Origin of the sequence: Fructobacillus papyriferae, from assembly GCF_018437225.1 — a bacterium.
Classification (GTDB): domain Bacteria; phylum Bacillota; class Bacilli; order Lactobacillales; family Lactobacillaceae; genus Fructobacillus; species Fructobacillus papyriferae.
In genome coordinates this window covers 169,259-226,006 of record NZ_JAAMFI010000002.1, presented here as the reverse complement: position 1 = coordinate 226,006, position 56,748 = coordinate 169,259, and the positions used below count along the sequence as shown (strand labels likewise).

Annotated in this window: 58 protein-coding genes and 5 tRNA genes (2 of these 63 only partly in view); 21 read left to right on the top strand and 42 right to left on the bottom strand. The window is 46.6% G+C overall.

Features of this window, described 5'->3' with window-relative positions; genetic code table 11:
* The 5 genes from G6R27_RS04840 to G6R27_RS04820 form a co-directional block, all read left to right on the top strand.
* Positions 1-1,148, top strand: partial view of a M20/M25/M40 family metallo-hydrolase gene (locus G6R27_RS04840; RefSeq protein ID WP_213819938.1) — the 3' portion only. It extends 184 nt beyond the left edge of the window; 1,148 of the gene's 1,332 nt are visible here — the last part of the coding sequence; its start codon lies beyond the left edge, outside the window; it ends in the stop codon at positions 1,146-1,148.
* 21 nt (positions 1,149-1,169) lie between these two features.
* On the top strand, positions 1,170-2,009 hold the full coding sequence (locus tag G6R27_RS04835) for a MetQ/NlpA family ABC transporter substrate-binding protein (RefSeq protein WP_213819937.1): 840 nt from the start codon (positions 1,170-1,172) through the stop codon (positions 2,007-2,009).
* 23 nt (positions 2,010-2,032) lie between these two features.
* The gene (locus G6R27_RS04830) at positions 2,033-3,112 is read left to right on the top strand and encodes a methionine ABC transporter ATP-binding protein (protein WP_213819936.1); all 1,080 of its coding nucleotides are present in this window, start codon (positions 2,033-2,035) and stop codon (positions 3,110-3,112) included.
* Positions 3,109-3,804: a methionine ABC transporter permease gene (locus G6R27_RS04825; protein ID WP_213819935.1), complete on the top strand. Its 696-nt coding sequence runs from the start codon at positions 3,109-3,111 to the stop codon at positions 3,802-3,804. The genes G6R27_RS04830 and G6R27_RS04825 overlap by 4 nt, the downstream gene beginning before the upstream one ends.
* A gap of 146 nt (positions 3,805-3,950) precedes the next feature.
* A complete protein-coding gene (locus tag G6R27_RS04820; protein ID WP_213819934.1) occupies positions 3,951-4,616 on the top strand; it encodes a YoaK family protein in 666 nt (221 codons plus the stop codon).
* A gap of 119 nt (positions 4,617-4,735) precedes the next feature.
* Here G6R27_RS04820 and G6R27_RS04815 read toward each other — a convergent pair whose 3' ends face one another.
* On the bottom strand, positions 4,736-5,932 hold the full coding sequence (locus tag G6R27_RS04815; RefSeq protein WP_213819933.1) for an ATP-binding protein: 1,197 nt from the start codon (positions 5,930-5,932) through the stop codon (positions 4,736-4,738).
* 38 nt (positions 5,933-5,970) lie between these two features.
* Complete coding sequence (locus G6R27_RS04810; RefSeq protein WP_213819932.1) at positions 5,971-6,669, bottom strand: GntR family transcriptional regulator; 699 nt, start codon at positions 6,667-6,669, stop codon at positions 5,971-5,973.
* 232 nt (positions 6,670-6,901) lie between these two features.
* On the opposite strand from G6R27_RS04810, the gene G6R27_RS04805 reads away from it, so the two are divergent.
* The 6 genes from G6R27_RS04805 (at position 6,902) to G6R27_RS04780 (ending at position 10,466) form a co-directional block, all read left to right on the top strand.
* A tRNA-Gln gene (locus tag G6R27_RS04805) sits at positions 6,902-6,973 on the top strand.
* A gap of 94 nt (positions 6,974-7,067) precedes the next feature.
* The gene (locus G6R27_RS04800; protein WP_213819931.1) at positions 7,068-7,601 is read left to right on the top strand and encodes a GNAT family N-acetyltransferase; all 534 of its coding nucleotides are present in this window, start codon (positions 7,068-7,070) and stop codon (positions 7,599-7,601) included.
* A 54-nt stretch (positions 7,602-7,655) separates the two neighbouring features.
* The gene (locus G6R27_RS04795) at positions 7,656-8,243 is read left to right on the top strand and encodes a TetR/AcrR family transcriptional regulator (RefSeq protein ID WP_213819930.1); all 588 of its coding nucleotides are present in this window, start codon (positions 7,656-7,658) and stop codon (positions 8,241-8,243) included.
* A 138-nt stretch (positions 8,244-8,381) separates the two neighbouring features.
* Positions 8,382-9,440: an ABC transporter permease gene (locus tag G6R27_RS04790; protein ID WP_230791171.1), complete on the top strand. Its 1,059-nt coding sequence runs from the start codon at positions 8,382-8,384 to the stop codon at positions 9,438-9,440.
* 171 nt (positions 9,441-9,611) lie between these two features.
* Positions 9,612-9,878: an NINE protein gene (locus tag G6R27_RS04785; RefSeq protein ID WP_213819929.1), complete on the top strand. Its 267-nt coding sequence runs from the start codon at positions 9,612-9,614 to the stop codon at positions 9,876-9,878.
* A 285-nt stretch (positions 9,879-10,163) separates the two neighbouring features.
* On the top strand, positions 10,164-10,466 hold the full coding sequence (locus G6R27_RS04780) for a TM2 domain-containing protein (protein WP_230791174.1): 303 nt from the start codon (positions 10,164-10,166) through the stop codon (positions 10,464-10,466).
* A gap of 55 nt (positions 10,467-10,521) precedes the next feature.
* Here G6R27_RS04780 and G6R27_RS04775 read toward each other — a convergent pair whose 3' ends face one another.
* Complete coding sequence (locus G6R27_RS04775; RefSeq protein WP_213819928.1) at positions 10,522-10,998, bottom strand: pyrimidine dimer DNA glycosylase/endonuclease V; 477 nt, start codon at positions 10,996-10,998, stop codon at positions 10,522-10,524.
* A gap of 118 nt (positions 10,999-11,116) precedes the next feature.
* Positions 11,117-11,824, bottom strand: a complete 708-nt coding sequence (locus G6R27_RS04770; RefSeq protein ID WP_213819927.1) for a hypothetical protein — start codon at positions 11,822-11,824, stop codon at positions 11,117-11,119.
* 415 nt (positions 11,825-12,239) lie between these two features.
* Here G6R27_RS04770 and G6R27_RS04765 point away from each other — a divergent pair, with 415 nt between their 5' ends.
* On the top strand, positions 12,240-13,193 hold the full coding sequence (locus tag G6R27_RS04765) for an Abi family protein (protein ID WP_213819926.1): 954 nt from the start codon (positions 12,240-12,242) through the stop codon (positions 13,191-13,193).
* 267 nt (positions 13,194-13,460) lie between these two features.
* Here the strand turns inward: G6R27_RS04765 and G6R27_RS04760 are convergent.
* The 4 genes from G6R27_RS04760 to mutY all read right to left on the bottom strand — a co-directional run bounded on the left by G6R27_RS04760 (position 13,461) and on the right by mutY (position 15,978).
* Positions 13,461-13,533 (bottom strand) — tRNA-Thr (locus G6R27_RS04760).
* Positions 13,534-13,604: 71 nt separating this feature from the next.
* Positions 13,605-13,686: transfer RNA gene (locus G6R27_RS04755), tRNA-Leu, on the bottom strand.
* A 112-nt stretch (positions 13,687-13,798) separates the two neighbouring features.
* On the bottom strand, positions 13,799-14,950 hold the full coding sequence (locus tag G6R27_RS04750) for an AI-2E family transporter (RefSeq protein ID WP_213819925.1): 1,152 nt from the start codon (positions 14,948-14,950) through the stop codon (positions 13,799-13,801).
* On the bottom strand, positions 14,950-15,978 hold the full coding sequence (gene mutY, locus G6R27_RS04745; RefSeq protein ID WP_213819924.1) for an A/G-specific adenine glycosylase: 1,029 nt from the start codon (positions 15,976-15,978) through the stop codon (positions 14,950-14,952). The genes G6R27_RS04750 and mutY overlap by 1 nt, the downstream gene beginning before the upstream one ends.
* A 95-nt stretch (positions 15,979-16,073) precedes the next feature.
* Here mutY and G6R27_RS04740 point away from each other — a divergent pair, with 95 nt between their 5' ends.
* Entirely contained in the window at positions 16,074-16,217 is a 144-nt protein-coding gene (locus tag G6R27_RS04740; protein ID WP_213819923.1) for a hypothetical protein, read from the top strand.
* A 128-nt stretch (positions 16,218-16,345) separates the two neighbouring features.
* Positions 16,346-17,014 (top strand): phosphatase PAP2 family protein, encoded by a 669-nt coding sequence (locus G6R27_RS04735; protein WP_213819922.1) that lies wholly within the window; start codon positions 16,346-16,348, stop codon positions 17,012-17,014.
* Between the two features lie 70 nt (positions 17,015-17,084).
* Here G6R27_RS04735 and nrdF read toward each other — a convergent pair whose 3' ends face one another.
* The 4 genes from nrdF to nrdH all read right to left on the bottom strand — a co-directional run bounded on the left by nrdF (position 17,085) and on the right by nrdH (position 21,162).
* Positions 17,085-18,053, bottom strand: coding sequence for a class 1b ribonucleoside-diphosphate reductase subunit beta (nrdF, locus tag G6R27_RS04730; RefSeq protein WP_213819921.1), 969 nt, complete (start codon positions 18,051-18,053; stop codon positions 17,085-17,087).
* 1 nt (position 18,054) lies between these two features.
* Entirely contained in the window at positions 18,055-18,495 is a 441-nt protein-coding gene (locus tag G6R27_RS04725; RefSeq protein WP_213819920.1) for a class Ib ribonucleoside-diphosphate reductase assembly flavoprotein NrdI, read from the bottom strand.
* 170 nt (positions 18,496-18,665) lie between these two features.
* Positions 18,666-20,837 carry a class 1b ribonucleoside-diphosphate reductase subunit alpha gene (nrdE, locus tag G6R27_RS04720; protein WP_213819919.1) on the bottom strand — a complete coding sequence of 724 codons (2,172 nt, stop codon included), beginning with the start codon at positions 20,835-20,837 and terminating at the stop codon, positions 18,666-18,668.
* 94 nt (positions 20,838-20,931) lie between these two features.
* Positions 20,932-21,162, bottom strand: coding sequence for a glutaredoxin-like protein NrdH (gene nrdH / locus G6R27_RS04715; protein WP_213819918.1), 231 nt, complete (start codon positions 21,160-21,162; stop codon positions 20,932-20,934).
* A gap of 412 nt (positions 21,163-21,574) precedes the next feature.
* Here nrdH and G6R27_RS04710 point away from each other — a divergent pair, with 412 nt between their 5' ends.
* A complete protein-coding gene (locus G6R27_RS04710) occupies positions 21,575-22,993 on the top strand; it encodes a hemolysin family protein (protein WP_213819917.1) in 1,419 nt (472 codons plus the stop codon).
* 39 nt (positions 22,994-23,032) lie between these two features.
* On the opposite strand, the gene G6R27_RS04705 is transcribed toward G6R27_RS04710, so the two are convergent.
* Positions 23,033-25,558, bottom strand: coding sequence for an ATP-binding cassette domain-containing protein (locus G6R27_RS04705; RefSeq protein WP_213819916.1), 2,526 nt, complete (start codon positions 25,556-25,558; stop codon positions 23,033-23,035).
* A 126-nt stretch (positions 25,559-25,684) separates the two neighbouring features.
* Here G6R27_RS04705 and G6R27_RS04700 point away from each other — a divergent pair, with 126 nt between their 5' ends.
* Positions 25,685-26,350, top strand: coding sequence for a histidine phosphatase family protein (locus G6R27_RS04700; protein ID WP_213819915.1), 666 nt, complete (start codon positions 25,685-25,687; stop codon positions 26,348-26,350).
* Between the two features lie 60 nt (positions 26,351-26,410).
* Positions 26,411-27,709: a GTPase HflX gene (gene hflX, locus G6R27_RS04695; protein ID WP_213819914.1), complete on the top strand. Its 1,299-nt coding sequence runs from the start codon at positions 26,411-26,413 to the stop codon at positions 27,707-27,709.
* Positions 27,710-27,806: 97 nt separating this feature from the next.
* On the opposite strand, the gene G6R27_RS04690 is transcribed toward hflX, so the two are convergent.
* From G6R27_RS04690 to G6R27_RS04680, 3 genes are all read right to left on the bottom strand, one after another.
* Positions 27,807-27,878, bottom strand: a tRNA-Gln gene (locus G6R27_RS04690).
* Positions 27,879-27,909: 31 nt separating this feature from the next.
* Positions 27,910-27,992, bottom strand: a tRNA-Tyr gene (locus G6R27_RS04685).
* A gap of 135 nt (positions 27,993-28,127) precedes the next feature.
* Positions 28,128-30,398, bottom strand: a complete 2,271-nt coding sequence (locus tag G6R27_RS04680) for an MMPL family transporter (protein ID WP_213819913.1) — start codon at positions 30,396-30,398, stop codon at positions 28,128-28,130.
* 123 nt (positions 30,399-30,521) lie between these two features.
* Here G6R27_RS04680 and G6R27_RS04675 point away from each other — a divergent pair, with 123 nt between their 5' ends.
* On the top strand, positions 30,522-31,028 hold the full coding sequence (locus G6R27_RS04675) for a TetR/AcrR family transcriptional regulator (protein ID WP_230791177.1): 507 nt from the start codon (positions 30,522-30,524) through the stop codon (positions 31,026-31,028).
* 42 nt (positions 31,029-31,070) lie between these two features.
* Here the strand turns inward: G6R27_RS04675 and G6R27_RS04670 are convergent, their stop codons facing one another.
* The 14 genes from G6R27_RS04670 to G6R27_RS04605 all read right to left on the bottom strand — a co-directional run bounded on the left by G6R27_RS04670 (position 31,071) and on the right by G6R27_RS04605 (position 42,117).
* The gene (locus G6R27_RS04670) at positions 31,071-31,865 is read right to left on the bottom strand and encodes a CPBP family intramembrane glutamic endopeptidase (protein WP_213819912.1); all 795 of its coding nucleotides are present in this window, start codon (positions 31,863-31,865) and stop codon (positions 31,071-31,073) included.
* An 84-nt stretch (positions 31,866-31,949) separates the two neighbouring features.
* Positions 31,950-32,417, bottom strand: a complete 468-nt coding sequence (locus G6R27_RS04665; RefSeq protein WP_213819911.1) for a DUF805 domain-containing protein — start codon at positions 32,415-32,417, stop codon at positions 31,950-31,952.
* A gap of 114 nt (positions 32,418-32,531) precedes the next feature.
* Entirely contained in the window at positions 32,532-33,365 is an 834-nt protein-coding gene (locus tag G6R27_RS04660) for an HAD-IIB family hydrolase (RefSeq protein WP_213819910.1), read from the bottom strand.
* 42 nt (positions 33,366-33,407) lie between these two features.
* Complete coding sequence (locus G6R27_RS04655) at positions 33,408-34,454, bottom strand: lipid II:glycine glycyltransferase FemX (protein ID WP_213819909.1); 1,047 nt, start codon at positions 34,452-34,454, stop codon at positions 33,408-33,410.
* Positions 34,455-34,459: 5 nt separating this feature from the next.
* Positions 34,460-35,107, bottom strand: coding sequence for a redox-sensing transcriptional repressor Rex (locus G6R27_RS04650; RefSeq protein WP_213819908.1), 648 nt, complete (start codon positions 35,105-35,107; stop codon positions 34,460-34,462).
* Between the two features lie 184 nt (positions 35,108-35,291).
* Positions 35,292-36,314: a tRNA (adenosine(37)-N6)-threonylcarbamoyltransferase complex transferase subunit TsaD gene (gene tsaD, locus G6R27_RS04645; protein ID WP_213819907.1), complete on the bottom strand. Its 1,023-nt coding sequence runs from the start codon at positions 36,312-36,314 to the stop codon at positions 35,292-35,294.
* Complete coding sequence (rimI, locus tag G6R27_RS04640) at positions 36,311-36,709, bottom strand: ribosomal protein S18-alanine N-acetyltransferase (RefSeq protein WP_213819906.1); 399 nt, start codon at positions 36,707-36,709, stop codon at positions 36,311-36,313. Before rimI (G6R27_RS04640) ends, tsaD begins: the two co-directional genes overlap by 4 nt.
* A gap of 10 nt (positions 36,710-36,719) precedes the next feature.
* Positions 36,720-37,271, bottom strand: a complete 552-nt coding sequence (rimI, locus tag G6R27_RS04635; RefSeq protein WP_213819905.1) for a ribosomal protein S18-alanine N-acetyltransferase — start codon at positions 37,269-37,271, stop codon at positions 36,720-36,722.
* Positions 37,255-37,980, bottom strand: coding sequence for a tRNA (adenosine(37)-N6)-threonylcarbamoyltransferase complex dimerization subunit type 1 TsaB (gene tsaB, locus G6R27_RS04630; protein ID WP_213819904.1), 726 nt, complete (start codon positions 37,978-37,980; stop codon positions 37,255-37,257). The genes rimI (G6R27_RS04635) and tsaB overlap by 17 nt, the downstream gene beginning before the upstream one ends.
* A 116-nt stretch (positions 37,981-38,096) precedes the next feature.
* Positions 38,097-38,366 (bottom strand): phosphocarrier protein HPr, encoded by a 270-nt coding sequence (locus tag G6R27_RS04625; RefSeq protein WP_213819903.1) that lies wholly within the window; start codon positions 38,364-38,366, stop codon positions 38,097-38,099.
* A gap of 70 nt (positions 38,367-38,436) precedes the next feature.
* Entirely contained in the window at positions 38,437-39,462 is a 1,026-nt protein-coding gene (locus G6R27_RS04620; protein WP_213819902.1) for an L-threonylcarbamoyladenylate synthase, read from the bottom strand.
* Positions 39,462-40,436: a peptide chain release factor N(5)-glutamine methyltransferase gene (prmC, locus tag G6R27_RS04615; RefSeq protein WP_213819901.1), complete on the bottom strand. Its 975-nt coding sequence runs from the start codon at positions 40,434-40,436 to the stop codon at positions 39,462-39,464. The genes G6R27_RS04620 and prmC overlap by 1 nt, the downstream gene beginning before the upstream one ends.
* A 2-nt stretch (positions 40,437-40,438) precedes the next feature.
* The gene (gene prfA / locus G6R27_RS04610; RefSeq protein ID WP_213819900.1) at positions 40,439-41,515 is read right to left on the bottom strand and encodes a peptide chain release factor 1; all 1,077 of its coding nucleotides are present in this window, start codon (positions 41,513-41,515) and stop codon (positions 40,439-40,441) included.
* Entirely contained in the window at positions 41,515-42,117 is a 603-nt protein-coding gene (locus tag G6R27_RS04605) for a thymidine kinase (protein ID WP_213819899.1), read from the bottom strand. Before G6R27_RS04605 ends, prfA begins: the two co-directional genes overlap by 1 nt.
* Before the next feature lie 134 nt (positions 42,118-42,251).
* On the opposite strand from G6R27_RS04605, the gene G6R27_RS04600 reads away from it, so the two are divergent.
* Complete coding sequence (locus tag G6R27_RS04600) at positions 42,252-43,610, top strand: Mur ligase family protein (RefSeq protein ID WP_213819898.1); 1,359 nt, start codon at positions 42,252-42,254, stop codon at positions 43,608-43,610.
* Positions 43,610-44,341, top strand: coding sequence for a type 1 glutamine amidotransferase (locus tag G6R27_RS04595; protein ID WP_213819897.1), 732 nt, complete (start codon positions 43,610-43,612; stop codon positions 44,339-44,341). Before G6R27_RS04600 ends, G6R27_RS04595 begins: the two co-directional genes overlap by 1 nt.
* A gap of 48 nt (positions 44,342-44,389) precedes the next feature.
* Here G6R27_RS04595 and G6R27_RS04590 read toward each other — a convergent pair whose 3' ends face one another.
* Both G6R27_RS04590 and G6R27_RS04585 read right to left on the bottom strand, forming a co-directional pair.
* Entirely contained in the window at positions 44,390-46,240 is a 1,851-nt protein-coding gene (locus G6R27_RS04590) for an APC family permease (protein WP_213819896.1), read from the bottom strand.
* A 136-nt stretch (positions 46,241-46,376) separates the two neighbouring features.
* Entirely contained in the window at positions 46,377-47,198 is an 822-nt protein-coding gene (locus tag G6R27_RS04585) for a methylenetetrahydrofolate reductase (RefSeq protein WP_213819895.1), read from the bottom strand.
* Positions 47,199-47,279: 81 nt separating this feature from the next.
* On the opposite strand from G6R27_RS04585, the gene G6R27_RS04580 reads away from it, so the two are divergent.
* On the top strand, positions 47,280-47,609 hold the full coding sequence (locus G6R27_RS04580) for a thioredoxin family protein (RefSeq protein WP_213819894.1): 330 nt from the start codon (positions 47,280-47,282) through the stop codon (positions 47,607-47,609).
* 81 nt (positions 47,610-47,690) lie between these two features.
* Here the strand turns inward: G6R27_RS04580 and G6R27_RS04575 are convergent, their stop codons facing one another.
* From G6R27_RS04575 to dltA, 10 genes are all read right to left on the bottom strand, one after another.
* A complete protein-coding gene (locus G6R27_RS04575) occupies positions 47,691-48,563 on the bottom strand; it encodes a S1C family serine protease (RefSeq protein WP_213819893.1) in 873 nt (290 codons plus the stop codon).
* A gap of 30 nt (positions 48,564-48,593) precedes the next feature.
* The gene (locus tag G6R27_RS04570) at positions 48,594-49,910 is read right to left on the bottom strand and encodes a sensor histidine kinase (RefSeq protein ID WP_213819892.1); all 1,317 of its coding nucleotides are present in this window, start codon (positions 49,908-49,910) and stop codon (positions 48,594-48,596) included.
* Positions 49,894-50,592: a response regulator transcription factor gene (locus G6R27_RS04565; RefSeq protein WP_213819891.1), complete on the bottom strand. Its 699-nt coding sequence runs from the start codon at positions 50,590-50,592 to the stop codon at positions 49,894-49,896. The genes G6R27_RS04570 and G6R27_RS04565 overlap by 17 nt, the downstream gene beginning before the upstream one ends.
* A 101-nt stretch (positions 50,593-50,693) precedes the next feature.
* Complete coding sequence (locus G6R27_RS04560; RefSeq protein WP_213819890.1) at positions 50,694-51,062, bottom strand: type II toxin-antitoxin system PemK/MazF family toxin; 369 nt, start codon at positions 51,060-51,062, stop codon at positions 50,694-50,696.
* 43 nt (positions 51,063-51,105) lie between these two features.
* Positions 51,106-52,245: an alanine racemase gene (gene alr, locus G6R27_RS04555; protein ID WP_213819889.1), complete on the bottom strand. Its 1,140-nt coding sequence runs from the start codon at positions 52,243-52,245 to the stop codon at positions 51,106-51,108.
* Positions 52,245-52,646 carry a holo-ACP synthase gene (gene acpS / locus G6R27_RS04550; RefSeq protein WP_213819888.1) on the bottom strand — a complete coding sequence of 134 codons (402 nt, stop codon included), beginning with the start codon at positions 52,644-52,646 and terminating at the stop codon, positions 52,245-52,247. The genes alr and acpS overlap by 1 nt, the downstream gene beginning before the upstream one ends.
* Positions 52,647-52,711: 65 nt before the next feature.
* Entirely contained in the window at positions 52,712-54,004 is a 1,293-nt protein-coding gene (gene dltD, locus G6R27_RS04545) for a D-alanyl-lipoteichoic acid biosynthesis protein DltD (RefSeq protein ID WP_213819887.1), read from the bottom strand.
* A 6-nt stretch (positions 54,005-54,010) separates the two neighbouring features.
* Positions 54,011-54,247: a D-alanine--poly(phosphoribitol) ligase subunit DltC gene (gene dltC, locus G6R27_RS04540; RefSeq protein WP_213819886.1), complete on the bottom strand. Its 237-nt coding sequence runs from the start codon at positions 54,245-54,247 to the stop codon at positions 54,011-54,013.
* A gap of 41 nt (positions 54,248-54,288) precedes the next feature.
* Positions 54,289-55,506 carry a D-alanyl-lipoteichoic acid biosynthesis protein DltB gene (gene dltB, locus G6R27_RS04535; protein WP_213819885.1) on the bottom strand — a complete coding sequence of 406 codons (1,218 nt, stop codon included), beginning with the start codon at positions 55,504-55,506 and terminating at the stop codon, positions 54,289-54,291.
* On the bottom strand, positions 55,499-56,748 hold the 3' portion of the coding sequence (gene dltA / locus G6R27_RS04530) for a D-alanine--poly(phosphoribitol) ligase subunit DltA (protein ID WP_213819884.1). The gene runs 280 nt beyond the window's last position; only the last 1,250 of its 1,530 coding nucleotides appear in the window; its start codon lies off the right edge, out of view; its stop codon occupies positions 55,499-55,501. Before dltA ends, dltB begins: the two co-directional genes overlap by 8 nt.

Here is a 56,748-nt window from a genome sequence, read left to right as displayed (position 1 = left end):
AGAGTCAAAAGCCAGACGCCAAGACCTTAATCATCTACAATCACTACGACGTGCAACCAGCCGAACCCTTCGACCACTGGGATTCCGACCCCTGGACTTTGACCGAAAAAGACGGGCACTTATACGGCCGTGGTGTAGATGACGATAAGGGAAACCTGACGGCCCGCTTGACGGCCCTTGCCGAATACTTGGACGAACACGACCAGCAATTGCCAGTCAACATCATCTTCGTTGTTGAAGGCTCGGAAGAAACCGCTTCTCAGCACTTAGACGATTACTTCAAAAAACATCCGGAAATCAAGGGTGACCTGATTATTTGGGAGTCTGGTTCAAAGGACGGTGCTGGCCGGCCAATCATCGGCGGTGGAAACAAGGGAATCGTGACCTTTAACTTGAAGGCCAAGACCGGTGGCATCGATCTCCACTCTTCCTTGGCCGCTGTCGTCAATTCAGCCGCCTGGCGCCTTAGCCAAGCACTAGCCACCTTCTTTGACCAAGACGGCCGCATCCTAGTGCCCCACTTCTACGATCAGGTTAAAAAGCCCAACCAACGGGAAAAGGACTTGATTGAAGCACTTCCTGATACCAAAGAAGACTTCATCCAAAAAAACCAAATTGAAGCGCCACTCTTAACGGACAAGCGCGGTGATGACTGGAAGCAGGCCCTTTACTTCGAGCCAACGCTGAACATCGAAGGGATCACTTCCGGTTACCAGGGTGCCGGTGTCAAAACCGTCTTGCCCGCTGAAGCGACTGCCAAAGTCGAGGCCCGCCTCGTCCCTGGCATGGATCCAGACGACACCTTGAAGGCCATCAAAAAGCACCTGATTGCCCAGGGATTTGACGACATCGAAGTCGAAAAGACCCTTGGACAGGGTGGCTACCGTTCCGACATGACCAATCCGGAAATCGAACGGGTGATTCGCTTGAGCAAGGAAGCCTATGGCAAAGAACCAGTGGTCATTCCGACCTCTGCTGGAACGGGCCCAATGAACTACGCCTACGAGGCCACCAAGACACCGATCGTCGGCTTTGGAATTGGCTATCCCGGCACTTTGGACCACGCACCTAATGAAAATATTCGATTAAAAGACTATGATGAGAACGTGGCCTTTGTCAAAGCCATTCTCGAAAGTTATCAAAAATAAGGAAATAATAGCGAAAGTACCATGTCCAACAAAAGCAAACTCATTAACAGCATCCTCTTAGTCATCATCCTCATCCTCGGTTACTTCTCCTTTGTAAAACCAAATCAACAATCACAAAAAACCGTCACGATCGGGATCATGGCGGCTAATAAACAAGATGACGCCGTCTGGAATCAAGTGTCAAAGACAGCTAAAACGAAGTACGGCATTACGCTGAAATTCAAGCGCTTCACCGATTACTCCCAGCCCAACAAAGCTTTGGATAACGGCGATGTCGACTTGAACGCCTTTCAACACTACGCCTTCTTGGATGCATATAATAGTAAGAACAAGACGAATTTGACCGCCATTGGCCAGACCTTTATCGCCCCTATCCATCTCTATTCGCAATCTTACAAGAGTATCTCGGATTTCCAAGATGGCGATACCATCGTGGTGCCAAACGATGCCTCCAACGAAAGTCGCGCCCTCTACGTGTTGAAAAACGCCGGATTGATTGAACTCTCTTCTGGATCCAACCTCAAAACAACCAAGGACATTACGAAGAATCCAAAGAACCTGAAGATTAAGGAAATCTCGGCCGACCAAACGGCCCGGACCTTAGGCGATGCCAAGGGTGTTGTTGTCAACGGCAACTACGCCACGGCCGCCGGTCTTTCGCTAAAGGACAGCATCTTTACTGAACCACTGAACAAGGATGCCAAGCTCTGGATCAACGTGATTGCTGCCCGTTCTTCAGATAAGCAAAACAAGCTTTACAAAGAAGTGGTCAAGTCCTTCCAAACAAAGGAAGTCAAGCAGGTCATTCAAAAACAGTACGGCGATGCCGAACAACCCGCCTGGGACAAGAACTTCAACTAAACAGAAACGAAAGGAAGGCCTCTATGACAGCCCCCATTATTTCACTACAAAACATCGATGTGACCTTTACTCCAAAGGGTAAGACCATCCATGCCGTAAAAGACGTGTCCATTGACGTCCAAAAGGGCGACATCTACGGAATCGTCGGCTACTCCGGTGCCGGTAAGTCCACTTTGGTCCGTACGGTCAACCTCTTACAGGAACCAACAAAAGGTTCGGTCATCATCAACGGCGAGACCTTCTTCTCAAAGGTCGATGGTCAAGCAAAAACCCAGATTAAGGGAAACGAATTAAAGGAAAAGCGCCGCAAGATCGGCATGATTTTCCAGCACTTCAACCTGCTAAACGAACGAACGGTTGAAGAAAACGTGCTCTTTGCCCTTGAAAACAGCAAGGATAAGGAAGCAGACAAGAAGAAAAAAGTCGAAGGCCTCTTGGACCTGGTCGACCTCTCCGACCGTGCCAAGCAGTACCCCTCTCAGCTTTCCGGTGGTCAAAAGCAGCGTGTGGCCATTGCCCGTGCCCTTGCAAACGATCCCGAAATCCTGATTTCAGATGAAGCAACATCGGCCCTTGATCCAAAGACGACCCGTCAAATCTTGGCCCTGCTCAAGAAGCTGAACCAGGAATACAACCTGACGGTTTTGTTAATCACCCACGAAATGGAAGCGGTCAAGTCGATTGCCAACAAAGTCGCTGTGATGCAAAACGGCCGCGTCTTGGAAAAAGGGTCAACTTTGGATATCTTTACCAAGCCACAGGCTGAACTGACCAAGGAATTCATTGCCACGGCCACTAACCAGGACCAGGCAATCGAAGCCATCAGTCAAAGCGAAGCGGTTGAAGACCTGACCGACGGCCAGATTTTTGCCCAACTGACTTATTCTGGTAACGCAACAAACGAACCACTAATTACCAGTCTTTACCAAAACTTTGGCATCGTTGCCAATATTCTCTACGGAAACGTCGAAGTCCTCCAGGACACCGAAGTCGGCTCCCTCCTTGTTATCTTGTCTGGTGACACGACCAACATGGACGCGGCCCTCGACTTCTTAGCTGCCCAATCCGTTTCCGTTAACATCTTGAAGGGAGAACAAGCATGAGTACATGGTTTTCACAAACATTTCCAAACGTCGTCTACCAAGGCTGGGGCGGTGACACTGGCTGGGGAACGGCCATCTTCCAAACGCTCTTCATGACGTTTTGGGCCGCCGTCTTTGGTGGTCTGCTCGGCTTGATTTTCGGAATTGGCTTGGTCGTGACTGGTCCACGCGGGATCACGCCAAACAAGACCATCTTCTGGATCTTGGATAAGATTGTTTCCATCTTCCGTGCCGTGCCATTCATCATTTTGCTGGCCTTCATCGCCCCCTTCACCAAGGCCCTGGTCGGAACCCAAATTGGTATCAACGCCGCTTTGGTTCCCTTGTCCCTCGGTGTCTTCCCCTTCTATGCCCGCCAGATTCAAGTGGCGCTTTCAGAAGTCGATGGTGGGATTGTTGAAGCTGCACAGGCCGTTGGTGCTTCCTTTAGCCAAATCGTCTTTGGCGTTTATATCAAGGAAGGCCGCTCGGAAATCATCCGCGTGTCAACGGTGACCTTGATTTCCTTGATTGGTTTGACTGCCGTGGCCGGTGCCATCGGTGCCGGCGGCCTTGGTAACATGGCCGTTGCCTACGGATACAACCGTTTTGCTAATGACACGACTTTGGTCGCAACCGTCTTGGTTTTGATCATGGTCTTGATTGTGCAAGTGACTGGCGATTGGTTGGCCAAAAGGTATAACCATAAATAAGAAATTCAAACAAAAAGTTCTGCATGACAATCATGCAGAACTTTTTTCTCATTTTTACTTTCAAAAGTCGGTCACGCCAATCATTTTTCTTAGACATTAGCAGCTTTTTTGTTGTAAAATATTTCTTTGTCGGAGGTCCAAGAAAAGTGACAAAAAAAGAATTTCCATCCCATGAACGCGTGCTCTTCGCCAGCCTGTTAACCATGACAGCCGGATCGATTGACGCCTACTCTTACCATATGCACGGCCAAGTTTTTGCTGGTCTACAGACGGGAAACATTGTCTTGCTCGGTATCCATGTCAGTCTATTTGACTGGGGCCATGCCGGCCAATACGCCTTTTCCATTTTAGCTTTTGTCTTAGGCACCCTCGTCGTTAAAATCATGCAGCACTTTCGCACGATCAAAAACATGCCACACGATCGAGAACGGCAATACATTTTGTTGTATATGACGATGCTTTTGACCCTTTCGGCTTTTATCGGAAAATCCGTTCCCAATGTTTTCGGTACCGCCATCCTGTCAATTGCTGCTGCCGCGGCCTTACAAGAATTCCGTGTCTTGAAAGGAAATGCTTTCATGCCCCTTTTGATGACAGGTAACTTACGAACCCTTTGCCAGGCGAGTTATGAAGCCCTTATCATGAAAGATAAGGAAATGGCCGAACGGGCCTTAGACTTGCTGACGGTGATCTTTTCCTTCTTTTTAGGCGCCCTCATCATTTCCCTACTCATTCCGTCGATGGCCAACTTCGCCATCCTTTTCCCTGCAATTCTTACAATGGCGATGAGCCGTTTAGTGACATACGAATAAACTTCTAAAAAAGGCTGCTGAATGGGCTGCCTTTTTTATTTTTTAAATGACTTAACAAAACTCACTAAAGGCACTCGAAAAAGGACCTGTTGAATCAACAGGTCCTTTTCTGTCAGTTTTTATTTTGTAACCAAAAAGGCCGTCTGCCTCGTTGGCGTCAACAACAGTACCTGCCCAACAGCAAAATTAGGCAACCGCCGCTGCCACTTCTTCTTCAAAGAAAGAGCTGTAAAGACCGAACCTTCTTGATTGCGATGAAGCAACACGGATCCGAATTGTCCCTGCATCCCCAATGGCAGATCGGCAAGTGCCTGGGTGGTCATGAGTAACCGTAACTGACTCTTTCGCCCTTCCCGAAGCACATGAAAAAGACCGTTATCAGACAAACGCTCATTATCCGGCAAATAGCGGTGCGCTTCGTCTAAACAAAGTGTCACTGGCCGTTTTTGGTCAGTTGCTAATTGGATCTTCAAAGCCGTATCAAACAAAGCAGACAACACCCGCCTTTGAATCACTGGATACGCCTGCAAAAGAGATAAGTCCAATACAAGCGACCGATGCTCGTTTGGCGAGCGCATAAACGTCTTCATCACAAAACCCAGCTCGTATTGCGTCACTGAGTCTGCATTCCGCGCTTGTAGCTGAAACACTCGGTTAAGGCTGTCATCTTCTAACTTGGCTCGTAAAGCCAAGATTGATGGCCAGTAATGACGGAGGGCCTCATGGTCTGGCTCTTGTCCTAAAAGCAAGTAGTCGCTTCGCTCATCTTTATAGGGCAGCACAAACTCTAAGACCAACTGATCGGCTAGTTGATCAATTGGATAGGCAATTGGTCTTTTGGGTAGTGCTTCTTCGGCCGCTCGTTGCTCTTGAACAGTCCTGTTAACTTTGTGCAATAACTGGCCACGAGTCCATGGTTTTTGACTCTGAATTTTTAGCGACTGAATCGCTGCACCAAGCTTGTCCTTCAAGAGCTCATCCCAGTCCAAGTCAAGTAAGACGAGCAGTTCTTCAGCAGACAGACTCGTCACATCCAAAAAGGCGTTTTTTCCGACTGTATACCGGATACCGTTGGGTAAATCACTTTGATATTCACCGGTCGGATCAAAGACAATGTTCGTCTGGTTTTGTTTTTGCAAGGCAGTCAAAATCTTCTTGCTCGTCGTTGATTTACCAGCCCCAGTCTGTCCAATAATCAAAAGGTGCTTGCCCAATAATTCTTGATCGGAAACGATCATTGCCCGTCCCATTGATCGCTTACCTAGATTCAGTTGTCTGCTTTTTTCACGCATATCATCTTCTTTTTCTCTTGTCAAAAAGTCCTCCGCACAAGCGAAGGACTTTCAACTACCATTTATCGAGTTAATTTAAATTCGAAACGATCCCCCACGTAATAGGAACGTACGTATTCAAATGGGTGGTCTTCTTGATCATAAGAGACCTGCCGGACAGACAAAATAGGATCCCCTCGCTTGATTTCAAGCAAAGCGGCCTGTCGTTCGGTAGCCAGTGAGGCTGTGATGGTTTGATTAGCCCGTCCCGGCTGAATACCCGCATCAATCAACGTTTTGTAAAGCGATTCCGTCAGTTCTGAACGGGTAAAGTTGTTGACAAGGCTGACCGGCAAAGTCGTCTGCTCGAGCAAAATTGGTTCGGCATCCCCTAAACGCAAACGCTCCATCACAAGCACCTCATCTTCAGCCTTTAAATGCAAATGATCCATTTCAGAAACCGACGGGGTCGTGACTTTGTAAGAGACCGTAACGGACTGGGCTTGCCGGCCTGATTTTTTCATTAGTTCCGTAAAGGACGTGACACCTAAAGCACGTTCGGACACCTTCTTTTCAGCCACAAAAGTGCCAGACCCCACTCGTCGTTCCAAAATTCCTTCATCAACAAGTGTCTGGATCGCCTGCCGCAACGTCATCCGTGACACATTGAAAGAAGCTGCCAGCTCACGTTCCGCTGGCAGTCGTTTGTTCGTTTTCCATTCGCCCGCTGCAATGCGTTGACGAATTTCGTTATGAATTTCGATATACCGTGGTATAGCCATGGTAAAAACCTCCTCTATCGGATAAGTTCGGTTTTTGTTGGGAGTTATCCCCAGCTAATTTCTTTATTTATTATAATTGGTCTAGTCTAAGATTTCAAATTTCTTTTTGCTAAAAAAACGCCCTTTTCAACCGGCGGGCAAAACCATAGACACAATTTGAAAAGTCAGACGACTTTTTTCCGGTAAAGGCCTTGCATTTTCTCCAAAAATTAGCTAATATATATCAAGTAATTGCCCCTTGGCCAAGCGGTAAGGCGACGGCTTCTGGTGCCGTTATGCGCTGGTTCGAATCCAGCAGGGGCAATTCATAGAAGCGGAATCCTTGGGTTCCGCTTTTTTCTTTGCCTTTTTTACAATCAAAATGTGGTAAGCTATTAGAAAATTAGAAAGAGGACCCCATGAATATTCGGCCATTAGAAAAGAAGGACTTGCCCCACATCTATCGGCAAAAGAACTCCCGATCGGTGATGGCGCTTTGGTTCGAAGAACCCTATAACTCCTTTGACGAACTCTCTTTGCTTTATGATCGGCACGTTTTAGACCAAACCGAGCGTCGTTTTGTCATCGAAAAAAACGGGGACTTTGCCGGAGTAGTTGAGCTCATGGAGATCAATACAATTCACCGGCACGCCGAAATTCAAATCATCATCGATTCCAAATTTCAGGGACACGGTTTGGCTCAAGCCGGCATGCAAGCCGGTATTGAGTACGGCTTTAACGTGTTAAACCTACACAAAATCTACCTCTATGTCGACGTGGATAACGCTGCGGCAGTCCATATTTACCAAAAAATCGGTTTCCAAACAGAAGGCTGCTTAAAGCAGCACTTTTATGCAGAAGGCGAGTATCACGATTCTTACATGATGGGCCTTTTTGCAAAAGACTTCCGTAAAAGCGTGAAAGTCCCCGTCAAAGCTGACGAGAAAGCTTAGAAACTGTGAACGCTTACTGATGCTGTTGTAACGGGACGATTTTTGGAGAAGATCATGCCTAAGAAAAAAGATATGCGCTTTGAAAAGACCGAACACGCTCTCAAAAGTGCTTTTATTGACCTTTTAACGACCAAAGGTTTCGATAAAATCTCCGTTAAAATGATTATCGATCAAGCAGGGATTAACCGATCGACTTTCTATGCTCATTACCTCGATAAATTCGATTTGATGGATAAAATTGAAACCGAGTTGCTCGACCTGCTAATTGTCGACCTTCCCGAAATTGACTGGCATTCTGACGAAAATTTAACAACGCAATTTCAAAAACGATCAGTTGGCATTGTCCAAAAGATTTCAGAACAGCGTGACATGGTTGTCCTTTTGCTTTCTGATAAAGCCGGCCATTCCTTTGAGCAACACCTCCAAACACGAAGCAGGGCCATGTTTTCTGATGTGATTGCTGATCAGGAACTCACCATACCAAAAGAATATGCGATGGTTTTGTTAACAAATACTGTTGCTTCGCTCTTAACGACCTGGGTACGAAATGGCTTCCAAGAATCCGATGCGGACTTTACGACCATTTTGAGTAAAACGATGCCAAGCATCGCCAGCCAACTCTTCATTCAAAATGATAACTAATCCTGGATTTGTGCATTAGAAGCCCTCTATTTAAAGGCTTTTTTCCAGACTTATCCAACTTTTAACCAACATTTGTTGGTTTTTTTATTTGCTCGCGCTTTCTATAATTAAATCAACTTAAAAAAGCGAGGAAAGATTATGAAAGCATCCACTCCAAAGTTCATTTTGACGTTGGCGATTGGCTTGACCGCTGTCCTGTCGATCATGATGACGGCCTTTGCTACACCAGCCGTGAACTCCGGCATTCACAACGTGCCAATCGGTATCGTTACGAAAAACGATGATATGTACCAAAAGATGGCCAAGCCACTTGACCAAAGGGGCTTTGACGTCAAGCAATACGAGACGGAAGTGGCCATGAAGGACGCAGTTTCAGATCGCAAGATCTACGGTGCCTTTGAAATGTCTGCTTCTGGCGACATGACCTTATACAAGGCAACTGCCGCTTCAACTGCTGTTGCACAGGCACTGGAGACAATCGGTCAAAAGGTTGTCGATCAGCAAAAGGTTGCTGCTAAGGAACAGATCCAAGGCATGCAAGCCCAGACCACGGACGTGACCATGTTAAAGACTTTGGACGCTAAGCTCCAGGCCATCGATGGCAAGTCACTGAGGGTCCAAGAACTCCGCTCTTTCCCATCAAGGGATAGCAAGGGAGCCGGCCTTGTTGCTGGTGCCTTGCCAATTGCCCTTGGTGGCTGGATTGGTTCGGTCGCCATTGCCAATGTGGTGAAGGGTAAAAGACAGAAATTCTTTGCAGCCATCGCCTTTGCCATCACCGGTGGTTTGGGTCTGACAGCCGTTATCCAATTCGGCCTTGGAACCTTCGATGGCAACTACTTCATCACTTCACTTGGTGCCATGCTCGGTATTGCTGCCACAGCCTTCTTTGTTCTTGGCCTACTCGAAATGCTTGGAAACGGTGGTTTGATCATTGCTGCCATCACGCTGATCTTGCTCGGAAACCCGCTTTCCGGACTTGGTTCTGCACCAGAAATGTTACCTGCCGGTTGGGGCTTCTTCGGACAGCTTCTGCCCCCAGGTGCAACGGGCACGCTCTTGCGTAACCTGACCTTCTTCGATGGTCACGCCATTGCCATGCCTTTGCTGGTCTTGGCCAGCTACATTATCGTTGGCCTCGGACTCTTCTTCATTGGTAAGAAGTCTGTTCTGGTGAAAGATGAAAAAGAAGCATAAATAAATAGAAAGTAGCTTTTCATGGCATAGAAAAGCTATTTTTTATATTTTTTTGATTCATTCGTCTTATATTGTTTACTTAAATGCCATATAATTGTAGAATCAATTTGTGATTAATTTTCATTTAATGTGCAAAACTGATCCACAAAAAAAGCTGTGAGGAGAACGATAATGGATAGCGAATTGCAAGCTCAACCAAAAGTTACTAAGATTAACAAGCATCTCTTTGTATGGCTCGGTGCCTTCTTTTTTGGAGGGTTTGGCGTTGACCGTTTCATGCGTGGACAAGTCATCCTCGGATTAGTTAAACTTTTCTTCGGCTGGATGACGCTCGGTATTTGGGCATTTGTCGACTGGGTTATTGCGATGGTTAAAGCTTATAGCACTTACAGTGGTACTGAAGACCTGACCTTTATTAACGGTCAATACTCTAAGTAAACACAACCTTAAAAACAGACAAATTGTCTGTTTTTTTATATATTTAGGTCTTCACTATTTTTTAACATCTTTTCTAAAAATCTCACCAAATTCATAATCTAGCCCTGCCACCATAAAATTTTTTCATAACAATTATTTCAGCTGTTTTTTCTAAATTATAATTTATGTTAAGAATAAAAGCCCCTTTCAATCCCCGGCTCTTGGCAATTTCTTTATTCCTCTGTATAATAGAAAAGTAACAAATCTGCAACAAATGGCCGAGCCATTTCGTTCAGAAATCACTTCATGTTAAAACTGGGCGAGAAGATCATGATCAATGCAAACTACGGTGGTGAACACCCCTCTGTTAAAGAAAATAACATTAATAAACACGTCTTCGTTTGGGTTGGTGCCTTTGCTTTAGGCGGCCTTGGTGTCGACCGGTTTATGCGCGGACAGATTGCCATCGGCGTTTTGAAATTGCTTTTTAATTGGCTTACACTTGGCATCTGGCATTTAGTTGACTTCATCATTGCCGTCGTCAAAGCCTACAGCACGTACGCTGATACCGAAACACTCACGTTCATTAACGGTCTATATAATCGCTAAATTATCGATTTCGAAAAAAAGCCTTCATTTAGTTAATGAAGGCTTTTTTGTATGATTAAAGTAATTGTTTTAATGTCGGATATTTTACAAGCAAGGAGTCGACCATCTTCTGCCAGGTTTCAGCTTCAATCTGGTCAGTATCTGCTTTTTCTTGCATCATATAAAGGTTTTGCAGTAAATAACGCTTGTCATGAAAGCCAGAAAAGAGCTCACATCCGTCTGATAACAAGACATCCCCTTCCTCGTTTGTCCGATAAGCAGCCGGTTGCGTCCAGTCATAGCCAATGTCATCGATCAACTTCTGGTGGGATTTCTCGGAGGTCTTATAACCGCGACGTCCCATCTCTTCTTTGACAAGTTGGATATAAACCTCAAGGTCTTCTCTCGGGTAGTCGTTTAGCCGATTTACCGTTGCATGATTGACCGCGCCATGCTTTTTAATGGCGCCCGTAATGGCCAGACATTCCCGCCATTGGCCGAGAAGGTGTTGTCTTGACAGGGTTTTAATTAATCGGTAGTGCCAAAGTCTCATTGTCTTGCCCTCCTGTTTGTCTTTCCCAATTTATTATACGGACTTACTTGAATTTATCCACAAAAAAACCAAGGCGCTCGCCTTGGTCTTTTCATTTAGCATTGAAAGATTAAAAGAATTAGTCGAACCAGTAAGTCGACACGTAGGTTCCGCTCGCGTCATCACACGTTTGTATACCCAACGCATGGCTGTTAGACAAGGCTTGCACCGTTCCCATCGAATCAGTCCGCTTCATACCCGTACGAATTTCTGTAACGTGGTAAGTTTGGCCATTAATGACCGCTTCAGATCCATAACTCAACTGACGAACAGCATAGCCAGCGCTCGAAGCTGCTTCAGCCAAATAATAATTAGGCAAAGCAGACCACTGGAAGATATAAGGGGTCCAGCGTGGCGTGTTGCCACCGGTTGTGTTCGTAAATGGCGTTACATCAAAGTGCTTGCCGGCAAAGTTGAAACCGTCTGTACGAGTGGTCGTCTGAGTGGTCGTCTGCGCAGGGGCCGCTGTCGTAGTAGCCGTTGTTGTCGTTGACGCACTTTGTGCATCTGAACCATTATCATTTGAAGCAGCACTTTCGCTTTGTCCTTGATCCTGTGCTTCTGTTTGAGTATCTTGATTGTTTTGATTCTGATCCTTGTTTTTATCTTCAGGATTTTGTTCGGCCGTTTGCTGAATGGCGCCCGTATTGCTCGTGGCCTTCGTTGATAGTTTTTTCGATTCAACCGGCTTTTGCTGTGCGCTAGTGAACTGTTGATAGCCAAGCCCTGATCCAGCGGCAATCACAACAGCAGCAAGACTACTTATTAAGATTGATTTTTTCTTCATGATTTTTCTCCATAACTGAGTTAACCTATTCAGATTAACAAGATGAAGATTGCCGAAGCATATCAAGTCATGTCGGACAGATTGAGTAAATTTGTCCAGAATATTTCTTGCAACAGAAAGTCGCTTTGTTACATCAGGACCGCCTGCTATGGCGCGTTTTAGCACTGAATTTCGGCCGATATTGCAAAACCGTTGCCAAGTTAACATATTGGTCTCTAAAAGGGTAAATAAGAAAGCAACGAGTAGCATTAGAATGCGGTGTTGAGCGATTCTAATGCCGGCGATTTCTTTAGTCTAACAAAGAGAAATGTTGCAGAAGATGTCACAAAATAAGGCGAACATCTGTTCGTTTTCGTGGTAAACTAGTGCTAATAAAGGTACGGTACTTGACCGATAAGGTGAATCTATGGAAAACATGACAGCGTTTCTAGATTGGCCAGAGCAGATCGAACTGCTTAAAGCGCACAATCTACACATCGAATCCGAAACCACTGCTTTGAATACCATTCAGAAATACTCTTTTCACGCGCTAATTAACGGTTATTTGCCGGCTCTAGCCAAAGAAGATCATCCCGAACAATTCATCGATGGCATCAGCATCGAAACACTTGGCGTCATTCAAATGCTCGAAAATCGTTTAGCGTCCGAATTATTACAGGCCATTATCTCAATTGAACGAAACGTCAAATCCGTTTTCCAACACGAAATCAGCCGACAATTGGGCCATGATCCAAAAGACTACCTCCAAGCATCACATTATCGCTCCCGCGGTGTGAATCGTACGAATAACTTACGCATGCTAGACGGCGTTGCCAAAAAGAGCAAGGCCCTTTTGAAAACCATCCCCTATTTACAAGATGAACAGCCCGTTACGCCTTGGATTTTAATCAATCAAATCAGTTTTGGCCACTGTTTAAATTGGTACATGATGAGTGAGCCAACCATCAAACGTCGAACGGTCACCCACTTCGACTTGCCCTTTGAGGATGAAGCAAGTCGACTGGAATTTTTCAAAGATGCCATGTCCTACCTCGTTGCCTTTCGAAACGGACTGGCCCACGGACGAATGATTGGACAGATCAAAAGCAGGATCCCATTGCACTACCACCGCCTTCACGTCTTCTACTCCGAGTCTGTCCTGTCAAAAAAAGAATTTCAAAATGACGGGTATGGACAGCGTGACTTCTTTGGCCTACTTCTTGTCATCGGCGTTTTTTTAAAGCAAAGTGAACGACAAATCTTTAAGGACCAGCTACAAAACCTACTTGAGATTTTTGACACGCTACTGCCCCTTGATGAAAGGCCCATGCAAAACATCTTCGGCGGCATTCCAAACGCCTTGCAGGAGCGGGTGGAAGAGCTGCTGTGAGGGCACAAGAATATATCAACTACGATAAAAGTTATACTCACCTCCTGAATGCACAAAAGGAAAGTGAAGAAAAAAATAAACAAATTATAGCGTCTATTTTTTAGGACTAAAAACGTCTAAAAAGCGTCTAACTGTTTCAGAAAAGCACAGAATAATACCTAAAAATACCGAAAAACACAGAAGCCATAAACAACGAAAAAGCCCGGTGCTATCAGCTTAATTGCGATAACACCGGGCTTTTAAGATATTGTTGAAAACATATAAAAATGCCGACTAACGGACTCAAACCGTTGACCCCCTCATTACTAGTGAGGTGCTCTATCAACTGAGCTAAGTCGGCAAAATTGGTACTCAATTATTGTAGCAAATGACAAGGTAACACGCAACGAAAAAATGAACAATTTTTTCGAATACGGATGACAGGAATCGAACCTGCACGGATAAATCCACTAGAACCTAAATCTAGCGCGTCTGCCAATTCCGCCACATCCGCATGTCATAAGCAACTACTAAATGATACTGGATTTCACCAGTCCAGTCAAGGTATTTTGCCGTAAAAAAAGCAACGGCATTCACCGCTGCTTTGATCGATGGCATCGCCAATTTTAAAGTAAGGAATCATCTTCCAACGACTTGGTTAGTTCAGTAACTGTCGCTTCATGCTGTTGGGCACGGCGCAACTTAACAATGTATAACGTAATGGTTCGGATAATCGCATAAAACGGCACTACAACAATCATTCCGATCATCCCCCAAAGATTGCCGGCTGCCAACAAAAGAAGCATCACCGTCAAGGGGTGAATCCGTAAGGATTTACCGATCAGTGCTGGATAAATGATCGAACCGTTAATCTGCTGAACAATGGCCATTAAAATGGCAATCCCAATCAGCATTTTCCAATCAACCGACACCGCGACCAAAGCGGCCGGAAAAACGCCAATGAAAGGCCCAACGTAAGGCACGATATTCGCCACACCAGCAATGAAACCAAGCAGCCAAATGTAGGGTAAGCCAATCAAGCCAAAACCAATTGACATCGCAAAGCCCACAAAGAGCATCTGGATGGCTTGTCCCGAAATGTAGCGCTCAATCGTATGATCAAGTTCTTGACCCAAGACTTGAACATCTTCAGCCCGGTTTTTAGGGAAGAACTTTTGAATAGCAGGCAGGAAGCGGTTCGAATCCGCTAGCATATAAAAGAGAATGATCGGAATCGTCAGTGCCCCGATTGTAAAGGAGGTCGCCGCACCAACAAAGCCAGTTAACGTTCCAGCCGTCACACGAACAAAGGATGAAGCGTATTGGGAGACGGCGTTTTTCACATCGTCGTCAGACACTGATAGATTCAACTTCTTGAACCAAGGTTCTTCGATCACATCTTTCACATAGTCTTGAACGTGGTTCACGACATTTGGTAAAGAAGTGATCAGGTTTGATATTTCATTTAAAATCAATGGGACAAAAATCATCAAAGCCGAAATGATGACAACCATAAAAAGCGTGAAAGTCAAAATGACGGCAGCCGATCGTGGCATCTGCCATTTGCCAAAGCGGATTTTTTCAATTAACTTCTGCAGAGGCTTCAGACAGTAGTAGAGAAAGCCAGAAACCAAAAGCGGGATAAAGACCGTCCCGACAAAAACCGCGATCGGCTTCATCAGGAAATCAAAGCGAAAGACGATGAACAGTAGTGTGGCGATGGCCAGCAATTCAATCGTCCAGAAAAATAGTTGCTTTAGTCGTTCGTTTGGAAACATTAGAGCTCCTTTAGTGCTTGTAAAATCTTGTGTTGTACTTTGGGCAAAGCCAATGCTTGCTGCTCCTCCTCGGTAAAGAAGCGCTGGTTTTTTGCCAATTCGTCTGGGGTTTCCACCGAAACCGGCCAGATCGACCATTTACGATGCGAAAAAATATGGCTAACTGGCTTGATGGTCAGCTGCTCACCATCCAACTGCTCAACCGAATCAATTGGACGCAAAGGTAGCGTCCAAAAACCGGCCAAAAGGCCACTATCTGGTCGCTGCTCGTACAAGAGATCGCCATTTTCATTATAAACCACGAGGGCTTCGTACATCTGTGACACCGGCTTTTTCTTTTTACTCTTAACCGGGTACTCTTCTTCAACGCCATCTCGATAAGCGGCGTTGTACTTCAAAACCGGGGAATGCAGCGTATCTGGATCCTTTGTTTTCATATAGGAAGTGCCAAGATCCATAATGGCTTGATTAAAGTCACCCGGGCGCTTTGGATCAACGATCGGTGCCACTGCGTCATAGAAGACCCGGCGAGTCTTTGGTTTGGCAATGTCATCATCGATCTTAAGCAGCCTTGAAAAGACACGGAAAAAGTTACCGTCGATAGCTGGCACGACTTCCCCAAAGGCAATTGAAGCAACCGCAGCAGCTGTGTATGGCCCAACGCCAGGCAAAGTCAGCAAGTCATCATAAGATTCTGGCCACTTACCCTTTAACTCAAAAGCCACCACCTGAGCCGCCTTTTGCAAGTTGCGGGCCCGAGAATAATAACCTAGTCCCTCCCAGAGCTTTAACACCTGTTCTTCTGGTGCCTTAGCTAAATCTAAAACCGTTGGCAAAGCATCCATAAATCGGTTAAAATAAGTAATTACCGTATCCACCCGTGTCTGCTGGAGCATTAATTCAGAAACCAACACGCGATATGGATCTTGGTTTTTCCGCCAAGGCAAGTGCTGGCGCCCCTCTTGATCATACCAAGTCAGTAAATCCCGACGAAAACTTTCAATTGTCTGCTGGTTCCAATCTTCCATAACCAGTATTATAACACTTGAAAAGCCCCAATGATTCGGGTATAATCAAATTCTGTACGATAGATTTTAAAGTTTAAATATAAGGAGTTACCACTATGGCAGTCAAGACACCCTTGAATTCATTTGCCCGCGGCCGCAAGGTAGGCCACGACGCAGCTAAGAAGAAGCGTCAAGCAAACGTTGCAAAGTTGCAACAATGGGCTAAGGGAAAGACCACTGAAATCCCTAACACCAAGTAAGAAAAGTTAGCCTTTGGCTAGCTTTTTTTCTTGCCTAAAATTATTGCCTTTTCCCCTTCTTTTCCTTGTTTTGTCGGTCTCAAATCTTTATACTTAAAGAAAGCACTGATTAATTTGGAGCATCCACTATGATTATTTCTGTTACCAATAAACAGCGCCGGCACGCCTTACTTGCCGCGCTTCTCTTTATCGTTTTAGCCGTCTTGATTGGCACCAACGCGACTTGGCCTGCTAACATGGATGAAGAAGTCCGCTTCTTCATGACTGGCATTCAAACGTCATATGGTGATGTGATCATGTCGATTGCCACCTTCTTAGGCTCACCTGTTATGAACCTTTTTTACGGCGTTTTGCTCGCCTTGGTTCTGCTCTTAGCCGACTTAAAGCTGCCATCACTTTGGGTGATAATCACGGTCTTTGGGGCCGTGATCATGACTCAGATCATCAAAGTCATCATTCACCGCGACCGACCAATCGGTCACCTCTTAACGGATAACGGGGCTTCCTTCCCATCCCAGCACGTCATGGCGATGTGGTTAACGGTCTTTGTCATGTTCCTTTTGGTGACACCCAATATTAGTTCAACGTTGATCCGCATTTTGACGAAGTGGTTCTTGATCACGTTGGCCTTGCTGACGATGCTCTCCCGCCTTTACTTCTCCGCTCACTTCTTGACGGATACGGTTGGCGCCTTCCTCTTGGCCTACGTTTGGGTCATCTTCTGTGGCTCGCTCTATCCATCAGTGGCTACTTTCTTAAAGAAAAAATTCTGGCTCTTCAAGGATCAAGAAGCTTAATTCAAGACATTCAAAAAACCGATGACCATCTGGTCATCGGTTTTCTTTTGCGCTTTTTTATAAACGACTTTTAAAGATCGTAATCGCCATCTTCCATGGACTCAGCTTCACCCAAAAGGTAGCCGTTTCCGACTGCTGAAAAGAAGTCGTGGTTCGACGTTGACGTTGAAATACCGTTCATCACAACGGGATTCACATCTTCTGCTGAATCGGGGAACATTGGCTCCTGCCCCAAATTCATCAACGCCTTATTGGCATTGTAGCGCAAGAAGGACAAAACATCATCTGTCCAGCCGATTTCATCATAGATTTCGTGCGTAAACTGTTCTTCGTTTGAATACAAATCAAAGAGCAAGTCGTACATCCAGGCCTTGATTTCTTCTTGTTCTTCTTCTGACAACTGCTTGAAGCCGATCTGGAACTTGTAGCCGATGTAGGTACCATGGACGGACTCATCTCGGAGAATCAACTTGATGATTTCAGCGGCGTTGACCATCTTGTTGTGACCCAAGTAGTAGAGTGGCGTGTAGAAACCTGAGTAGAACAAGAAGGTTTCCAAGAAGACTGAGGCGACCTTCTTTTGCAAAGGCGTTCCGTTTTGGTAAATGTCATTGATCTTGTTAGCCTTGTACTGCAAGAACTCATCGTGATCAGCCCAGTCAAAAGTCTCTTCGATCTCAGACTTATTATTCAGCGTTTCAAAGATTGAAGAATACGACTTGGCGTGCACCGATTCCATGAATTGAATGTTATTCAAAACGGCTTCTTCTTTTTGGTTAACCGCATCAGCGCGCAGTGCAGCCATCCCATCTTGTGACTGCAAGGTATCCAAGGTGGTCAAACCACCAAAAACCAAATTGTAGACACGACGTTCAGCTGCATCCAATTCCCCACGCCAGACACGCAAATCGTTTGAGATAGGCACTCGAGTATCCAACCAGAACTGCTGGGTCAACTTTTCCCAGGTTGCCTTATCCAGTGAATCTTCAATGTTATTCCAATTGACGGCTGTATATGAACCTTGATTGACGTGTTGCATGCTACTCTCCTAACGTTTCTTTGATACGGGTAAACAGCTTTTCGGCTTCTCTTTGCGTCCCACGCAACTCATAATCACCAAGAAGCGGCACATGGTATTTTTGCGCATAGCGTTTGGCCGTTAAAACATACTGATCGTTAAAATTGCGATTACCAGATCCGATGACCCCGCGCAGATAGCGCTGGTTATTGCCATATTCGATGTATTCGCCCAAGCCATTGGTGAAAATTTCTTTCACTTCAGGCCCAGTACCCGTTCCACCGTTCAAATAAGTGGGCACAAGAACGACATAGGGAACTTTTTCGTGGACTGGATCAACCTCATCGCCGACTGACAAAACAGACAATTTGTCGCCTTCGGCCGCTGCAACAGCGGCCAATTTTTTGACGAAGGAATCCGTATTTCCCTCAATTGAGGTATACAAAAGACGGTACGTGGTCATGTAAAACCTTTCTAAGCGCAAAGGCGCTAGCCAAGAAATGATGAAACAGCCCTTTTAAAAACTTAGCCTAGGCTACCGTTTCAAAAAGGACTTGTCAACAATCAGTCCCAAAAGGGCCAAACGATTATGTACGCGAGCCAAAGGCTCGCATTTGATAAAGTCATAAAGGACTAGATGGAACAAGATTCACACTCGTTCACACCCGCCTCTTGGTTATCATCCGTGAAGGTCCGGACGTAATAAATCGTCTTGATTCCCTTCTTAAAGGCGTAGTTACGCAAGATCGACAAATCACGGGTTGTCATCTTGTTCGTACGATCATCCTTCCACTCGTAAAGACCATCTGGAATCGTCGAACGCATGAAATAGGTCAGAGACATTCCTTGGTCAATGTGTGGCTGGGCCGCCGCATAAACATCGACCACTTTGCGCATGTCCGTATCATAAGCTGATTGGTAATATGGTAGCGTTTCATTGGAAAGCCCTGGTGCTGGGTAGTAAACCTTACCAATCATTCCTTCTTGACGTTCTTCGATGCGGTTAATAATTGGGTGCAAAGAAGCGGTCGTGTTGTTGACATATGAAATCGAACCGGTTGGGGCAATGGCGTGACGGTAGGCATTGTACATGCCATTTTCCATCACTTCTTGCTTCAACCGCTGCCAATCTTCCTTTGAAGGCACGTGGATGTCAGCAAAGAGCTTTTGGACCTTTGCTGTCTGTGGACCGAAATCCTTTTCCATGTACTGATCAAAGTAGGAACCATCCGCATAAGCGGATTCTTCAAAGCCAGCAAAGCTCTCCCCGCGGTCCTCTGCGATGTGCATCGAAGCCGTAATCGAGTAATAGTTCAATGTTGAGAAGAAGGCCTGCGTGAAGTCCAAGGCTTCTTCATCCCCATACATCATCTTATTTTGGGCAAACATGGCTGCCAAGCCCATGGCTCCAAGACCAACCGCGTGCTTTTTTTGGTTCCCGTTTTGCACGGATGGCACCACGTTCAAGTTAGAATTGTCTGACACAAAGGACAAAGCACGAATCATGGCATCAACAGAAGCCCCAAAGTCTGGCGTCTTCATCATGTTAACGATGTTGATAGAACCCAAGTTACATGAGATATCTTCACCCAGCTTGGTGTATTCCTGCATGTCATTTAAGGCTGACGGCGTTTGCGCTTGCAGAATTTCGGAACAGAGGTTCGATGAAACCACCTTGCCGGCTGTCGGATTTGCACGGTTAACCGTGTCCACGTTCATGATGTATGGATAACCTGATTCCTGCTGCAACTTAGAAATTTCTTCTTCAACCGTCCGGGCTGAGACCATCTTACGGGCGATGTTTTTGTTCGCCAACAAGTTATCGTATTCAGCTGTGATATCGACGTAGTTAAACGGCACGCCATATTCGCGTTCCACATCAACCGGTGAAAAAAGAGCCATTTCCTTGTTTTCTTTGGTCAGTTCATAGAACTTATCCGGCACAACCAAACCAAGAGACAGCGTCTTCACTCGTACCTTTTCGTCGGCGTTTTCCTTCTTGGTTGCCATAAAGGTCATCAAATCCGGGTGGAAAATGTTCAAGTAAACCACACCAGCACCCTGACGAGCACCAACTTGTGAGGAGAAGGTGAAGGAGTCTTCCAACAATTTCATGATCGGCACGATACCACCAGCCGAGTTCTTAATGCCCATAACAGGCGCCCCAGCTTCACGAACGTTAGACAAATTAATTCCAACGCCCCCACCCATCTTGGATAGTTGAAGCGCTGAATTAATGATTCGACCAATCGAGTTCATGTTATCCGTTGATTGAAGGACGAAACAAGAAACCAATTCTCCACGGCGCTTGCGACCTGCATTCAAGAAAGAAGGAGTTGCCGGCTGGTAGCGCTGATGGATCATTTCATTAGCCAACGACATGGCCAACTCTTCATTGCCATTAGCATAAAAGAGGGCATTAACGGCTACTCGGTCTAAGTAAGACTCAACGTAATAAGCTTTGTCGTTGGTCTTTTGCGCATACTGGTTGTAGAACTTGAAAGCCGCCATGAAAGAAGCGAAGTGAAAATCTTCCCCTTCCAAAAAAGCGTAGAGCTTTTCGATAAAGGCCATGTCGTACTTCTTGACAAAGCCTTCTTCCAAAAAGTCGTTTGCAATCATCCAATCGAAACGTTCCTTCAAAGAAGAGAAGGTTTTCATGTTAGGCAAAACGTTTTCTTCCATGAACGCTTGCAGCGCTTCTTGGTCTTTTTCGAGCTGAATTTGCCCATTTTTTGGAATATTCACTTCGTTATTCAGATCGAAATACTTAACATTGGCAAGGTCAATATCTAATAATGACATGGAATTCCTTTCAAAATACTGACTAGAAAAATAAACAAAGTTTTTCCCTTTGTCTACCTAACTAGTAAAAGAAACAGGACAACACTAAAAAAGCTTAGGCCGTCAATTGTTTCAAAATGGATGGCTGAAAGCCTGAAAAGGCTTCTTGCCCTTCGATTTGAACAACGGGGGTTTGTTTAAAGCCCTGTTCTTTGATTTGGGCTAAGTACTCTGGTTGTTCTTCAATGTTGATTTCTTCAAAGAAGACACCGAGTTGGTCAAGATACTTCTTTGTCATCTTGCATTGAACACAATTATTTTTGGTAAAGACCGTGACTTTTGACATGACGTGGTCCTTCTTTCTTCGTAAATTTAGCCTCAGCAAGCAGCATTGTACTGCTTTAACTGATGGGACAATTACTAGTTTACCGGTTTGAAAATAGACTTCAAGGTCTAAACTTGTCTGCACAAACGCCTGTTCGAACAAGCCCCCTCGTAGCAGCTTTTTACTTTTGCTTTGTGTTGTTTTATACAAAGGAAATTTTACCGAAAACGTTCGGTTTCTGCTGCTTATGACATTTATTACAGCAGCCCAGAAAGTTCTGTTTCGTAGTTTTTTCAGGGGAACGCCCTTTCTGTAATTTTGTGAAGTTCATTTTCATCCTTTCCGTCATTTTCTTTACTTTCCTGCTCTTCAAAATGATTATTTGCTATAATAGAAGACATATAGATTAAACGATTTGAAAGAGGTATGTATTTTGGATTCTGGTCCTTCTTATTTAACAAATATCATCATTATTTTCTTGGTTTTAGCACTGGCTGTTTTGTTTACCTTAACGGAGTATTCTCTAGTTAAGGTACGCCTTTCTGCTTTGGAAGCCATGCAAGAAGATCGCGAGAAGCCATCAAAGAACATCACTTCCGCCATCCACATGGTTTCTTCATTGACAGAATACCTGTCAACCGCTCAAGTCGGAATCACCTTAACTTCCTTGATTTTAGGTTGGATTGGTGAAGAAACGGTGGCCGATGTGATCTTACAATCACAGCTTTTGCCAGCCGAATATGCCCGTCCAGTGGCGTCGGTTGCGGCCATGGTCATCTTTACGATCGTCCACGCCGTCTTCACCGACTTGGTCCCAAAAAACATCGCCATTGAGGAACCCGTCAAAGTTTTGTTGTGGATCGTCAAGCCCGTTCTTTTCTTCCACATCATTTTGTATCCGATGATTTGGATCTTGAACCGCGTTTCGAATGGCGTCACCAAGATGCTTGGCTTTAAAGTCACGAACGAAGACGACATTTACTCGCAAACGGAAATTCTTTCCCTATCTAAAAACGCCGCCGAAGCCGGCGAACTAGATACCGAGGATCTGACCTTTATGCAGCGGGCCTTTGAGATGAACGACAAGGTGGCAGTTGATGTCATGATCGACCGAACCTCAATGGATGTCATCGATGTCTCGGATAACATCAAGACCGGTTTGGACGAATACTTGCAAAAGCGCCACTCCCGTTTCCCAGTTGTCGCAGACGGCGATAAGGACAAGGTACTCGGTTACGTCTTCAACTACGATCTCGTTCGGCAAAGCCGCATTTCTGGCCAAGAGCCTGTTGCCAAAATAATGCGCGACATCCCGGCCGTGCCTGAAAACATGGATTTGCACGACGTCATGGATGAAATGATGATGAAGCGCTCCCCAATCGCCGTTGTGGTCGATGAATACGGTGGTACTGCTGGAATCATCACGGACAAAGACATTTACGAAGAACTTTTCGGCTCTGTAAGAGACGAAATGGATGACCAAGCAGACGAATACATCGAAAAGCTTGGGGATCATCGGTACAAGGTTTCTGGAAAGACGACGCTCTACGACTTCCAACGTTACTTCCAAACAGACGTCAAGGAGCTAGACGAAGACGAAGCCGTAACGTTGACCGGTTATGTCTTAAAACGCGATCCGGATTTCAGAACCGGCGATTCACTGCAGATTGCCAACTACCAAGTGACGGCCTTAAGCTATGAAAACGCCTTTATCCCTGAATTTGCGGTGAAAGAGCTGCCAAAAACAGAACCTCAACTAGTAGAAAACAACGAGAACAAAGACGACAAGCACGATGACTCGTCTGACTCAGACCAAAATGAAGAGGATAAGAAAAAGTCCTCAAAAGACTAAAAAAAGACCAGCCAAAAGCGGCTGGTCTTTTTTCTTTGTTTATTGCCACAAGTGAAATTTATCAACATGTTTTTTTAGGTAATCCAAAGTCAAACTGTGCTTTTCTAAGAGCAAGTCTTTCACTGGTCCTTCGGCCATCAGCTGACCACCAGCTGATCCACCGCGTGGACCTAAATCAATCAAATAGTCCGCATTGGTCATCAAATCCAAATCATGGGTAATGATTACAATCGTTGCCCCCTTTTGCTTCAACCGATTGAAAACGTCAAGAAGCGTTAACACATCGCTTGGGTGTAGGCCGATCGAGGGTTCGTCGAAGACAAAGAGCGTCTTTTTTTGCGACTGGTTGAGGTGTTTGACCAGTTTCAAACGCTGGGCCTCTCCACCAGACAACGATGGTGTGCTTTGCCCCAAATGCAAATAATCCAGGCCAATTTCTGAAAGCAAGCGCAATTCCCGCTCAATTTTAGCTTGCTTCGAAAAGACTGGCAGGGCTTCTTTGACAGAAAGATTTAACAGATCGACAATCGTGTAACCCTGCCATTTAATCGCCGAAATTTCCGGTTTGAAACGGTTGCCGTGACAAACCGGGCAAACTTCTTCCACGTCAGCCAAATACTGAACGTCCAATGACACCATTCCTAAGCCGCCACAATTTGGACAGGCGCCCGCCTTGTTGTTATATGAAAAGCTGGCCAGGTCAAAGCCCTTTGCCCGAGCTTCTGGTAGTTCAGCGAAGAGATGGCGCAAGTTGTCCATTATCGACGTATAGGTTGCAACCGAAGAGCGAGTGTTCTTTCCAACCGGCTTCGCATCAACGGAAACGACTCGCTTCAAGTTGGTTCGAAGCGACTTAACTTGTTTTGGCAGCTCATCTGGCTGACTTAACGAAGGCACCAGCGAATCGAGAATTAAGGAAGACTTTCCCGCACCAGAAAAGCCGGTGACAGCCGTGATTTCGTGTTCCGGGAGATGCACTTTCACGTCTTTGATATTGAAAAAGTCGCGCACTTCAAATTCTGTCTGCTCGACAGCATTCGGATCGGTTGGCGCTGTTTTTTTAGCCATGATTTGAGCCGTCCCCTTTAAGTAAGGACCAATCAGTGACGCAGGATTATCCATTAACTCGGCTGGACGGCCAGCCGTTAGAATCTGCCCGCCATTGACACCAGAACCCGGGCCAACCTCGATAATCCAATCGGCCGCGCCAATCAAGTCAACGTTGTGATCAACGACCACAAGTGAATTCCCCTGGTCAATTAACTCGGAAAAGACGTGAATTAATCCCGCCACATTATCCGGGTGCAAGCCGATCGACGGTTCGTCCAAAACATAGAGTACTCCCGTTGTTTCCGTTCGAAGCGTTTTGGCCAGCTGGATGCGCTGCAATTCACCAGTTGACAGCGTGTTGCCTGCACGAGACAAAGTCAAATAATCCAAACCCAATTCCAGTAAAGGACGCAGATTATTCGTGAGCTCATCAAAGATAGCGGCCGCCATTTTTTGCATGTTATCTGGTAATTGTGAGCACGTCGCATCACGCCAATCAGTTAGAGCGCCAAGTGTTAGATCGGCCACCTCGGCAATGTTTTGACCAGCCACCGTTTGCTCTAAGCGCTTTTTATTGATGCGTGAGCCGTGACAAACCGGGCAGGTTGAGAAGGTAAAAAAGCGATTCAACCGCTTGACAGAACGCTCAGAAGTCACGGTTTTGAGCGAGTCATAGATGGCATCATAAGCGTTTTCATATAATGAGTTATCATTGTGATAAACACGACCGGTCGATGTGTTTAAATCGACTCGATAGCGCTTCTTTTCCCCATGTAAGACAAAATCTTTTTCTTTTGCCGATAGATCCTTGTAAGGGACGTCGGTTCGGACCCCACGGGATCGCGCGATCGTGGCCATAAAGGCACGACCCGGCAAACGCCAAGACGCTACGGCACCTTCATCGATACTCAAATTTTCATCTTTAATGATCGTTGTTGGATCAATGGTGCGGATTTCTCCAGTACCATGGCATTCTTCACAGGCGCCATCACCGTTAAAGGCAAAATCAGCAGCCGTCGGAACCTGGAAAAAGACCCCACAAGTTGGACAATGAATTCCCCAACTTTCCCCATCATCAGCAGAAGCTGGTCGATCAAATGCCTGGGCAATTTGCAACGAGGCCTTCACCCGGTGACCATTTGGGCAAACCGGTGAGCCTAATCGGGAAAAAGCCAACCGAACGACGTTGAAAATCTCTGACATCGAACCGACCGTCGACCGTTCCGATGGCACTCCAGGACGCTGACGTAAAGCAACGGCGGATGGGATATGCTTGACTTCTTGTACCTCAGCTCGACTACTTTGTCCGATCCGCCGGCGGGTATAGCTTGACAAGGCCTCTAGATAACGCCTGGAGCCTTCTGCATACAAAATCCCCATGGCCAAAGAGGACTTCCCTGATCCTGATGGGCCAGAGATGGCCACAAATTGGTTAAGCGGAATATCGATATCAATGTTTTTTAGATTATGAACACGGCCACCGCGAACTTCAATCTGGTCAATTTCTTTCGGCATGGCAACTCCTCCTATTTTCTAGCCTTAGCCTACCGCAGCCATAAAAAAATTCAAAGACCAAGCCAAAAACAAAGGACGATCAGTGTTAAACTAGTAGAAGAAAAGACTTTTGGAAAGGAAGCACCAATGGCTATTCAACTTTATCTTGTCCGTCACGGACAAACGTATTTCAACCTAACAAAACGCCTACAAGGCTTTTCCGACGCCCCACTGACAGCGGCTGGCATCGAACACGGTCATGACGCCGGACGACGCTTACAGCACATCCACTTTAGCGGGGCTTATTCCTCTGATTTGACCAGAGCCATCCATACGGCCAAGTACTTGCTGTCTGAAAACAAGGCTGGATCGCCAACCTGGCCTCAGCAGCTCTCAAACTTTCGTGAAGAGAACTTTGGCTCACTTGAGGGAATTGACTCACAAGTCGCAATGACGCAGTTAAACGCCTTCTCAGAGGTCGAATACAACAGTTATTCGGACATGATCCAAAAACTCGGAATGAAAGGGGCCATGAACCTTTTCAAAAAGGCCGATCCTTATCACTTAGCCGAATCCTATGATGCTTTCATGACCCGTATTCAAAAGGGTTTTGACTTTCTTTTAAAAGAACACCAAGAAGGTGACAACGTTCTGGTTGTTGCCCACGGCACCGCAATTCGAGCCATTGTTGATCACTTCGGTCACCCCGAAATGGCCAATGAATCGATTGCAAACGGTGCGGTGACAAAGATTATCTTGTCTGAAAAAGGCGGTCAGGTCGACGTTTTCAACGATAACAAAAGTACCTTTTAATTCAATTACTCTAAAAAGTCGGCGGAAAGGCCGACTTTTTCAATCAAGGAAACAGCAAGCATGACAAAACAAAGCACAACGCCACAATGGCGACCCGTCCTATTGGCGGCCCTAAAGGAAAATCAGCAACAGAACTTGGATTATGAATTAGAGGAATTGGCCAACTTAGCTAAAGCCAACAACTTAGAACCAAAAGAAACCTTCATCCAGTCGCTGGAGCGGCCGAACCCCGCCACGTATTTCGGGAAAGGAAAAGTCGAAGAACTGCGAATGGCGGTCAACAGTTACGAAGCGGATTTGATTGTAACAAACGATGAGCTATCCCCATCACAAATCCGTAATTTAGAAGAAGCAACCCGAGCAACCGTCGTCGATCGAACGGGCTTGATCCTAGACATTTTTGCAAAGCGCGCCCAGACAAAAGTGGCCAAGCTACAGGTCCAACTAGCCCGACTTGAATACCAACTTCCCCGCCTAAGAACCTCCATGTCCGTTTCTCTTGACCAGCAGACTGGCGCTGGGGGTGGTGGTTTTACTTCCCGTGGTGCTGGTGAAACCAAGCTGGAACAGTCAAGACGGCGCCTCACTTCTGAAATGGTTGCCATCAAAAAAGAGCTGCTTGCCTTGCAAAAAGACAAAAGTACACAAGGGAAGAAACGACAGTCCTCAGACATTAAAACGGTTGCGCTCGTTGGCTATACTAACGCTGGTAAATCAACCTTAATGAACCAATTTCTCGCCCGCTTTGGTCAGGGGGCAGAAACTCCAGCGCGCAAGCAAGTCTTTGAAAAAGATATGCTTTTCGCAACACTAAATACAACCATTCGCCAACTCACCTTGTCCGATAAGTCGCGCTTCTTGTTGTCCGACACGGTTGGCTTTGTTTCAAAACTTCCCCACCATTTGGTGGCCGCTTTTGAGTCAACCCTGCAAGAAGCAGCTGATGCGGATCTCTTATTGCAAGTCGTAGACGTTTCTGACGAGCATGCAGAAGCCATGATGAAAACCACAGAGGAAACCTTAGCTCGTTTAGGGATCAAGGATAAAGCTATGATCACCGTTTACAATAAGGCCGACAAAGCCGACATGGCCTTTCCCCTAATCGATGGCGAAGCGGCCATTACCATTTCCGCTCGTGATCGCGCATCGCAGGATGAACTGATTGCTTTAATTAAAAAGGCTCTCTTTGCCGATCGCAAAGAAGTCACGCTCGCCATCCCCTTTGCGGATTCCGCTGTTGTCGCCAAATTGCTAGACGATCACGAATTGTTAAAGCAAGACTTCGACGAACACGGGACAATATTGACTTTGGCTCTTTCAGCAGAGGAAATCAATCGATACGAAGAATACATCCAATAAAAAACAGGTAAGGCCAATCATCTGGTCTTACCTGTTTTTATTTAAATTAAAAGGCAGACAACAGGGTGTCTGCCAAGAGTGATTGCCAACCGGCTTATTGCCCCTGCTGGGATCGAACCAGCGCATGGAGGTACCAAAAACCTCTGCCTTACCACTTGGCCAAGGGGCAATCGTAAGATACCAGCTGCTTGAAGCAGCGATGGGGGCGGTAGGATTCGAACCTACGAACCCGAAGGAACGGAGTTACAGTCCGTCGCGTTTAGCCAGACTTCGCTACACCCCCAAATGCCTTACGACTTAAATATTATATCAAGGCTAGCTTGTCGCTGCAAGCCCTGAAGCAATTTTCTTTGATAAATTAAAGCGAATCGAAAAAAGCCCGACCAAATTGGTCGGACTTTTCATCGAAAAGGTAAAATTACTTCTTTTGTCCCGGGAAAATCCAGTTCACACGTCCAAAGATCTTCAACATTGCTGGCACAAAGAGCAAGCGAATGAAGAAGGCATCGAAGAAGATACCAAAGGCCAAAGCCAATCCAAGGGACTTGACCGTTGGATCCGAGTTCAAGGCAAAGGATCCAAAGACCGCAATCATAATCATCGCAGCCGTCACCACAATTGGTCCTGAATCTTGCATGGCAACCGTCACGGCACGCGTGTTGTCTTTAGTCTTTTCGTACTCTTCACGAGCTCGAGAAACCATGAAGACTTCGTAATCCATGGCCAAACCAAAGAGGATGGCCGTTACGATAATAGGCAAGAAGGAGATCAATGGCGCACCCTTTGATACACCGAAGAGTCCCTTCATGAAGCCGTCTTGGATGACTAGTGTCGTGAATCCGAAGGAAGCCAAGAGTGACAAACCGAAGCCTGCCATGGCCACAACGGGCACGACAAAGGACTTGAAGACAACCATCAAGAGTAAGAAGGCCAAAATCATGATCGTAGCCACAAAGACAGGCGTGGCATTGTTCAGCTTAGCCGTAATGTCCAAGTTAACCGCATTGACACCAGTCAAGGTAATCTTAGCGTTATAATCAGACTTCGTTGTCTTGGAATAATCCTTGATCTTGTTAACCAAGTTAGTCGTTTCCTTGGCCTCTGAACCCTTGTTTGGCGTGATCATGATCACGGCGTACTTACCAGATTCTGACACCATGTACTTTTGACCAGCTTGGGCAATGATTTGAGCCTTAATCTTTGCAGCAGAAGCATCTTGCTGTTCTTGACTTGGCATTTGACCCGTTGCTTGGGCCTGCTGCATCATTTGCTGCTTGGCCTGGGCCGTCATTTGTTCTTGCAACGTGGCGGCCTTTTGTTGGTCGACACCAAGGGTCTTCAATTCCTTGACACCCTTCATGTCCGCCATGTGCTTGGTCATCTTCTGCAAATCGGTCTGGTTTTCTTGGGTCGTCTTACCATTGTTTAGGTCCACAACCGCAATCAATGGCGAGTTAACTCCTTCGCCAAATTTGTCCGAAATCATGTCATAGGCTTGACGTTCCGTGCGATTTTCAGGCAATGAACCATCATATGGCATGCCTAAGCGCATGTGCTGGGCAGGCAAAGCAACCAAACCAAGCACAACAACGGAGATGGCCACAACGGCCCAAGGGGCCTTAACCAAGAACTTCGTGAACTTTGATGGGTTCTTCGCCATGTCATCAACTGTCTTGGTTGCTGGCTTAACAAACTTAGCCAAAAGCGCAATCAAGGCTGGCAAGAAAGTCAAAGCGGAGAAGACCGCAAAGGCAACCGCAAAGGCCGCGGCAATGCCCATCGTCGTCACGAACTCGATTCCGGCAAAGGACAATCCAAGAACGGCAATAATGACCGTCACACCGGCGAAGATCACCGATGCGCCCGCTTCAGACAAGGCACGTCCGAGGGCTTCTTCTTGGTCACCATTGGTATCCGCCAAATCCGTCTTGTAACGGTTCAAGATGAAGAGGGCGTAATCAATTCCAACCGCCAATGACAACATCACAGCCAAAGTCTGTGAAACAGATGCCATGGTCAAGAAATTGGTCCCAATCGTCACCAGCATGATTCCAGATACCAGACCGACAAGAGCTGAAATGATTGGCATTCCAGCCGTCACAAAGGAACGGAAGAGAACCAACAAGAGTACAAAGGCGATGGCGATTCCGATCACTTCGGATGAACCACCAAATTCAAGCGGATGAATCTTCACAGAACCCGTGTAAGCCACCTTCGTGTCTGTTGCCTTCACCTTATCATTGAAGGCCTTTTGAACACCGTTGATGGCCTTGCGCGGTACGTTCATCGCACCAGTTTTAAAGGTGATATCAACGTAAGCCGTTGTCTTATCAGATGAGACGGCACCAGCATCATAAGGGTTTTGGATCGACTTAATGTCTTTTCCATAATCCTTTTCCAACTGGCTAATGGCGGCTGAAACTTCCGACTTTGTCTCGTCTTTTGTCACATCCCCATTATCTTTTTTCTGAATCACCGCCTTCATCGTTCCGGCATTGGAATTCATGTGGAATTCCTTTTCCAAAGTCGTTTGAATGTTGGTTGACGGAATACCTGAAATCGACAAGTTCTGCGTGTAGTGCGAACCAAAGCCTAAAGCCCCAGCCGCAAGCGCGACAACTACGACGATCCAAGCGAAAAATGTTTTGAATTTATTACGATAAATCCATTGACCTAGACGCTTAAGCATAAGTCTCTCCTTTTTATATTACAATTTACTAAATCGATTTTAGCTTTGCTTTTCAAAGGGGTAAAGAGGTAAAATTGAGATACTGTTGCAGCAACATAGCAAATGAAAGAAAGTGTCCCAGATATGGCAAACAAAACCTATACACTGATGCATGAACACTTGCTTGAAACGGCCAGCGCACTTTTTGCTTCCATGCCCTTTTCAAAGATCACAGTCAAACATATTTGCGAAAAAGCCGAGGTCAATCGAAACACCTTTTACCGGCACTTTGACGATAAATTCGACCTCTTAGAATACATCATCAAAGAGGCGTTAACGATGATGATGGAGCAAATCGATATCAAAGATTTCCAAAGAGCGCCTTTTACAACCATCAACGAATTCACATTCAAAGACGCCCTTTCCGTTTTGAACTTCCAACTTCAAGACAAGGTATTCGAAGAAGAATTCTATAACGCCGTCTTTCGAGAAATGGCCAATATGTCAAACAAAGATATTCTTTGGCTTTTAGGCGACATGCAGGTGATCCGAATTTGGAATAGTACGCTACAAAAGCCCTACTCTTTCCAACAAGACTACAAACTCTTTGATGAAATTATTCAAGCCCACAGTTTTCCGAACATGACGTAAAAAAGACGATGCTTTCAAAAAGCATCGTCTTTTTTCTTATACTCAATGGTAAACGATCATCCAAAGTGAAGCCGCCTGTACCCAACCATTATGAACAATGTGGAGCAGCATCGAAGACGATAACTTATCCGTCTTTTGGTAAACATAGGCCAAAGCCACCCCTAAAATCAAGTAAGGTGGCAAATCTAAAAGAGACACCCAGGTATAAGAACCAAGATGGTAAAGGCCAAAGAACAATCCGGACAAAAGTACGGTGACATAAGGTGCTTTTTCCCATTTAAAGTAACGAAAGAAAAGCCCGCGAAAGAGCAATTCTTCCAAGATCGGCCCAAGCAATACGATAACCAGAGACAAAACAACATTAGAGTACCAGCCCCCAGCGTTCATCAATTGGTCAATGGCCGCCTGGTTTTCCGTTGTCGACGAGGCCCATTTTTCAAAGAAGACGTTTTGTGCAGTATTCCAAATAATAATGACTGCCATTGCGATCACATATACGCCGATAATCTGCCCAATTTCAATCCAAGTTGGCCATTTGATGGCTTTTACACGAGCTATTGGATTGGCAAAGGGACGAATGACTTGGCGTTTCTGGTGCATGGCCTGCAGTCCAAGACGAATAAAGCCAACAGACAAAAGTAGCCCCGCGACTAAGGCAATCAGGCGCGCTCTTCCAGACATGAAAACCGAACTCTGAATCAATGCCATGGCGATAAATTCAAAGCAAAAGAAGGCCGCCCAGGAGAGGACTTTCCCAGTGCTCATCAGCCCGATCCGCAGTCCTGTCACCATTTTTAAATGCCGGTCCAAGAAAGACTTTTTTTCATTTTCTACCATAAAATCCTCGTTTCTATGATAAGAATACCATAGGCCGACGTTTTCAAGCAAAAACCGTTCGGCTGTTTTGAACGGTTTTTACTTTTATTTGGCGTTTTTTTCGACAGCCGACGGCAGCAGCTTAACTAAAATATCTGCAAGCAAGAACAGGCCCGTGGCAAAGATTGACCAAATACTGGCATAACCATTGTTCAAATTCTCCGAACAAAACCAGAAAAAGGATAAGAGCAAGACGGGCTCAATCATAAAACAGCTCGTAGGTAAACCCGTATCCCGGTATCGTCTAAAAGACATCGTGATATTCGGTATCAAAGTGACCAACACGAAGAGTGTCGCTAAGATCAGCCAAACAATCATGAAAAAAGCGACGACAAGATCGAAAAAGTAAAGCCACTGGACTGCCGTGAGCAACGCAAAGAGCAAGTCAAAGCCGATATAAAAAACAGCCAGAATCGCCAAATTGATCAAAGTCACAAGCCAATAGGTGCCACGCTTTGTTACTGTCGTCAAAGAAAAAGAATGCCTTAAAAAATTTTGGTACGCCTGTATCATTGACTTCTCTCCTACTCGTTTTTTCCATTATACCATTTTTAAAAAAAGAAGGGATCAGGCGCCTGCCAGCGTTTTTTAAGAAAACAAAAAAGCATCCGACCCGGACGCTTTTTCTTACGCTTCTTTTAACTTTAATTCCCGTTCGATCGTCTTTAAGACACCCGCTTCAACGTTGGTCGCAACCGCTTCCTTGTCATGTGCCCGGTGCATAAAGGTAGCCGCATTGGGCATCAAATAAGCGTGCTCGTATTTTTGCAACATCTCCAAATCATTGGAATTATCGCCAAAAACCATCACCTCGTCATCGGTCAGATCGTAGTAATCTTGGAGAATCGTCAAGGCCTTTGCTTTGTCGACATCCTTTGGCAATATATCAACCGAACCAAAGCCAGAGCCCGTCACGTGAATATCATCGCCAAACAGATCCTCGATGGCTTGCACGTATTTTTGCACTTCTTCGTGCGGCCAAATGAAGGACACCCCAAGAATTTGATCATCGATAGCCAGCAACTTTTCAACCTGCATGACATTTGGGTAAAAACGAGCCAACTCTTCTTGCACAGCCTTGCTGGCATGGTTTGAAACGTAGGTTCCCTTGGTGCCCGAAAGCACGATCAAATTTTCACTCTTGGCCACGCTTTTGGCATTCCAGGCGATGACCTTTTTGATTTGTTCTGCCGTCAAATAGACCGCAGACAAAACCTGCCCGGGCACTTTAACCACCGAGCCATTTGACCCCACGTAGTCAATTTGATCTAAAAGTCCGTAGTCAGCCATCGGCTGGAACAGCGCTTCTAAGTTTTCCAAGCGACGGCCAGATGCTGCGACAAACCGGATATTTTTGTCTTTTAATTGGGAAAGCACCTTTTCAAAGTGAACACGATCATATGTGTCTTCTCCTGCCAAAAAAGTGCCATCCATATCTGATGCGATTAATTTAATTGTCATGATTCGCCTTTCTCGTCTACTGTCGGGAGGGCTCGTGCATGCTTACTCAGCAAAACCTTCAAGGTATTTGTCATAGGCTTCTTGGTCCAAGACCCAATCCAACTCGCCGATGTATTCAACTTGTGGATCATGGTAAGCAAAGCCGTGCTTAAACTTGTAAAGACCGTCTTCTGGGCTAAATTCGCCAACGCCACCGAAGTCGTAGCGGACCTTCTTAGCTTGCAGTCCCCACTTCAGCATTTCCCACTGAATCTGGTAGGGACCTTGCAAATGACGGTATTCTTTGTTGGACCCGGCATACATATACCAGATCTTATCCCCGTATGCAAAACCAATGCCGGCCGCAATCGGCGTTCCCTCATCGTTTTTGGCAACAAAGATCTTGAAGAGCTCGGAATCTGCCCAGAGCTCTTGCATGCGTTCAAAGTAAGCAAATGGACGGTAAGTAATTTCGTGCACCGCCGCCATCGACTTGTATAATTCAAAGAAGTCCTTCATCAAATCAAGTGAACGACCCGCTTCGACCGTCACACCATCGCGAATGGAACGGCGGATGGCGTTGCGGTGCTTGCCTTTCAAGTGCAACATCAAGTCTTCTTCGTTTTCAATCACCTTGGCGTCTTCGCCACGGCCATCGTAGAAGAGCACCACGTTCTTACGGGGCTGAATGTTGCCGTGCATGTAGGTGATGTTCTTGTTACGGGTAGTAAAGCCAGCCTTTTGGTACTTGGCATCAAGGACCTCGTCATACATCACTTCTGGATCCATGCGGATCAAGAAGACGTTTTCGGGCAGGTTTTCCTTAGCTTCTTCAACCAATGATTGAATCAAGTCCAGGTCATGCACGTCTGCGACCGGTCCCTTTGGGCAGTAAGCCAGGAGCTTGCCTGAAACGGCTTCGACCGTCAAAACAGCCATGGCGGCAGTGATTTCACCCGCTTCGTTTTCCCGGTAGAGGTAGAGATGGCCCCAGTTAGCTTTCAACTCACCCCATTTAGGATCCTGCGTCACTTGTCCGTATGGCGAATTTGCCACGAACTGGTGATATTTTTCAACTTGTTGACTATCGGTTAAATCGAGTACTGCCATGCGCCTTACTTTCCCGTCGTGATCGATGCGTAGTTTTGAATGAAGTAGACCAAGGTCTGCAATTCGTTGGTTAAATCAACGTTTTGCACACGAACACCGTCTGGAACAGAAACACGAAGTGGCGTGAAGTTCATGATTCCCTTTACACCAGCCTCGACCAAACGGTCCGTGATGTCTTGCGCGGCTTCTTGTGGCACCGTCAAAATCGCAATATTGATGCGTTGCGCCTTGATCTGTTCTTCTAATTCAGACATGTCATAGATTGGCACACCAGACAAGATCCGTCCCTGCTTTTCGTTAATATCAAAAGCAGCAGCAATCCGCATGTTTGATGATTGATGGAAGTTAAAGTTCAAAAGAGCTTGTCCCAAGTTTCCAACCCCGATCAAAGCCACGTTAATCAAAGAATTTTGATCCAAAACTTTGGCAAAGAAAGCAAGCAAGGCTTTCACGTCGTAGCCATAGCCACGCTTACCCAAGGCCCCAAAGTATGAAAAATCACGGCGAATGGTCGCCGCGTCAAACTTTGTCGCCTCAGCTAATTCGGCTGATGAAATTCGGCTCGTACCGGCATCTTCTAAGAAAGTAAGATAACGATAATAAATCGGCAACCGTTTAGCGGTCGCGCGCGGAATCTGTGCTTGTTCGTTCATGATATTCTCCATTCAGGCATTGTGAAAGTTTTGTTCTTTGTGAACTAAATTATTTAAATTATAGCATAATTTTAGCATTCAAGATACTACTTTGATAAAATTTCACATTTATTTTTCACATTCTCAGCCTTTTTAACCCACGATTCTTTTCCCATAAAATAAAAAAAGCCGGCACGGCCAGCCTTTACTTTTCTTCTTCATATAACGGAAAATCCAGCCCGGGGTGCGTATTCAAATCAAGTCCAGCAAAGACCTTGTCCTTGTAATTGAAATAGCCCGCCGCCCCGATCATCGCGGCATTATCCCCAGTGTATTGCTTTGGCACTGGAATAAAAGTCGTCTCAGGGAATTCTTCAATCAGATCCGTTAAGGCCAAGCGCAGGCCGGAATTGGCTGCCACGCCGCCAGCCAAGACCAGAGACTTAACTGGAAAATCAGTCAGGGCACGGCGCGTTCGATCGACCAACGCTTTGATAACCGCCGCCTGGAAAGAAGCGGCCAAATCGGCTTGGTCAATTTCTTCGCCCCGTTGTTCCGCGTTATGAACTTGGTTAATAACAGCCGACTTAAGCCCTGAAAAGGAGAAGTCATAACCCGCTTCGTGCGCCATGGCTTGCGGAAAGTTGATCGTCACCTGGCCCTTTTGGGCCAGCTCATCGATCGCTTTGCCAGCCGGATAATTAAGCTTCATCAGACGTCCGACTTTGTCATAAGACTCACCAGCCGCGTCATCGTAGGTTTCACCAAGAATTTGAAAGGAATTCTCCTTTTCCATCAAGACCAGTTCCGTGTGACCACCAGACACCATTAAAGCAAGGGCTGGGTACTCGATTGGCCGGTTAAAATTAGCCGCTGCGATATGACCCGCTAGGTGATTCACCGGAATCAGTGGCAAGTCATGGGCCATCGCAAAGGTCTTGGCACCCATCAACCCAACCAAAAGTGAGCCAACTAACCCCGGCCCATAGGTAACCGCCACGCCGTCCAAATCACCTGGCGTCACATTCGCATCAGCCAAGGCGATGTCTAGTGTCTTAGTGATCCATTCCAAATGGTGCCGGGAAGCCACTTCAGGCACAATCCCACCAAAACGCTGGTGGGAATTAATCTGCGTCGCAACGGCGTTGGACAAGACTTTTTTGCCGTCCTTAACCACTGCAACAGAGGTCTCGTCCGCGCTTGATTCAAATGCAATCAATGTTGTCATGCTTTTTTCTCCATTAAAATGGCGGTCTGTCCGTCTTGATAGTAATTGATTCTTCTGCGATAAGCTTTAAAGCCAACTTGTTGATACAACTGTCGCGCCCGCTGGTTATCTTCTCTTACTTCTAAGAAAATCTGGCAGCCAGCATTTTGACAAAGCAATGCTTTGATCATCGCCTTCCCCAGACCCTGCCCCTGGGCAGATGGCAAAACGGCCAAATCAAAAATCTCGACTTCATCGCACACTTTGCTGTAAGAGATAAACGCTAGACGGTCTTCATCAATCCAATAAGTCGGCTTGCCAGCCTTTAATTGTGCTTCAAGCAGCTGATCCGGAAGTGGGTTTAGCTTGCCAAAGGCTTCCTTTGTGATCCGTTGTATGGCTTTTAAATCCGCCATGCTTGCTTTTCTAATCTTCAAGGTTTTGCACCATCGAAATCGCATCTTCTTTGTTATCCACATAGTAACGCTCGATCACGTCTTGCACAAAGAAACCAAGACGATCATAGAGTTCCAACGCCCCAGTGTTCGACCGGCGCGCCTCCAAAGAAAGCATAGGCAAGCCGATTTCCCAGGCCACCGCCTTTGCCGTATTGATCAAATAGGTCCCCACCGATCGTCCTTGCCAGACCGGCAGTACCGCGATATTGGCAATATGCAAATCCGGCACCTGTTCGCGTCGAACCAAGGCAATAAAGGCCACAACCTGGTCACGTTTCACCGCCACCAAATACAAGCGATCCTTTTCAGCGGTCAACTCGTGGTAAAAATCTCTTGAAACCCAAGGGGCATAACCGTTGTAGACCGCTTCTTGGATGGCCACCAGACCCGGAATATCTGAGACCGTTGCCAGACGTAACGTCAACACGTCCGAGCCAGCCTGAAATCGTTCGGTTGGAAAATCGATCAAGGTCTGCGCGACCGGTTTTTCCTTTTTTTTCTTCTTAAACTTCAAAAACATACGGCTTGTCCAGTGGCTTTCCCTGCTGCTTTTGTTCCCAGTTCAGTTCAGCTTGTGTCTTTCGAAGATAAGCAGGCGTTAGATTAGCAACGTCAGTAACAAGCGTGCTGTCATCAACCAAATTAACCAAACCAACACCGGTTGGTAACGATTCGTCACGCGATAAAATCGTCAGTGGTTGGCGTCCTAATTCTTCTTCAATCTTTTCTTCAAAGTGCGCCCCATCCCCGACCACAATCACCGGTTCATTCATTTGTGCGATTAACAAGAGCACCTCGTCAATCGGGTAATGGCCATCTTCCAAAACGGGCTTATCCGCCAGATAGGCACCGGCGAACACATTATCATTGCGCGCATCAAACATGGCCAGCACGATCGCTTTTTCCTGCTTTTCCAACTGAACTTGCTTGGCCAGGGCCTGCAAAGATGAGATGGCGTAAAGCGGCTTTTTTAAAGTGTCAGCTAAAACTTTGCCAACGGTTATGCCAATCCGTAGGCCGGTAAATGATCCAGGCCCCTTGGCCACCGCGATCTGGTCAATGTCAGACAAAAAAACGCCTTGCTCGCTTAGCAAATGACGAACCGCCGGCAGTAAATCCACTGAGTGATTCTTTGGTTTATCCGTTTGAAAAGACCCCACGATATTGTGATCGTCGGCCAAGGCCACTAAGAGCGGCTGATTACTTGTGTCAATTGCCAAAACTTTCATGAAAACTCCAAAATATGCCGAGGGCTTTTCTTTTATTTTACTAAATGGGCCCATCTTTTCAAATAAAAAAACCGCTCGAAGCGGTTTGTCTGAGACCAATGGTCGCACGATTGACCTTACTTGGCCAACCCTTCATTACGCATTACCGTGGAAACGGCATGGATGGCGTCTTTAGCATCGTCACCATCAGCCTTGATCGTAACGTCTGCCCCATGACCAACACCAAGTGACATGACACCCATAATGGACTTCAAGTTCACTTCCTTACCCTGGTATGACAACGTAACGTCAGCACCGAACTTTGATGCGGCCTGAACCAACAACGTTGCTGGGCGAGCGTGAATGCCCGTTTCTGAAATGATGTTAAATTCTTTTGTTTCTGCCATGTTCTTTCTCCTTTTGGAAAAGTCTTATCATCGACTTAAGTTTATCAAAGCGCTTACAAAATAGCAAGGTTTATTCGGCGTGAGGGCCTTCAAAAAGCCGGCCACCAGATGCTTTAGCCAAGCGATTATTATACGCTTTGCCCAATCCAATATTTGGCATCGCTTGCACATAAATCCGCTCAATGTTTTCTTGATCATCAAAGTAGCGCAAGCCAGCAAAAAGGTTCTCGCTCGCTTGATCTAGATTATTACCCAAGGACCAAGACGGCTGCTTCTTTTCTGAAAACTGTTTTAACAAAGCCTCGTCCGCCATGACGGCATCGCCTGTTTGTAAATGCTCTTTAAGATCTGACCAATCGAGGGGATCAAAGACGAAAACGTCTTTGTCCGGTGCATAATGGCGGTATTTCATGCCAGGGGCCTTCGGTGTTTGATCAGCTGACAAGGACTTTGGGCTCGTCCCGTCAATGACTTCTGAACCTAAAACGTCCGCCATGTCTTCTTGGCTAACCGCACCGGTTCGCAAAATCGTCGGAACAGCCGCCGTCAAATCCAAAACCGTTGATTCCACGCCCACCTGGGTTGGCCCGTCATCAACGATGGCCGCAATTTTACCGTCCATGTCGTGTGCCACGTGAGCCGCCGTTGTTGGCGATGGCTTTCCCGACAAGTTAGCCGATGGGCCAACGATTGGGAAACCGGCTTCTCGAATCAAGGACCGGGTCAGCTCGTTTTGCGGCATGCGAACGGCAGCCGTTTGTAACCCACCGGTCACAAGCATCGAAACCATCCCCTCCTTAATGGGCAAAATGATCGTCAAAGATCCCGGCCAAAAGGCAGTCATCAGCTTTTTGGCTGCATCCGAAATCGTGACAAATGGTCGCAACTGTTCGACAGATCCGACGGTCATGATCAAGGGGTTGTCGGCTGGTCGCCCTTTGGCCGAAAAAACCTTTTTAACGGCCAGATCATTGGTCGCATCCGCGCCCAGACCATAGACCGTCTCCGTTGGAAAAGCCACCACTTCACCTGCTTGAAGCAGCTTGGCAGCTTCTGCTACCGTTTCTTTTTGATTGTTTAGATGTTTTGTTTTCATTAAATTTTCACTCGAATCATTCGATCTAAGCCTGCCAAATCTTGTTTCAAGGTTACCTCGGCATCTGGTAGTGCTTGCTTGAAAATCGTCACCAAGGCTTGCCCCTGATCATAGCCGATCTCAAAATAGGCCCGGCCATGCTTCGTTAAGTGTTCGGCCAAATGTTCGGCCATTTCTTCGTATAATGCCAAGCCCTGGTGATCGGCGTACAAAGCCAGATCAGGCTCAAAAGCCACGACCGACTCATCCATCTCGTCCTGCCCGTCCCGTTTGATGTAAGGCGGGTTGGACACAATGACGTCAAAACGCTGATCAGAAAAAGCTAAGAAAAGGTCGGATTCGATCAAATCGACACGGTCGACCAAACCAAGTTTCTTCCGATTCTCCCAAGCGACTGCCAAGGCCTCCCTGGAAATATCAGCCGCCGTCGCCTTTAAGACCGGCATCTCGTCAGCCAAAGTCAGCGCAATTGCCCCCGATCCAGTGCCGACATCGAGTAACCTTGGCCCTTCGGCCAAAACCGGTTCTTTTTTAAGATCCGACAGAACCCAATCGACCAAGAGTTCAGTCTCTGGACGGGGAATCAGCACCCGCTCGTCAACCAGGAAGTCACGCCCGTAAAACGGTGCTTCGCCAATCACGTACTGGGCCGGGCGTCCCTTTAAGAGCCCTGCAATATAGTTTGGCCAGCGTTCGGCCAGCCATTCGGGCATGACTCGGGTCAGGTTAGCCCGGAGCATGCCGTAGTTGATTTTCAAAGCCCCCGTCAACAAGAAATCAATGTTGTCTAAGGACTCGTCTTCGTCAAAGCCGGCCGTCGTCAGTTCAGACAAGGCCCATTTGCGTGCTTCGAGCAAAGCGATTTTAGGTTGCTTAGAACCCGAGTAGGTCGAAGACCGGCCAACCTGGCGGTCAAAGCGCCCAACGCCTACCTGATTCAATCCAGGAAGCCCCCGATTTTCAGCGTCACTCATCGTTATTCACCCAAGGCAGCTAATTTAGCCGTCTGCTCCGCCAGGACAAGGGCGTCGATGATTTCGCCAAGGTCACCGGCAATGATGCGGTCCAACTTGTTTAGCGTCAAACCAATCCGGTGATCCGTGACCCGGTTTTGTGGGTAGTTGTAGGTCCGAATTCGTTCGGAACGATCACCAGAACCAACGGCCGTCTTACGCTGTTCAGCGTATTCGGCCTGGTTTTCTTGGGCAAAGTGGTCATAAACACGAGCGTTCAAGACCTTCCAGGCCTTGGCCCGGTTTTGTTGCTGCGATCGTTCGTCTTGCATGGCCACCGTAATCCCGGTTGGCTCGTGGGTCAAACGAATGGCTGAAGACGTCTTGTTGACGTGCTGACCACCGGCACCAGAGGCACGGTAAACGTCTTCACGAACATCCTTTGGATCGATCAAGCCTTCTTCATCGACCGCTTCGAATTCAGGCATGATCCCGACCGTTGCTGTTGACGTGTGGACACGGCCCTGCGTTTCGGTCTTTGGCACACGCTGGACGCGGTGGGCACCAGATTCGAACTTCAGCTTGGAGAAAACCTTGTCACCGGTAATCATCGCTGCCACTTCTTTGTAGCCACCGACTTCGGTCGTCGTCTCGTCGATGATTTGCAACGACCAGCCTTGTTCTTCAGCATAGCGGCGGTACATGCCGAGTAGGTCGGCTGCAAAAAGCGAGGATTCATCCCCACCTGCCGCCCCGCGGATTTCCATGATAATGTTCTTATCATCATTTGGGTCCTTTGGCAGCATCAAGATCTTCAGCTGTTCTTCCAGCTCTTCTTTTTCCGGCTTTAAAGTCGCCAAGTCTTCCTTGGCCAAATCATCCATCTCCGGATCACCAAGCATCGATTCCGCCTCTTCAATACCAGAAACCACCTGCTGGTAACGCTGGTAGGTATCGACTGTTTCTCGAATCGAACCCGCTTCCTTGGACAGCTTCATATAGTTCTTGGAATCGCCCATCACCTCGGGATCGGCGAGCATTTGATTTAGTTCGTCATAGCGGTCAACGACCGATTGAATCTGAGCAAAAATCGGATCCATCACATCTCCTTTTGTTTCTTTAACATGTTCAAATCTGGATGGTACCAGTGAATACGACAGACAGGCTTATAGGCCTCGTCGCCGCCAATTTGAATTTGAGCCCCTTCGTATTGTGGCTTTCCGTCCTTAAAGCGAAGCTGGGTAGTCGCCTTGCGGCCACAAAAAGAACAGATCGTCTTCATTTCAACCAGCTTATCGGCCATTTCAATCAGGCGCTTGGCCCCTTCAAACAATTCATTAAAAGCGTCTTGCTTTAATCCGAAAGTCATGACGGGCAAGTGGTAGTCATCGACCACTTGGGCTAACTGATCGACCTGCTCTTTTTGTAAGAACTGTGCTTCATCAACCAAAACAGCAGCCAAATCACGTTTCTTTCTTTCTTCGTCAATCATTTCAAAGAGGTTAGCATCGGGTGAAATAACTCTGGCCGGCCGTTTCAAGCCGATTCGAGAAGCAATCATGCCAACCCCATCTCGATCGTTAACTAAGGGGGTTAAAAGCAGCACTTCTTTTCCCTGTGACTCATAATTGTGCGCCACCTTCAAGATTTCGATTGATTTTCCGGAGCCCATTGCCCCGTATTCAAAGTATAACTGTGCCAAAATACTCACCCGTTTTCTCTTCTTTATCCTATTTATTATAGCAATTTTTACCCCTTCTGACGATGGCCCAGACCAATTTGTCAAAAAGTCGAACGGACGTGGTAAAATAAGGGTTTAGAAAAGGAGGGCGGTTCATGTCTTTGAAAAGCCAATTGGCCAAGTTCACGGCCCAATCATCACACTTTATCTTACACGACGTGTTGAAGCGAGGAGGCACCTCTTTGCCCGGCAAGCTCGCCGTTACGATCGACCCGGACGTCTTGAATTCAGTCGCTGCCGACTTTGACCTTGTTGTGGTCACTGGAACAAATGGAAAGACCTTGACGACAGCCTTAATCACCCGTGTCTTGAAAGCCGGTGGCTATTCGGTCATTACCAACCCTTCCGGCTCCAACATGGTCCAAGGTATCGCCGGGACGCTTTTAACAACTCCCATTCAACCTTCCCCAAACGGCAAAAAGCCCGTCGCTGTTTTGGAGGTTGATGAAGCCAACGTGCTATCCTTAACCAAGGCCATCAAACCCAAGTACTTCGTCTTGACGAACCTCTTTCGCGATCAGCTCGATCGCTACGGCGAAATCTATTCGACCTACCAAAAGATTATCGACGGCATTCACCAAGCACCAGAAGCCACGGTGATCACAAACGGCGATTCCCCCATCTTTGCCCGCGGCGACTATGAAAACCGGCGCCTTTACTATGGCTTTGACAACGTAAAAGAAGCTGACTATCAAGACTTGAAGGCTCCAAACAATACGGACGGAATTTTAAGCCCGACCGACCACTCAGTCTTGCACTATCACTTCATCACTTATGCCAACTTGGGTAAGTATTTTTCAACCACTGATTCCTTTGTCCGGCCGCCTTTGGACACGGCCGTAACCGAAATTGACAAGCTAACGCCAAAGGCTTCGCACTTTGCCATTGACGGGCAAAAAATGGCAATCGAAATTGGTGGTTTATACAACATCTATAACGCTTTGGCCGCTTACACGGTTGGCAAAGCATTTGGTGTAAATCCTACAGACATCAAGGCCGCCTTTGAAGAAAACAAACAGGTCTTCGGCCGGCAGGAATCGCTTAAGATCGGCGACAAGGATTTGACGATTCTTTTGATTAAAAACCCGGTCGGCACCAACACCGTCATCGACATGATGGAAACGGAAAAAGATCCCTTCACCTTGATCGGCATGCTAAACGCCAACTACGCCGACGGAATTGACACCTCTTGGATCTGGGATGCCGAGTTTGAGCGCTTACATGATAGCCAGCTAAAGGCCGTCATGACTGGTGGTGAACGCTACAAGGACATCACCGTTCGTTTGAAGATGGCCGGCTTTGATATAAAAGAGACCTTTCCAAAAACCGAGTCCATCATTCAGGCCATCAAAAAAGCGCCAACCGACAAGGTCTACTTGACGGCAACTTACACGGCGATGCTGCAAGTCCGGGCCGTCTTGAAGGAAAAAGGCTACATTAAGGAGGAGTTCTAATGGCAGACTACACGCTTTCACTGGCACATCTATACGGTGATTTAATGAACACGTACGGTGATTACGGGAACATCATCGCCCTGCGCTACTATGCCAAGCAAATCGGCGTCACAATTGACGACCAGCTCGTTTCATTGAATGACACCTTCGATCCAAAAGCCTACGACTTCGTGCTTTTTGGCGGTGGTCAAGATTACGAAGAAACGATTGTAGCCAAAGACATGGTCCAAAAGAAGGAAGCCCTGCGCGAATACATCGAAAACGATGGTCCTCTCTTAGCCGTCTGTGGCGGTTTCCAATTGCTTGGCCACTACATGGAAATGGCCGATGGTACCAAGGTTGACGGCATCGGTATCATGGATCACTACACGACCAACATGACCGATCCTTCCGTCAAAGTTGACGAAGGCAAGCGTTTGACTGGTGACATTGTCATCAAAAACAATGAGACTGGCGAAACCTACCACGGCTTTGAAAACCACCAGGGCCGCACCTTCCTGGGCAAAGGCGAAAAAGCTTTGGGAACGGTTGTCTCAGGTAAGGGAAACAACGGCATGGACCAGAGCGAAGGCGTGCTTTACCACAACGTCTACGGCTCTTACTTCCACGGCCCAATCTTTACCCGCAATGGTAACTTGGCCAAACGCGTCTTGAAGACAGCCTTACAAAGGCGCTACCCTGACGTGGACTGGGCGGCTAAGTTGGAAAACGTCCCAGCTGAAACCTTTTAAGTCATAAAAAAAGGCCCGCTTTCTAAGCGGGTCTTTTTTGTGCCCAATTTATTCGGACAAGTGATAATAATAAGTTGAGATCGAAATGTTATCCATGCCAGACAAAGCCGTTCGCAGACGGAAAGATGACTGGTTGTGCAAAATGTTTTGCCATGGTTTCTTTGGCACGAACTGCGGAATAATCACCGTCACGGAGTGATTGATCTTTTCCGATTGCTTGGAAACCTTGGTAACAAAGTTGACCACCGGCTTGACGATCGAGCGGTAGGACGTGTGGACATCGACGTAGCGAACATCGCCAAAATCTTCTTTGAACTGTGCTTGAATCTTGGCTTCGCGGCCCGGATTCTCGTCAAAGGAGACGTGCATGGCAACAACTTTAGTAGCAATCGACTGGGCATAATCGACCGCCTCAGAGGTCACTCTGGTCAAATTCGACACCAGCACAATGGCCGTAGAGCCGTCGTATTCGTGACGAACCGAATCGACATTGTTGACGTACTGCAGACGTAACTGCCGGGCAATGGCATCGTAGTGGCGGCGAATCTTAAAGAATAAGAACATCACCAACGGCATGATGAAGAGATATGGCCAAACGTGGTTCAAACGCGTAATGAAGAGCACGATCACTAAACCAGCCGACATCGCGGCACCAATAAAGTTAATGATCGACTTGAACCACCAGAACCCTTCGTCATGACGGTTGCGCCACCAGTGGATGATCATGCCGGACTGAGACAGCGTAAATGGTACGAAGACACCAACGGCATAGAGCGGAATCAAGTTATCCGTTGAGCCGTGGAAGATAATCGTCAAGATGATGGCCCCGATTGACAAGGACAAAATTCCATTGGAATAACCCAAACGATCGCCTCGATCCAAGAAAAGATGTGGCAGGAACTTGTCTTTGGCCAAATTAACGGCCAACATTGGGAAGGCTGAGAACCCGGTGTTTGCAGCAACCGCCAAAATCAAGGCCGTGGCCAACTGAACCAAGTAGAAGAAGACATTGTGCCCACCAAAGGTAATCGCCGCAATTTGTGCCAAGACCGTCGAGTTGGCGTTAGGTCGCACCCCATACCAATAAGACAGGTAAGTGATCCCAAGGAAAAAGAAGGCCAAGATAGCAGCCATCATCGTTAAGGTCGTGGCCGCGTGCTTTTCCTTTGGTTCTTTAAAGTTCGGTACCGCATTTGAAATCGCTTCGACACCGGTCAAAGAAGAGGAACCAGATGACAAGGCCCGCAAAAAGAAAATCACCGTCAAACCGGAAAAATCCGTTCCGACCTTAGCGGCCTGGTGTGCTGGAATGGCACCAGTGACCGCCTGAAAAAGTCCAAATAGGATCGTAACGAACATGACAACAATAAAGAAGTAGACGGGAACCATCAAGAAGTTGGCTGATTCTCGTAAACCACGTAAGTTCAAAGCCGTCAAAATCAAAATCGTCACAATTGAAAGTGGCACCGCGAAATTCAACAACGCTGGAACCGCTGCGGTAATGGCATCAGCGGCCGCAGAGGCGGAAACCGCCACCGTCAACATATAGTCAACCAATAGCGATCCTCCGGCCACAAGCCCGGCCTTGGCGCCCCAATTTTGGCTAGCCACCGTGTAGGCCCCACCGCCGTTTGGATAGGCCTTAATGATCTGCCGATAAGACAACACAATGGCGGCAAGAAGAATCAAAATGATAATGGCGATTGGCAGTTGAAGCCAAAGGGCAACCGCACCAGCCGCAATCAAGACGGAGGTGATGGATTCCGTTCCGTAGGCCACGGATGACAAGGCATCAGAAGAAAGCAAGGCCAGGGCTTTAGACTTTGTTAACGACTGGCCGGCCGCTTCAGTGGTCTTCAATGGTTTTCCAATAATTACACGCTTAAGGTTACGAAACATGGTTTCTCTCCAAATTTTTTCTTTGATAAGTCTCTATTGTACCCCTTTTAAATCGATAAAAAAAGGCCCGCAAGAAAAGGGCCAAGGAACTGATAGCGCTCATTTTTAAACCAATTTTTCTTTGTTTTCTTGCCGTTTAACGATTTGGTAAAGAAAAGTGATGAAAGGCTGAAAAGCCAGCCGCCAGTAACGTTTGCTCCACTGCCGCTGCTTCTTTTGCCGGATTGGCCCGGTAGGCTTTTGGCACGTTAAGACCAAGCACTGCACTGACAAAGTTCAGTTGCTTCATGGTGGGCTTTTGCAAGATGCCCACCACAACCGGAACCTGTGGCAAACCGGCTTCAAAACAAGCTTTCTGCAAGTCGATCAACGCTTTTGAATCAAAACAAATCTGAGTCAAGAAAAAGTCTGTACCAGCCGCTAACTTTTCTTTTACACGCAAAATAGCGGCCTTCGTGACTGGTTGACGAACCAAAAGCGCCGAGGCCAATGCCAGCTTTTCACCGCCCGCCTGACGTAGTGCCAAAAGCAAGTCTTGACCGTTCCTGTAGCCGTCTGCTTTCATTCGATAGTCGCCCGATAAGACTAAAAAGTTACAGAGGCCACGCGCAATCACCTGGTCAACAAAGTCTTTTATGGTCGTCGGGCTTAAATCGCCAGCCCTAAGATGTATCAGAACTGGGCGCAACGTCGCCTTTTGGACTTCTTCTGCAAGATCCAGTAATTGATCAAAAGCTTTTTCTTCTTTTCCTTGATTGACTAAAGAATAGTAAGAAATGGCTGAAGCCGATCCTGCTTTTTTCACGGCGATATCCGTTCGGTCTGAAGGACTCACAACCGAGCTCATCGATTTTGTTGAAGAAAGGCAAGCAAGGAGTTGTTTGGCTTTTAAAACGGTCAATTCCTGAGATTGAACAATTTCTTCATCATCGCTTATTAAATCGCTAATCTTTTGCATAATAATCCTTCTTTTACGGACAGATGACAAGTAGACCAATTCACCAGCTTGTGCTAAAATGAATGGTATTGGAGGTGGATTATGTATCAATCACAAGCACACTCAAACGACGAATTGCAACAGTTTATCAACCGACCTGGCCGACACCTTGTCTTTTTATCAGCCGATTGGTGTGGCGATTGCAAGGTGATCAAACCTTTTGTTCAAGGAATTCGTGATAAGGTTGAAGAATCCGCCGACTGGATGGATGCCGATCGCGACGAAAACTTGGACTGGGCTAGCCAGTTTGGCTTGAAGGGGATTCCATCCTTTGTTCTCTTTGAAAATGGTCAAAAGATCAACCAAATCGGACACGGGGAACGCTTGACCCCAAAGCAAATTGAAGACTGGTACCAACAAACCTTGGCCTAACTTCTCTATTCTAACAAATTCAGCTATAAAAACGGTGGCTTCTCCAAATTGGAAAAGCCACCGTTTTTTATTGCCACCTTTTTAGCTAATAAAGGCTGATACTTGATTAGATGGAATGGCAAACCCCATCCCTTCAATATTCGTATTCTGGGCAGAAGACGTAATTTTCGAAGACGAAATGCCGACCACCCGGCCGCTTTCGTCAATCAAAGCACCGCCAGAGTTTCCTTGGTTGATGGCTGCATCCGTTTGAATGACCGTTACCGCCTTGTTATTGGTTTCAGAGGCCGTCAACGAACGCTTGGCCTGGGAAACAATTCCTTTGGTCATTGTCGATGAATAGGCGGCACCAAGGGGTGACCCAACGGCTAAGACAGCTTCTCCGGTCACTACCTTGTCTGAATCCGCCAAGCTTGCCGCTTGTTTAAAGGCCGCAGACTTCACTCGAATCAAGGCCAAATCTTGACTGGAATCAGTCTTTAAAATTTTAGCATCCGCCTTATCACCATTGGCATCCACCACTTGAATGGCGGCCGAATTAGCGATCACATGGTAGTTAGTGATAATATCTGCACTATTATTGTGAATCTTTAAAACGACACCAGAGCCCTGTGAGGCTGTCTCATAATTATTCGTGTCGTTATTCTTATTTTGGCTATCGAAGGCATCCGCCCCGTCTTCCAAAGAAGCTGACTTTTGCAAGTTTTGCACCGTCACCACGGCGTTTTTTACCTTGGAAAAAGCGCTTTCAGCCTTATCATTAGACAGATAGGCTACAGAAGCAATCGTTGCCGTTCCCGCAGCGTTTGTGTGCGTGGCTTTTGCCAAGCGCCCCTGGTACCAAGAATTCGGTAAGGAAGAAACCAGCACGACACCAGCACCAACGAAAAGGGCGATCAGGATAGCAATCGCTGGCCAGAATTTACTTTTGATAGCTCGGATATGTCGACGCATCAAGAGAATCCTTTCATCGAGTTCATTTTGTTAAAGGGGCAACGTGACACGAAAAATCGTCCCCTTTGGCTTATTATCCAACACCGTAATTTTACCATTGTGGGCGCGGACAATCCATTCTGCAATTGAAAGACCCAGACCGGTTCCACCCGTCTTTCGATTTCCTGTTTTGTCTTCTCGGTAAAAACGGTCGAAAATATGCTTCTTTGCTTCCGCTGAAATGCCTCGACCAGTATCGGCCACATTTATAACGAGTCGACGTTTTTCGACCGCTGCCGTCACGTTGATCGCATCGCCATCATCGGAATACTTCAAGGCATTGTCCATCAAAAGAACCAACAGTTGGTGCATCCGTTTCTTATCAATGGCGACCTCTTGATCCACGTTAACATCCACCGAAACCGTCTTGCCTGATAAGGAACCCATTTCAACATAGGGCATTAAAGCCTTGTTCATAAAGGCCCCAATGTCTGTCTTTTCCTTTTCAATCTTGGTCATGTTCGAACCAGATTTGGCCAGCGTCAGCATGTTATTGGTCAAAGAATTCAAGCGGCGCACTTCAGAAAGCGACAAAATCACGGCCTCTGATTGATCCCGAATCGTTTCCGTCGGTTTGGTCAGCATGCTTTCGAGTTTTCCTTGAATAACAGACATTGGCGTCCGCAGTTCATGGGCCGCGTTGTTGACAAAGTCTTGTTGTTGCTGCCAAGCGGAAATGATGGGTTTCATCGACTGGCGGGAGACAAAGTAGGCAAAGAACAAGGCCAAAACGAAGGCCCAAATAAAGGACCAAATCAGCACATCCTGAAACTTTTTCAAGTTCACAACCGTGTCGGTCACATCGACAAAGACGTAACCATAAGCAGCCGATTGCACACCGTTTTCACCCGGTACAACAACGGAACCACGCTTAAATTTAACGGCCTGAATTCGCAAGTACGTTTTGTTTTTATAGATCGTCTTGGGACTTTCCCCTAAATCATCCTTATCGAATTTCAAGTGCACCTTACGATTCAAAACGTTTTTCAGACCTGTCGTAGCCTGACTCTCGATCTGGTTCCCCTTGTCGTCAAAGTAGATCATGTTCCCGCGGAATTCGTCCGGATGGCTCATGCCGATGGATTTACTGTTTTTGCCAGCCAATTCGTTGTTATCGTTTTCCTCTTCCATTGCCGATTGTTGGTAGTAGGAAACGTACTGGTTGATCACCCGGTCTGAATTATCATAAACGGTAAAGGTATAGATCCAAAAAATCACCCCGGCTAAAAAAGTAAAAATAACCATCAGCCCAAGGGCCAGCGTGGCAAAATTATCAATTTGCTGTTTTCGATTAATCAGCTTGGTCATCTGGCACCTCAAGAATAAAGCCAATGTTCCGCAAGGTCTTGATCAAACCGCCTTGTCCCACAGCCTCCAACTTTCGGCGCAAGTTATTCAGATAAATATTAACGACATTGATCGTCGTGTCCGAATCAACACCCCAAACGCGGTCAAAAATCTGATCGCGGGTCACAATGATGTTTTTATTCTGGCTCAAATAAGTTAGAATATCGAATTCTTTTCCAACCAACTTGACTGCCTGACCATGTACTTGAACACCACGGTTTTCGAGGTTAATCGTCATTTCGCCAACCGTAATCGTATTGTCTTCCGAATAAACCCCAGTTCGGCGCAAAAGCGCTTTGACACGGACCAGCAGCTCTTCGCGGTGGAAAGGCTTAGTTAGGTAGTCATCAGCGCCAACGTTAAACCCTTCAATCTTGTCGTCCAAAGAAGCTTTGGCTGTCAAAATCAAAATTGGCGTCACCACCTTGGCTTCGCGGACCTTTTGAATAATTTCTAAACCGGACTGACCGGGTAACATCAGATCGCAAATAATCAAGTCAAAGGGCGATTCCTTGGCTTCGAACTCGCCATCCAAACCATCGGTCACCGCCGTCACATCGGCAAAATCTTGCAGAAAATCAACGATGTTATCCGATAAATTCTGATCGTCTTCAATCAATAAAATTTTAATTGCTTTTGCCATGCTTGCCTTCCCTTCTAAAAAGACCCATTTCTTATTCCTTCTAAATTAGCACCGAAGCATTAAGAATACATTAAAAAGCAGCCGTTTTTTGGATCAAATGCTCAGCCTTCCATGCCAAGTGAGATCGAAAGCGCTTTTCTTACTGCTTTCATCGTATCACCATTTGTCGCCAAGTGACCAATGCGATCACGTAACCGTCGTTTGTCAATGGTGCGCACCTGCTCGGTCAAGATGATCGAATCTTTTTTGATCACCGCTTCATCTGCTGACAATTCGACATGGGTTGGCAATTTAGCCTTGGAAATTTTTGATGTAATCGCGGCCACGATCGTGGTGGGGGCATTTTGATTTCCTCGGTCATTTTGAATGATCAAAACCGGGCGCACCCCCTCTTGTTCCGAGCCAATTCCTTGCTTTAAGTCAGCAAAAAAGACATCGCCACGCTGGACGTTCTTCAAATCTTCTGTCATCTTATCCTCTTTTATATGTACGGGCCAAGGCCCTTTGTTTACTTTAATCGCGATCTACCCGAGGCACCCGTTCCGAAATCCCGGTTAGCAATTCATGTGGAATCGTCTGAGCAAAGCGGGCCAGATCCTCAATTGTATTTTCTTCTTGTCCATTTCGACCGATAAAGGTGACTTCGGTGTTAACCGGTAATTTTTCCGGCAAGGAAATCACAATCTGATCCATGGTTATCCGGCCAAGAACATGCTGACGCCTACCATTGACGAGAACCGACATACCGGCCAGGCTACGTTTCAAACCATCGGCATAGCCGATGGGAACCGTACCAACCCACTCGTCTTTTGAAGCCGTGTAGGTTGCGCCGTAAGAAAGCGATTCCCCTTTTAGCAGGCGATGCACGGACCAAATGCGGCCAACCAATGAACCAACCGGCTGTAATTGAATCGGCGATGGCCGTTTTGCCATTGCTGGATTATAACCATACAAAACCGAACCCACTCGAATGGTTGCCGTCGGTGCTTCTTGATCATGGAAAAGAGCCGTCCCAGAATTGGCTAGGTGCCAATACTTTTCCGGAATTTCAAGGCCAGCCACCATGTTCATGAAGTCGGCCAACTGTTGATCATAATAAGCCTGATTATCTTCGTCAGCCGTGGCAAAGTGCGTCATGACACCAGCTAGCTCAAAATTCGGATCATGCCGAACAAAATCAACCATCGAAGCCAACTCTTCTTTGGTCTTTGCACCAACTCGACCCATGCCAGTATCAACGGCCAAATGAACAGACAAGACATCAGACGACCCCGCCTCTTCAAAGCTCTTTTTTGCTGCAAGCAACCAATCAAAAGAACCAGCTACCGGCGCTAATCGTGTCGCCGCCATTTCAACGGCCAATTCAAAAGGTTGGACACCAAGCAAAATAACGGACACCTCTTTTTCGGGCATCGCTTGACGAACTCGCCGTCCCTCATCGACCGTCGCCACGGCAAAGTCCTTCACAGACAGTTGTTCATAGAGTGTCCGCGCCGCCCAGGCATCCCCATGCCCATAGGCATTGGCCTTAATAACGGCGATGAGCCGCTTGGCCTTGGCATGTCGGATCGTTTCTCTTGCGTTATGGACAAGAGCCGCTTTTGATCGTAGAAAAGCCAGCCCACGGCGTGTTAGGGCTTCGTTCTTATCCATTACCTTGTCTTCTCCCAATGCTTCTTTTTGATTTTTTCAAGAAAGGACAACGACTCAATCGTCACCACGGTGGCGACATAGTCCCCAGAGTGTGTGATGGCAACCGAAAGGGCGTTATTTTGTCCACGAACCGAAATGATCGGCCGTCCTGAAGGGGCGTTTAAAATCGTGATATCCTGCCAAGACGCCTTTTTTCCGATCCCGGTTCCCAAAGCCTTCGAATAAGCTTCTTTTGCCGAAAAACGCCCCGCCACAAACTCCAAATAATGTTTCCCAGTTCGTTTTTTGGCCGCTTCTTGCTCAGCTGGTGTTAAGATTGTGGACAAGAAATTGGGCCGTCGATTCAAAACTGATTCGATTCGGCTGATCGATTCCATGTCATTTCCAATACCGATAATCATACTTTCATTTTAACAAAAAAGCGCTGCATGGGCGAACAAATCGCCCCTGCAGCACTTTTAATTATCTACTTAAAATCAGCTAAATTGTCTGTTGACGGTTTCAAGTTCTGCCAATCTTTAGACAAGAAGCGGTTGTTGATCTGATAGTTCGTTTTTTCCGTTGGACCGGACAAGAAGGGGTTCAAATACTGATCCAAAGCCAACCAACCACGCCAACCAACGTGAATGGTATCTTGCATGAAGTAGTCTTCGCCACCATCACGAGAAAGATCAGCGATATTGTTAAAGCCCTGACTTTGCAATTGATACTTAATTTTTGCAACGGATTCTTGATACATGGTGTTGTTCAAGCCCGTGTACTTTGCCCAGCGTTGGTTAACCGGTGTGATGACAAACATCACATCCGTATGGTTCTTGGCAAAATTGTCCAAGACCGACTGGAAATAAGCATACTCAACGGATTGTGTGTAATCGTAATCCTTTTGAGCACCCTTCAACGCCTTCTTTTCTGCCATCACACGCGTGGTGTAGAAAGAGTTCTTAATGTGGAAGTCGTTATTTGACGTATTCTTCTTTCCTTCATCGTAACCAAGACGATCCAAGGCGCTTTCAGAATAGTGTTCAGGGAGCGGCTTTGCGGCCTTCAATACCCGGTTTTTGTAGTTCGATGTCTTTTCAAAACGAGTAAACAAGGCATCTTGACGTGACAAGATCCGGTGCTTTAAGCGCAGTGTAGACAATTCCGCACTCGTCAACTTGTCCCCTGCAGCGACTTGCTTCAACAAACGACTATAGTAAGGACTGTTTTTTACTGAACCCTTGTCAAGCACCTTGGAAGCCACAAATTGATCCGTTTTCGTTGGCTTGTTTTGACCCAAGTTCAACATCCAATCGACTACCTGCAAAGGCGAGTAGAACAGATCAAAGCCACCGTCAGACCCGGTCTTTGTGAACCACTGCGGTGAAACCACATAGACGGCCTTCTTGGTCTTCAAGGTTTTCTGCATTTCCTGCATGTTCAAGAAGTGTACCAAGGAATCGGAACCAGCCTTTCCAAGCATGAATGGCTGATAGTCACGATGGTAGTTTTCTGCCAAAACCGATGGGTGCAAGGAATCAATACGAGACAGCTCAGATGATCCGAAAAACGGTACGTAATTGACTTTCTTATCTGCAAAAGCAGCGTTTTTAACCGCTTCTCCCTTAACCAATTGACTAGAGAACGAAACGGATGATTCTTTTAAACTCTTTTGACTAAAATGGGTCAAAGAGAAAGGCAGAAGAAAGACGAAAGCAAGCAGTGCAAAGGCTGCCAACACAGGTCCAAAAATCTGCCAAAGCTTTTTCTTGTTCGACATGAGGTTTTATCCCATCAGTGCAGTAACACTAGCCACAATCTTGTTGGTTGTATCCCAATCTTCACGCGCCAATTCAGAAACCGGTGCTTGAATGTTAAAACGTGATTCCAAAGCGAGCAACATTTCTACCGTTGCCATGGAATCAAGCAAGCCAGAATCAAAAAGGTTTTCATCCATTTGATCTGACATGTCTTCGCCAGTTACATCTTCGATAATTTCTAATACACCTGCTTTTACGTCCATTATTCTCTCCTCTAAAATTTAATGAAGTGTTTCAATGATGCTTAACGATGGAACCAGAAGGTATCCAAGAAGCCACAGAAGACCAAGAAGGTCAGCATGACAAAATGGAAGGTCAAAACGACCGCAAAGCCTTCCGTCCACTTGTTGTGGGGAATGCGTCCCTTATGCTTGCGCTTGAAGCGAATCCAAGCATCGTTTCCGGCCAACGCCGCACCATGCATGAATCCGTACAAAATGTAATACCAAGTCAAGCCGTGCCAGAATCCCATCACCAACATGTTAACAAAATATGCCAACGTTGACACCGTATTGCGGTTTTTAATCCACTTTTTCTTTAAGAACAAGAAGACAAAACGCATGAAGACAAAGTCACGGAACCAAAAGGAAAGGGACATGTGCCAGCGATTCCAGAATTCCTTGATGTTCTTTGCCCCGTATGGCTTATTGAAGTTAATTGGGGATTCGATGCCCATAATGTATGAGATAGCTAGGGCAAAAAGGGAGTATCCTGCAAAGTCAAAGAACAAATACATGCCGTAAGAATAAGCAACGGGAATCAACCACCAGGACAAGACCATGCCGTGGTGGGCATCAGACATGGCCATTCCTTGGAAGTAAGGATAAATGATCTGGCCAAAGTAATAAGACAAGATGAACTTATAGACAAAGCCCAAGAACAAGTTCTTCACAGCCTTGCCCAAGAGGTCGATGTACTTTTCGCGCTCTGGGGCAACAGCCGCATCTTTTGCAAATCGTGTATACCGGTCAATCGGACCAGAAGACAAGGTTGGCATGAAGAGCATGAAGCGCAAGAACATGATTGGATGGAAGTCGTGGGCGGCCCCATCACGGGTTTCGATGATCATTCCAACCGAGCGGAAAGTCAAATACGAAATTCCAAGAAAACCAAGCATCGACAACTGAGCGTGGAAGAGGCCTGCCCCAGCCAAACGGACTAGAAAAATCGGCAGGATCGACAGCGCGGTTGCCAAGTAGAAAACCCAACTAGCGTTGGCCTTTTTCCGGTAACTAATGTAGCCCCAAACAAGCAAAAACTGCCAGATCGAATAAATGATCAAAGCCACTCCCTGGTTCACGTAGTGCCCTTCATCAAAGATCAAGAAGATGAAAGCCAAGGATACCAGGATTTCATAAGTCACAAAGCGCTTACCAAAGTATAGGCCAATCGAAAGGGGGACTAAGGCCAACAAGAGGTAGATAAAGTAGTTGGGATCGGCATAAGGTTGTAAATTAGGCATTGCCGTTCACCTCAGCAATCAAGCCCTTCAAATCGATCTTTCCGTTTTGCGTGAGTGGCATCTTGTCACGGTAAATGAAACGTGTTGGCATCATGTATGGCATGATGATGTCCTTCAAATCTTCACGAATGGCATTCGTCAGATCCAATGGCTTTTCAAAGTCGTTGTCCTTTGGCACCACGATGGCTAACATCTGCTTGACATCACCATTTTGATCGTAGCGTGGCACCGCAGCAGCCTGTTCAACCCATTTTGATTGTGTCAAGTGCTGGGCGACTTCTTCCAATTCAATTCGGAAACCGTGCAACTTGATTTGGAAATCCATGCGGCCCTTGTAGTGCAAGAGACCATCAGCATCGGCATAGCAAAGGTCCCCGGTCTTGTAACCCGGCTTGCCATCCACCGTCAAAAAGGCGGCTTCGGTCTTTTCAGGGTTGTTCAAGTAACCCTTTGAAACGGCCGGTCCGGAAAGGACTAATTCACCAGCTTCTCCTGCTGGCAAAACGTTGCCCTCCTTGTCCATGATCGTTGCCGTCATGTCCGCTTTCATATAACCAATTGGCAACTTGTCGTACTTGGCCAAAACGGCGTCGGTGATTTCCAAAGCGGAAACAGCCACCGTCGCTTCGGTTGGACCATAGGTGTTATAAATCTTAGCGGCTGGGAAACGTTCGCGCAGCTTCTTGGCCGTGGCTGACGTCAAAACTTCCCCACAGAAGAGGAAAGTCTTCAAGTTCGGATAGTTTTCTTCCTTAAAGTCCGGTGACAACAAAGCCACGTTGGCAAAAGAAGGCGTTGATACCCAACGGTCCAACTGCATGGCTGGCAAGGCCGCAAAGAGTTGCTTAAAGTCGTCGGCCACTTCCTTTGGCAAGGCCTTCATCACGCCACCAGTGAGCAAAGCACCGGCCCATGACATCACGGACACATCAAAGGAGAATGGCGTTTGGGTTAAGATGTTTTGTCCATCACCCAAATCAAAGTCATCCCCCAACATCCAGTTGATGTACGACAAAGCGTTCTTGTGGGAAATCTGAACACCCTTTGGCTTACCGGTCGTACCGGAAGTAAAGATGATGTAGTAGTTCTCATCACCAACTACTGGGTGAGTCAAGTCATAAGACTGTTGAGCCAAAAAGGCATCTTGTAAAGCCTGTCCCTCAAAGACCGGCACGGAATCAATGGCCATTGGCAGTTCGTCCAAAGCGATCACTGCAGCTGGCTTTCCGATTTCCAAGATGT

Coding starts and splice junctions, on each gene's coding strand:
- G6R27_RS04835 (WP_213819937.1), top strand. CDS start 1,170: ATGTCCAACAAAAGCAAACTCATTAACAGCATCCTCTTAGTCATCATC.
- G6R27_RS04830 (WP_213819936.1), top strand. CDS start 2,033: ATGACAGCCCCCATTATTTCACTACAAAACATCGATGTGACCTTTACT.
- G6R27_RS04825 (WP_213819935.1), top strand. CDS start 3,109: ATGAGTACATGGTTTTCACAAACATTTCCAAACGTCGTCTACCAAGGC.
- G6R27_RS04810 (WP_213819932.1), bottom strand. CDS start 6,669: ATGGCTATACCACGGTATATCGAAATTCATAACGAAATTCGTCAACGC.
- G6R27_RS04800 (WP_213819931.1), top strand. CDS start 7,068: ATGAATATTCGGCCATTAGAAAAGAAGGACTTGCCCCACATCTATCGG.
- G6R27_RS04795 (WP_213819930.1), top strand. CDS start 7,656: ATGCCTAAGAAAAAAGATATGCGCTTTGAAAAGACCGAACACGCTCTC.
- G6R27_RS04790 (WP_230791171.1), top strand. CDS start 8,382: ATGAAAGCATCCACTCCAAAGTTCATTTTGACGTTGGCGATTGGCTTG.
- G6R27_RS04785 (WP_213819929.1), top strand. CDS start 9,612: ATGGATAGCGAATTGCAAGCTCAACCAAAAGTTACTAAGATTAACAAG.
- G6R27_RS04780 (WP_230791174.1), top strand. CDS start 10,164: ATGTTAAAACTGGGCGAGAAGATCATGATCAATGCAAACTACGGTGGT.
- G6R27_RS04775 (WP_213819928.1), bottom strand. CDS start 10,998: ATGAGACTTTGGCACTACCGATTAATTAAAACCCTGTCAAGACAACAC.
- G6R27_RS04770 (WP_213819927.1), bottom strand. CDS start 11,824: ATGAAGAAAAAATCAATCTTAATAAGTAGTCTTGCTGCTGTTGTGATT.
- G6R27_RS04765 (WP_213819926.1), top strand. CDS start 12,240: ATGACAGCGTTTCTAGATTGGCCAGAGCAGATCGAACTGCTTAAAGCG.
- G6R27_RS04750 (WP_213819925.1), bottom strand. CDS start 14,950: ATGTTTCCAAACGAACGACTAAAGCAACTATTTTTCTGGACGATTGAA.
- mutY (WP_213819924.1), bottom strand. CDS start 15,978: ATGGAAGATTGGAACCAGCAGACAATTGAAAGTTTTCGTCGGGATTTA.
- G6R27_RS04740 (WP_213819923.1), top strand. CDS start 16,074: ATGGCAGTCAAGACACCCTTGAATTCATTTGCCCGCGGCCGCAAGGTA.
- G6R27_RS04735 (WP_213819922.1), top strand. CDS start 16,346: ATGATTATTTCTGTTACCAATAAACAGCGCCGGCACGCCTTACTTGCC.
- nrdF (WP_213819921.1), bottom strand. CDS start 18,053: ATGCAACACGTCAATCAAGGTTCATATACAGCCGTCAATTGGAATAAC.
- G6R27_RS04725 (WP_213819920.1), bottom strand. CDS start 18,495: ATGACCACGTACCGTCTTTTGTATACCTCAATTGAGGGAAATACGGAT.
- nrdE (WP_213819919.1), bottom strand. CDS start 20,837: ATGTCATTATTAGATATTGACCTTGCCAATGTTAAGTATTTCGATCTG.
- nrdH (WP_213819918.1), bottom strand. CDS start 21,162: ATGTCAAAAGTCACGGTCTTTACCAAAAATAATTGTGTTCAATGCAAG.
- G6R27_RS04705 (WP_213819916.1), bottom strand. CDS start 25,558: ATGCCGAAAGAAATTGACCAGATTGAAGTTCGCGGTGGCCGTGTTCAT.
- G6R27_RS04700 (WP_213819915.1), top strand. CDS start 25,685: ATGGCTATTCAACTTTATCTTGTCCGTCACGGACAAACGTATTTCAAC.
- hflX (WP_213819914.1), top strand. CDS start 26,411: ATGACAAAACAAAGCACAACGCCACAATGGCGACCCGTCCTATTGGCG.
- G6R27_RS04680 (WP_213819913.1), bottom strand. CDS start 30,398: ATGCTTAAGCGTCTAGGTCAATGGATTTATCGTAATAAATTCAAAACA.
- G6R27_RS04675 (WP_230791177.1), top strand. CDS start 30,522: ATGGCAAACAAAACCTATACACTGATGCATGAACACTTGCTTGAAACG.
- G6R27_RS04670 (WP_213819912.1), bottom strand. CDS start 31,865: ATGGTAGAAAATGAAAAAAAGTCTTTCTTGGACCGGCATTTAAAAATG.
- G6R27_RS04665 (WP_213819911.1), bottom strand. CDS start 32,417: ATGATACAGGCGTACCAAAATTTTTTAAGGCATTCTTTTTCTTTGACG.
- G6R27_RS04660 (WP_213819910.1), bottom strand. CDS start 33,365: ATGACAATTAAATTAATCGCATCAGATATGGATGGCACTTTTTTGGCA.
- G6R27_RS04655 (WP_213819909.1), bottom strand. CDS start 34,454: ATGGCAGTACTCGATTTAACCGATAGTCAACAAGTTGAAAAATATCAC.
- G6R27_RS04650 (WP_213819908.1), bottom strand. CDS start 35,107: ATGAACGAACAAGCACAGATTCCGCGCGCGACCGCTAAACGGTTGCCG.
- tsaD (WP_213819907.1), bottom strand. CDS start 36,314: ATGACAACATTGATTGCATTTGAATCAAGCGCGGACGAGACCTCTGTT.
- rimI (WP_213819906.1), bottom strand. CDS start 36,709: ATGGCGGATTTAAAAGCCATACAACGGATCACAAAGGAAGCCTTTGGC.
- rimI (WP_213819905.1), bottom strand. CDS start 37,271: ATGTTTTTGAAGTTTAAGAAGAAAAAAAAGGAAAAACCGGTCGCGCAG.
- tsaB (WP_213819904.1), bottom strand. CDS start 37,980: ATGAAAGTTTTGGCAATTGACACAAGTAATCAGCCGCTCTTAGTGGCC.
- G6R27_RS04625 (WP_213819903.1), bottom strand. CDS start 38,366: ATGGCAGAAACAAAAGAATTTAACATCATTTCAGAAACGGGCATTCAC.
- G6R27_RS04620 (WP_213819902.1), bottom strand. CDS start 39,462: ATGAAAACAAAACATCTAAACAATCAAAAAGAAACGGTAGCAGAAGCT.
- prmC (WP_213819901.1), bottom strand. CDS start 40,436: ATGAGTGACGCTGAAAATCGGGGGCTTCCTGGATTGAATCAGGTAGGC.
- prfA (WP_213819900.1), bottom strand. CDS start 41,515: ATGGATCCGATTTTTGCTCAGATTCAATCGGTCGTTGACCGCTATGAC.
- G6R27_RS04600 (WP_213819898.1), top strand. CDS start 42,252: ATGTCTTTGAAAAGCCAATTGGCCAAGTTCACGGCCCAATCATCACAC.
- G6R27_RS04595 (WP_213819897.1), top strand. CDS start 43,610: ATGGCAGACTACACGCTTTCACTGGCACATCTATACGGTGATTTAATG.
- G6R27_RS04590 (WP_213819896.1), bottom strand. CDS start 46,240: ATGTTTCGTAACCTTAAGCGTGTAATTATTGGAAAACCATTGAAGACC.
- G6R27_RS04585 (WP_213819895.1), bottom strand. CDS start 47,198: ATGCAAAAGATTAGCGATTTAATAAGCGATGATGAAGAAATTGTTCAA.
- G6R27_RS04580 (WP_213819894.1), top strand. CDS start 47,280: ATGTATCAATCACAAGCACACTCAAACGACGAATTGCAACAGTTTATC.
- G6R27_RS04575 (WP_213819893.1), bottom strand. CDS start 48,563: ATGCGTCGACATATCCGAGCTATCAAAAGTAAATTCTGGCCAGCGATT.
- G6R27_RS04570 (WP_213819892.1), bottom strand. CDS start 49,910: ATGACCAAGCTGATTAATCGAAAACAGCAAATTGATAATTTTGCCACG.
- G6R27_RS04565 (WP_213819891.1), bottom strand. CDS start 50,592: ATGGCAAAAGCAATTAAAATTTTATTGATTGAAGACGATCAGAATTTA.
- G6R27_RS04560 (WP_213819890.1), bottom strand. CDS start 51,062: ATGACAGAAGATTTGAAGAACGTCCAGCGTGGCGATGTCTTTTTTGCT.
- alr (WP_213819889.1), bottom strand. CDS start 52,245: ATGGATAAGAACGAAGCCCTAACACGCCGTGGGCTGGCTTTTCTACGA.
- acpS (WP_213819888.1), bottom strand. CDS start 52,646: ATGATTATCGGTATTGGAAATGACATGGAATCGATCAGCCGAATCGAA.
- dltD (WP_213819887.1), bottom strand. CDS start 54,004: ATGTCGAACAAGAAAAAGCTTTGGCAGATTTTTGGACCTGTGTTGGCA.
- dltC (WP_213819886.1), bottom strand. CDS start 54,247: ATGGACGTAAAAGCAGGTGTATTAGAAATTATCGAAGATGTAACTGGC.
- dltB (WP_213819885.1), bottom strand. CDS start 55,506: ATGCCTAATTTACAACCTTATGCCGATCCCAACTACTTTATCTACCTC.